Origin of the sequence: Nitrospirillum guaranorum, from assembly GCF_034653275.1 — a bacterium.
Taxonomy (GTDB): domain Bacteria; phylum Pseudomonadota; class Alphaproteobacteria; order Azospirillales; family Azospirillaceae; genus Nitrospirillum.
In genome coordinates this window covers 1482836-1539495 of record NZ_JAYEES010000004.1, presented here as the reverse complement: position 1 = coordinate 1539495, position 56660 = coordinate 1482836, and the positions used below count along the sequence as shown (strand labels likewise).

Annotated in this window: 48 protein-coding genes, 2 tRNA genes and 2 pseudogenes (2 of these 52 running past the window's edge); 24 read left to right on the top strand and 28 right to left on the bottom strand. The window is 69.1% G+C overall.

Annotation, left to right across the window (positions count from 1 at the left end):
• The 5 genes from UAJ10_RS28515 to UAJ10_RS28495 all read right to left on the bottom strand — a co-directional run.
• On the bottom strand, window positions 1-1012 hold the 5' portion of the coding sequence (locus tag UAJ10_RS28515) for a sensor histidine kinase (protein ID WP_322918764.1). It extends 92 nt beyond the left edge of the window; only the first 1012 of its 1104 coding nucleotides appear in the window; its start codon is at window positions 1010-1012; its stop codon lies beyond the left edge, outside the window.
• Between the two features lie 72 nt (window positions 1013-1084).
• Window positions 1085-1297 (bottom strand): hypothetical protein, encoded by a 213-nt coding sequence (locus tag UAJ10_RS28510; protein ID WP_322918763.1) that lies wholly within the window; start codon window positions 1295-1297, stop codon window positions 1085-1087.
• A gap of 166 nt (window positions 1298-1463) precedes the next feature.
• Window positions 1464-2903 carry an FAD-binding oxidoreductase gene (locus UAJ10_RS28505; protein ID WP_322918762.1) on the bottom strand — a complete coding sequence of 480 codons (1440 nt, stop codon included), beginning with the start codon at window positions 2901-2903 and terminating at the stop codon, window positions 1464-1466.
• Window positions 2900-3439, bottom strand: a complete 540-nt coding sequence (locus UAJ10_RS28500; protein ID WP_322918761.1) for a DinB family protein — start codon at window positions 3437-3439, stop codon at window positions 2900-2902. The genes UAJ10_RS28505 and UAJ10_RS28500 overlap by 4 nt, the downstream gene beginning before the upstream one ends.
• Before the next feature lie 95 nt (window positions 3440-3534).
• Window positions 3535-4512 (bottom strand): L-threonylcarbamoyladenylate synthase, encoded by a 978-nt coding sequence (locus UAJ10_RS28495; RefSeq protein ID WP_322919068.1) that lies wholly within the window; start codon window positions 4510-4512, stop codon window positions 3535-3537.
• Window positions 4513-4731: 219 nt separating this feature from the next.
• On the opposite strand from UAJ10_RS28495, the gene parA reads away from it, so the two are divergent.
• The 4 genes from parA to UAJ10_RS28475 all read left to right on the top strand — a co-directional run bounded on the left by parA (window position 4732) and on the right by UAJ10_RS28475 (window position 8252).
• The gene (parA, locus tag UAJ10_RS28490; RefSeq protein WP_322918760.1) at window positions 4732-5400 is read left to right on the top strand and encodes a ParA family partition ATPase; all 669 of its coding nucleotides are present in this window, start codon (window positions 4732-4734) and stop codon (window positions 5398-5400) included.
• Window positions 5401-5447: 47 nt separating this feature from the next.
• Entirely contained in the window at window positions 5448-6737 is a 1290-nt protein-coding gene (locus UAJ10_RS28485) for a phytanoyl-CoA dioxygenase family protein (protein WP_322918759.1), read from the top strand.
• Between the two features lie 86 nt (window positions 6738-6823).
• Entirely contained in the window at window positions 6824-7744 is a 921-nt protein-coding gene (locus UAJ10_RS28480) for a helix-turn-helix domain-containing protein (protein ID WP_322918758.1), read from the top strand.
• An 82-nt stretch (window positions 7745-7826) separates the two neighbouring features.
• Window positions 7827-8252 (top strand): VOC family protein, encoded by a 426-nt coding sequence (locus UAJ10_RS28475; protein WP_322918757.1) that lies wholly within the window; start codon window positions 7827-7829, stop codon window positions 8250-8252.
• 56 nt (window positions 8253-8308) lie between these two features.
• Here the strand turns inward: UAJ10_RS28475 and bcp are convergent, their stop codons facing one another.
• The gene (gene bcp, locus UAJ10_RS28470; protein ID WP_322918756.1) at window positions 8309-8773 is read right to left on the bottom strand and encodes a thioredoxin-dependent thiol peroxidase; all 465 of its coding nucleotides are present in this window, start codon (window positions 8771-8773) and stop codon (window positions 8309-8311) included.
• A gap of 70 nt (window positions 8774-8843) precedes the next feature.
• Complete coding sequence (locus UAJ10_RS28465) at window positions 8844-11831, bottom strand: bifunctional [glutamine synthetase] adenylyltransferase/[glutamine synthetase]-adenylyl-L-tyrosine phosphorylase (protein WP_322918755.1); 2988 nt, start codon at window positions 11829-11831, stop codon at window positions 8844-8846.
• Between the two features lie 546 nt (window positions 11832-12377).
• Between UAJ10_RS28465 and UAJ10_RS28460 the strand changes: the two genes are divergently transcribed.
• Together UAJ10_RS28460 and UAJ10_RS29980 are read left to right on the top strand one after the other, a co-directional pair.
• Window positions 12378-15437 (top strand): YhdP family protein, encoded by a 3060-nt coding sequence (locus UAJ10_RS28460; protein WP_322918754.1) that lies wholly within the window; start codon window positions 12378-12380, stop codon window positions 15435-15437.
• Window positions 15438-15498: 61 nt separating this feature from the next.
• Window positions 15499-16625 (top strand): annotated as a pseudogene (locus UAJ10_RS29980) (JmjC domain-containing protein).
• Window positions 16626-16628: 3 nt separating this feature from the next.
• Here UAJ10_RS29980 and UAJ10_RS28445 read toward each other — a convergent pair.
• The 14 genes from UAJ10_RS28445 to UAJ10_RS28380 all read right to left on the bottom strand — a co-directional run bounded on the left by UAJ10_RS28445 (window position 16629) and on the right by UAJ10_RS28380 (window position 32752).
• Window positions 16629-17789 (bottom strand): acyl-CoA dehydrogenase family protein, encoded by a 1161-nt coding sequence (locus UAJ10_RS28445; protein WP_322918752.1) that lies wholly within the window; start codon window positions 17787-17789, stop codon window positions 16629-16631.
• Between the two features lie 110 nt (window positions 17790-17899).
• Window positions 17900-20023, bottom strand: coding sequence for a 3-hydroxyacyl-CoA dehydrogenase NAD-binding domain-containing protein (locus UAJ10_RS28440; protein ID WP_322918751.1), 2124 nt, complete (start codon window positions 20021-20023; stop codon window positions 17900-17902).
• 136 nt (window positions 20024-20159) lie between these two features.
• Window positions 20160-20639: a hypothetical protein gene (locus UAJ10_RS28435; protein ID WP_322918750.1), complete on the bottom strand. Its 480-nt coding sequence runs from the start codon at window positions 20637-20639 to the stop codon at window positions 20160-20162.
• Window positions 20640-20971: 332 nt separating this feature from the next.
• Complete coding sequence (locus UAJ10_RS28430) at window positions 20972-21769, bottom strand: hypothetical protein (RefSeq protein WP_322918749.1); 798 nt, start codon at window positions 21767-21769, stop codon at window positions 20972-20974.
• 3 nt (window positions 21770-21772) lie between these two features.
• Entirely contained in the window at window positions 21773-22102 is a 330-nt protein-coding gene (locus tag UAJ10_RS28425; protein ID WP_322918748.1) for a PadR family transcriptional regulator, read from the bottom strand.
• A gap of 80 nt (window positions 22103-22182) precedes the next feature.
• Window positions 22183-23013, bottom strand: coding sequence for an IclR family transcriptional regulator (locus tag UAJ10_RS28420; protein WP_322918747.1), 831 nt, complete (start codon window positions 23011-23013; stop codon window positions 22183-22185).
• Window positions 23014-23049: 36 nt separating this feature from the next.
• Window positions 23050-23346: a hypothetical protein gene (locus UAJ10_RS28415; RefSeq protein WP_322918746.1), complete on the bottom strand. Its 297-nt coding sequence runs from the start codon at window positions 23344-23346 to the stop codon at window positions 23050-23052.
• Between the two features lie 149 nt (window positions 23347-23495).
• Window positions 23496-24764 carry a 3-phosphoshikimate 1-carboxyvinyltransferase gene (locus UAJ10_RS28410; protein WP_322918745.1) on the bottom strand — a complete coding sequence of 423 codons (1269 nt, stop codon included), beginning with the start codon at window positions 24762-24764 and terminating at the stop codon, window positions 23496-23498.
• Window positions 24765-24912: 148 nt separating this feature from the next.
• On the bottom strand, window positions 24913-26205 hold the full coding sequence (locus UAJ10_RS28405) for an adenylosuccinate synthase (protein ID WP_040847901.1): 1293 nt from the start codon (window positions 26203-26205) through the stop codon (window positions 24913-24915).
• Window positions 26206-26290: 85 nt separating this feature from the next.
• Entirely contained in the window at window positions 26291-27442 is a 1152-nt protein-coding gene (locus UAJ10_RS28400; RefSeq protein ID WP_322918744.1) for an ATP phosphoribosyltransferase regulatory subunit, read from the bottom strand.
• 260 nt (window positions 27443-27702) lie between these two features.
• Window positions 27703-29124, bottom strand: a complete 1422-nt coding sequence (locus tag UAJ10_RS28395; protein WP_322919067.1) for a homospermidine synthase — start codon at window positions 29122-29124, stop codon at window positions 27703-27705.
• Between the two features lie 116 nt (window positions 29125-29240).
• Window positions 29241-30611, bottom strand: coding sequence for a type III PLP-dependent enzyme (locus tag UAJ10_RS28390; protein WP_322918743.1), 1371 nt, complete (start codon window positions 30609-30611; stop codon window positions 29241-29243).
• A 534-nt stretch (window positions 30612-31145) separates the two neighbouring features.
• Window positions 31146-32165: an MraY family glycosyltransferase gene (locus UAJ10_RS28385; protein WP_322918742.1), complete on the bottom strand. Its 1020-nt coding sequence runs from the start codon at window positions 32163-32165 to the stop codon at window positions 31146-31148.
• An 89-nt stretch (window positions 32166-32254) separates the two neighbouring features.
• Window positions 32255-32752 carry a lipocalin-like domain-containing protein gene (locus tag UAJ10_RS28380; protein ID WP_322918741.1) on the bottom strand — a complete coding sequence of 166 codons (498 nt, stop codon included), beginning with the start codon at window positions 32750-32752 and terminating at the stop codon, window positions 32255-32257.
• A gap of 88 nt (window positions 32753-32840) precedes the next feature.
• Here UAJ10_RS28380 and UAJ10_RS28375 point away from each other — a divergent pair, with 88 nt between their 5' ends.
• Window positions 32841-33449: a CGNR zinc finger domain-containing protein gene (locus UAJ10_RS28375; protein ID WP_322918739.1), complete on the top strand. Its 609-nt coding sequence runs from the start codon at window positions 32841-32843 to the stop codon at window positions 33447-33449.
• A gap of 82 nt (window positions 33450-33531) precedes the next feature.
• Here the strand turns inward: UAJ10_RS28375 and UAJ10_RS28370 are convergent, their stop codons facing one another.
• A complete protein-coding gene (locus UAJ10_RS28370; protein ID WP_322918738.1) occupies window positions 33532-34164 on the bottom strand; it encodes a TetR/AcrR family transcriptional regulator in 633 nt (210 codons plus the stop codon).
• A gap of 125 nt (window positions 34165-34289) precedes the next feature.
• Here UAJ10_RS28370 and UAJ10_RS28365 point away from each other — a divergent pair, with 125 nt between their 5' ends.
• A complete protein-coding gene (locus tag UAJ10_RS28365; RefSeq protein WP_322918737.1) occupies window positions 34290-35279 on the top strand; it encodes an MBL fold metallo-hydrolase in 990 nt (329 codons plus the stop codon).
• A gap of 122 nt (window positions 35280-35401) precedes the next feature.
• Here UAJ10_RS28365 and UAJ10_RS28360 read toward each other — a convergent pair whose 3' ends face one another.
• Window positions 35402-37216, bottom strand: a complete 1815-nt coding sequence (locus UAJ10_RS28360; RefSeq protein ID WP_322919066.1) for a PHA/PHB synthase family protein — start codon at window positions 37214-37216, stop codon at window positions 35402-35404.
• A 920-nt stretch (window positions 37217-38136) separates the two neighbouring features.
• On the opposite strand from UAJ10_RS28360, the gene UAJ10_RS28355 reads away from it, so the two are divergent.
• The 10 genes and pseudogenes from UAJ10_RS28355 to UAJ10_RS28310 all read left to right on the top strand — a co-directional run.
• Complete coding sequence (locus UAJ10_RS28355) at window positions 38137-38868, top strand: hypothetical protein (RefSeq protein WP_322918735.1); 732 nt, start codon at window positions 38137-38139, stop codon at window positions 38866-38868.
• Between the two features lie 204 nt (window positions 38869-39072).
• Complete coding sequence (locus UAJ10_RS28350) at window positions 39073-40290, top strand: LL-diaminopimelate aminotransferase (RefSeq protein WP_322918734.1); 1218 nt, start codon at window positions 39073-39075, stop codon at window positions 40288-40290.
• 33 nt (window positions 40291-40323) lie between these two features.
• Window positions 40324-41619: a homoserine dehydrogenase gene (locus UAJ10_RS28345; protein WP_322918733.1), complete on the top strand. Its 1296-nt coding sequence runs from the start codon at window positions 40324-40326 to the stop codon at window positions 41617-41619.
• Between the two features lie 125 nt (window positions 41620-41744).
• Window positions 41745-42716 carry a class II fructose-bisphosphatase gene (glpX, locus tag UAJ10_RS28340; RefSeq protein ID WP_145753362.1) on the top strand — a complete coding sequence of 324 codons (972 nt, stop codon included), beginning with the start codon at window positions 41745-41747 and terminating at the stop codon, window positions 42714-42716.
• Window positions 42706-44568 (top strand): single-stranded-DNA-specific exonuclease RecJ, encoded by a 1863-nt coding sequence (gene recJ / locus UAJ10_RS28335; protein WP_416235410.1) that lies wholly within the window; start codon window positions 42706-42708, stop codon window positions 44566-44568. The genes glpX and recJ overlap by 11 nt, the downstream gene beginning before the upstream one ends.
• A gap of 614 nt (window positions 44569-45182) precedes the next feature.
• On the top strand, window positions 45183-46694 hold the full coding sequence (locus UAJ10_RS28330; protein WP_322918731.1) for a hypothetical protein: 1512 nt from the start codon (window positions 45183-45185) through the stop codon (window positions 46692-46694).
• Window positions 46695-46827: 133 nt separating this feature from the next.
• Window positions 46828-46903: transfer RNA gene (locus UAJ10_RS28325), tRNA-Glu, on the top strand.
• Window positions 46904-46951: 48 nt separating this feature from the next.
• Window positions 46952-47027: transfer RNA gene (locus UAJ10_RS28320), tRNA-Glu, on the top strand.
• An 83-nt stretch (window positions 47028-47110) separates the two neighbouring features.
• Entirely contained in the window at window positions 47111-47422 is a 312-nt protein-coding gene (locus UAJ10_RS28315) for a hypothetical protein (protein ID WP_322918730.1), read from the top strand.
• Between the two features lie 105 nt (window positions 47423-47527).
• Window positions 47528-47620: pseudogene (locus UAJ10_RS28310) on the top strand (transposase); the annotation flags it as partial.
• Here the strand turns inward: UAJ10_RS28310 and bktB are convergent.
• From bktB to UAJ10_RS28285, 5 genes are read right to left on the bottom strand one after another with little or no spacing between them, the layout of a single operon-like run.
• Window positions 47620-48813: a beta-ketothiolase BktB gene (bktB, locus tag UAJ10_RS28305; protein ID WP_322918729.1), complete on the bottom strand. Its 1194-nt coding sequence runs from the start codon at window positions 48811-48813 to the stop codon at window positions 47620-47622. The pseudogene UAJ10_RS28310 and the gene bktB overlap by 1 nt on opposite strands.
• An 11-nt stretch (window positions 48814-48824) precedes the next feature.
• Window positions 48825-49784 carry an NADP-dependent oxidoreductase gene (locus UAJ10_RS28300; RefSeq protein WP_322918728.1) on the bottom strand — a complete coding sequence of 320 codons (960 nt, stop codon included), beginning with the start codon at window positions 49782-49784 and terminating at the stop codon, window positions 48825-48827.
• Between the two features lie 28 nt (window positions 49785-49812).
• Window positions 49813-50127 (bottom strand): acyl-CoA thioesterase, encoded by a 315-nt coding sequence (locus UAJ10_RS28295; RefSeq protein WP_322918727.1) that lies wholly within the window; start codon window positions 50125-50127, stop codon window positions 49813-49815.
• Window positions 50037-50696: an acyl-CoA thioesterase gene (locus UAJ10_RS28290; RefSeq protein WP_322918726.1), complete on the bottom strand. Its 660-nt coding sequence runs from the start codon at window positions 50694-50696 to the stop codon at window positions 50037-50039. Before UAJ10_RS28290 ends, UAJ10_RS28295 begins: the two co-directional genes overlap by 91 nt.
• A 6-nt stretch (window positions 50697-50702) precedes the next feature.
• On the bottom strand, window positions 50703-51266 hold the full coding sequence (locus tag UAJ10_RS28285; RefSeq protein WP_322918725.1) for a nuclear transport factor 2 family protein: 564 nt from the start codon (window positions 51264-51266) through the stop codon (window positions 50703-50705).
• 249 nt (window positions 51267-51515) lie between these two features.
• Here UAJ10_RS28285 and UAJ10_RS28280 point away from each other — a divergent pair, with 249 nt between their 5' ends.
• The 6 genes from UAJ10_RS28280 to UAJ10_RS28255 all read left to right on the top strand — a co-directional run.
• Window positions 51516-52367: a metal-dependent hydrolase gene (locus UAJ10_RS28280; RefSeq protein ID WP_322918724.1), complete on the top strand. Its 852-nt coding sequence runs from the start codon at window positions 51516-51518 to the stop codon at window positions 52365-52367.
• 33 nt (window positions 52368-52400) lie between these two features.
• Window positions 52401-53540 carry an epoxide hydrolase family protein gene (locus tag UAJ10_RS28275; protein ID WP_322918723.1) on the top strand — a complete coding sequence of 380 codons (1140 nt, stop codon included), beginning with the start codon at window positions 52401-52403 and terminating at the stop codon, window positions 53538-53540.
• A gap of 143 nt (window positions 53541-53683) precedes the next feature.
• The gene (locus UAJ10_RS28270; RefSeq protein ID WP_322918722.1) at window positions 53684-54283 is read left to right on the top strand and encodes a TetR/AcrR family transcriptional regulator; all 600 of its coding nucleotides are present in this window, start codon (window positions 53684-53686) and stop codon (window positions 54281-54283) included.
• A gap of 55 nt (window positions 54284-54338) precedes the next feature.
• Window positions 54339-55553: a cytochrome P450 gene (locus UAJ10_RS28265; RefSeq protein WP_322918720.1), complete on the top strand. Its 1215-nt coding sequence runs from the start codon at window positions 54339-54341 to the stop codon at window positions 55551-55553.
• Window positions 55554-55594: 41 nt separating this feature from the next.
• Window positions 55595-56392 carry an SDR family NAD(P)-dependent oxidoreductase gene (locus tag UAJ10_RS28260; RefSeq protein WP_322918719.1) on the top strand — a complete coding sequence of 266 codons (798 nt, stop codon included), beginning with the start codon at window positions 55595-55597 and terminating at the stop codon, window positions 56390-56392.
• A gap of 7 nt (window positions 56393-56399) precedes the next feature.
• Window positions 56400-56660, top strand: the beginning of a protein-coding gene (locus tag UAJ10_RS28255; RefSeq protein WP_322918718.1) for a cytochrome P450. The gene runs 987 nt beyond the window's last position; only the first 261 of its 1248 coding nucleotides appear in the window; it begins with the start codon at window positions 56400-56402; its stop codon lies beyond the right edge, outside the window.

Sequence of the window (56660 nt, the reverse complement as noted above, 5' to 3'; positions counted from 1 at the left end):
GCGCCAGCTGTTCCAGCAGCAGGTGACCCAGGCCGGTGTGGGGCGGGTGGGGATGGTGGGCGCCAAGGGTGCCGGAATCTTCTGCCGGCCCGGCCGTTGTTGCCGGGCTTTCGCCGTTGGGGGCGGGCGGTGGCAGGCCGACGCCGTCATCCTCCACCCGCAACACCCATCGCTGCCCCTCCGTGCCCAGGCGCACGGCCACGGTGCCGGGCCGCCCGGCGGGGAAGGCGTATTTCAGCGCGTTGGTCAGCAGTTCATTGGCGGCCAGGCCCAGGGTCACGGCGGCCCGCTGCGGCAGCTTCAGGTCCTCGACCTCGACGGTGAAGGTGATGGGCCGGCCGGCGACATGGGCGGCGGCCAGGTTCTCCACCAGTTGGCCCAGGAAGGCGCGGGCGGGCACGAAAGGCTCGCGCTGCAGCCGCTGCAGGCTGGAATAGACCAGGCCCAGCACCCGCACCCGTTCCCCGGCCTTGGCCAGCTCCCCCGCCTCCTTGGCGCCGACACGGCTTTCCGCCACCATCAACAGGCTGGACACGGACTGCAAGTCATTGCGGATGCGGTGGTAGATTTCACGCAACAGCATGGCCTGCTGCTCCTCCCCCGCCGCCAGGGTGTCCAGGGCGTCATGCAGGGCCGCGATGATGGACACCACCACCAGGCTGATGACGACGAACAGGGCGGGGCCCGCCCAGCCCCTCGGCGGCAGGGCCGCCAGCCGGTCGGGCAGGGCGGCCAGCTGTTGCGTCCAGGGCAGGCCGTCGGTGGCCGGCGCGAAGAAGGGCAGGGCCAGCGTCGTGCTCAGGACCACGGCCAGCAGGCCGGGCCCGACCCCGAACCACAGCGTGCCCAGCACCAGGGCGGGGAAGAAATGCACCACGGGATAGCCGTCCAGCACATCGTCCAGCGCGATGCGCACGCCGAACGACAGGCACACCAGCAAGGCGGCCCCGGCGTAGCGTACCGGCGCTGATCGCCGCCGCAGGGACAGGAAGGTCGTGATGAACGGCTTCATGGCGGCTGATCATACAGTCGCCTCGGCCGAACGCACTAATGCGGATGGCTAGGATCGTTGGGGGTACGGCCGTCAGAAATGGACCAGGGCCGGATCTTCCGACCGGCCGGCCATCATCTGCCCGCCGCACACGCCACCGGTCATCTGGGGTGGAACGGATACGACGGTATCGCCATCATCGGCCAACGGGGCATGGCCCACCTGGGTGCCACCCCGCAGCAGCCTAAGGTAAAGGGGCACCGGGGAGGAATGGGGGCCAATGGGGGTCGAGGTCTTGCCAGGCATAGGCTCTCTCCCTCTCTTGGGGTGGTCCGGCGGCTTACACGCGGCGGCACCACGGGGCTCCTTTATCTCTACAACCAAGGGTCTCATGACCCCCGAGTCGCCGTCAATTGACGCCAAAGGTCAGTACCGGCCTATGCCTGCGCCCGGCTTTCCCGAAAAATCCTGCCTATTGGGGTAAGATTTTACCAGGGTTCATGAGGTCGCGGGGATCCAGCAGGCGTTTCAAGCTTGCCATAAGATCGATTTCCAGGGGTGACCGCGCGCGTGCCAGTTCGTTGCGTTTCTTGTTGCCGATGCCGTGCTCCGCGCTGATCGAGCCGTCCAGCTCCAGCACCACGTCGTGCACCGCCCGCATGATCCGCTCACCCAGGGCCAGGAAGGCGTCGCGGTCGGCCGGGTCGTCGGTGTCCGGCCGGGCGATGTTGTAGTGGATGTTGCCGTCGCCCAGATGGCCGAAGGGGTAGGGCCGGGCCCCGGGGCACAAGGCCGCCACCGCCTGGTTGGCGCGCTCGATGAACTGGGGGACGCGGCTGACCGGCACGGCCACGTCATGGTGCAGGGCGCCGCCCACCTTGCGCCCGATCTCCGGCAGGCCCTCGCGCAGTCGCCACAGTTTCTGCCGCTGGTCGCCGCTGGCGGCCAGGGTGGCGTCCGTCGCCTCCCCCGCCTCGATGGCCTCGGCCAGCGCGGCCTCCACCGTTTCGCGCAGGGCGTCGCCGGGGGTGCCCGCCGTCAGCTCCGCCAGAATGTACCAGGGGGATGGTTCGGACAGCGGGTCGTTCTGTTCACCCAGGTAACGGGCCGCGCCGTCGATGGCGAAGCGCGGCATGATCTCGAAGGCCGACACGGCATCGCCGCTGGACTGGCGCAGGCGTTTCAGCAGGCGCAGGGCGGCGGTCACGTCGGGCACGGCCACCAGCGCCGTTTCCATCTGGCGCGGCCGGGGCACCAGCGACAGGGTGGCGGCGGTGATGATGCCCAGCGTGCCCTCCGCACCCAGGAACAGGTGCTTCAGGTCATAGCCGGTGTTGTCCTTGCGCAGGCGGCGCAGGCCGTTCCACACCTGACCGTCGGGCAGCACCACCTCCAGCCCCAGCACCTGGGCGCGGGCGTTGCCGTAGCGCAGGGTCAGGATGCCGCCGGCGTTGGTCGACAGGTTGCCGCCGATGGTGCAACTGCCCTCGGCGCCCAGGCTCAGGGGGAACATCAGGTCCACGTCGTTGGCCGCCTGCTGCACCGTGGCCAGGATGACACCCGCCTCGACCGTCATGGTGTGGTCCAGGGGATCGATCTCGCGGATGCGGTTCAGGCGGCCCAGGTTCAGCAGCAGGGTGCCCTCCGCCGCCAGGGCGCCGCCCACCAGGCCGGTGTTGCCACCCTGGGGCACCAGGGCGATGCCAGCCTCGGCCGCCAGGCGCACCACGGCCGCCACCTCCGCCGTCGTCGACGGGCGCAGCAGAGCCAACGGCACGCTGACGGCGTTGCCGCGCGCCTCCGTCAGGTAGGGCGCCTGCGCCTGCGCGTCGGTGATGAAACCGCTGGGGCCCAGCAGGTCGGAAAGGGCCGCCAGGCAGGCCTGGGTGGCGGCGGAAGGGCGGGTGCTCATGGGACTTCATCCGGTATCAGGGCCACCAGGTCGGTCACGCCCACGTCCTGGCCGGCCTGGGTCAGCAGGGTGGTGGCCTGGCCGCGATGATGGGTCTGGTGGTTGAAGAAATGCACGATCAGGTCGCCGAAGCGGCGGGCGCAGGTCTTGCCGGCGCTGCTGGTGTAGGTCAGCACCTGGTTCAGGTCGCAGGCGCGCACACTGGCGGCCCAGCGGCCGATGGCGGCGTCCATCACCTGGCGGTCGGCCGCCAGGCTGGCCAGGTCGGTATAAAGCGCCTCATCCAGGCGCGTGGGCACGGGCAGGTCCATGACCGGGTCCAGGGTGGCGTAGCCGGCGGGATGGGTGCGGAAGCGCCGCAGCCACATCAGGTCCGCCACCATGAGATGGTTCATCGTGCCCAGGATGGAGCGGAAGAAGGCCCCCCGGTCGGCGGTCAGGGCCTCGGCCGGCAGCCGCGCCGCCGCCTCCAGCACCTTGGTGTTCATCCAGGCGTTGTACTGGGCCAGAAGGACGATGTGCCGGGGCTCTGTCATGGGGCGGCCTCAACTCCGGGGCGGGGACGCCAGAGTGTCCGCTCCCGCCCGCTGGGATCAAGTGCTAACGGTGTGGTCCGTTAACCGGTTCCGTCTCAGGGCCGGGGGGCCGCCGCCCGACGCAAGCGGTCATTGATGGCCAGGCCCAGGCCCACGTCGGGGATGGTCATGACGGCGATGCCGCAGAGGCCGGGCTTGTCCAGCCGGCGCAGCATGGCGAACAGGTTGGCGGCTGCCTCGTTCAGGTCGCCGGTGGGCGAGAGGTTCAGCCGCTCCGCCCCGCCCAGGACGAAGCGGTCGGGGCCGAAGCCCAGCAAGGCCTCATCCTTCGCCGCGTTCAAGGCGTTCAGGCGGACGGGCAGGCCGGGGGCGTAGTGGCTTTCCAGCATGCCCGGCGCCTTGAGCCCGGCATGGGGCGCGCCAGCGCCCGGGGTGGTCGCGCGCTGGATGGGGCCCAGCACGGCCTCGATCTCCTCTGGCGTGATGGAACCTGGGCGCAGCAGCACGGGATGCTCGCCCGACAGGTCCAGCACGGTGGATTCCACCCCCACCGGGCAGCGGCCATCCGCCAGGATCAGGGCCAGCCGGCCGCCGCCGCCATCGGGAAATTCCTCCCGCACATGGATGGGGGCGGTGGGGCTGACATGGCCGGACCGGTTGGCGCTGGGGGCGGCGATGGGCCGGCCGCTGGCCTGCAGCAGGGCGCGGGCGGTGGGATGGCGCGGCACCCGCACCGCCACCGTGTCCAGCCCGGCGCTGACCAGCAGCGACAGGGCGGCATCCGGCCGCCGGGGCAGGACCAGGGTCAGGGGGCCGGGCCAGTACAGGTCGGCCATCTGGCGCGCCCGCTCATCCATCACGGCGTAACGCTCCACCGCCTCGACATCGGGCAGATGGACGATCAGGGGGTTGAAGCTGGGGCGGCCCTTGGCGGCGAAGATGTCGGCGACCGCCTGGTCGTTGCCGGCGTCACCGCCCAGGCCGTAGACCGTCTCCGTCGGGAAGGCCACCAGCTTGCCGCCAGCCAGCGCCTGCGACGCGCGGGCCAGCGCCTCTGCGCTGGGCGGGGACATGTCGGGGGCGGCCTGAGGGTAAGGGCGATCGGTCACGGGGGCGGCACCTGGTAAAGGAGGTCACCCTATCTAGCCCACCCGCCGGCCGGGTCCAAGGGGGGCGGCCGCAGGGCCGGCCCCCCCTTTTGGGGCATCACCCATTGTGCACTGCACACTTGCCCGCCACCGCCGCCGGGTCCACACTGCCGGCCACGGTCATTCCTGAAGGGGGGAGCCATCATGGCGGGTCACGTCGTCACCATCGCGCAGCAAAAGGGCGGGGCGGGCAAGACCACGCTGGCCATCCAGCTGGCCGTGGCCTGGTCGCTGGCCGGCCTGCGGGTGGCGGTGGTGGACATCGACCCCCAGGGCAGCCTGACCGCCTGGTTCGGCCTGCGCGCGCAGGCCCTGGATGATCCCGGCCTGACCCACATGCAGATCAACGGCTGGCGCACGCAGAAAGAGGTGGAGCGTCTGGCGCGGGAACATGACGTGGTGGTGGTCGACAGCCCCCCGCATGCCGAGACGGAGGCGCGCATCGCCGTGCGCGTGGCCGACCTGGTGGTGGTGCCGGTGCAGCCCAGCCCCATGGACCTGTGGGCCACCCGCCCGACGCTGGAGATGGCCAAGGCGGAAAAGCGGGCGGTGCTGGTGACGCTGAACCGCGTGCCGCCCCGCGCCAAGCTGGCCGACCGCCTGACGGAGGCGGTGGCGGGATTGGGCGTGCCCATGGCCGAGGCGGCCATCGGCAACCGCGTCGGCTTCGCCGGCGCCATGATGGACGGCCTGTCCCTGCAGGAAACCGACCGCCGTGCCAAGGGGTCGGAGGAAATCGCCGCCCTGGCCGGCGAAATCCTGGCCCGGCTGGGCGGCACCCTGACGGCCGGAACCCGCAGCGCCAGCGCCTGAGACTTGGCGCCACCCGCGCGGGATGCCTTGGTGAACCGACCTTCCCGATGACCTTCCTGTCCCGCCTTCTCGGCCGCCGGCCGGTTCCCGCCACCGTCGCCACGCTCGCCCCGGCGCTGCCGCCGCTGCTGATCGTGGAGCGGGTGGTGACGCGCGTGGCCAACCTGGAGGTCGTCGAGGTGCCGGGCGACATCCGGGGCGGCCGGCCGGAGCGGACGCTCCACGCCCTGCTGGTCGACGAGGCGACCGGCCTGGCGCGGCAGGGGCCGCTGGTGTCGCGCACCCCGGATGGCCTGTTCGAGGGCGATATGCGCTGTGACCGCGTCACCGTTCCGCCCTTCCCCACGGGCCGCGGCCCCGTCTACTGGTTGTTCGTGGCCGAGACGGATGAGGCGCCGGATGCCCAGGCGCTGGCGCCGGCACTGCTGGCCTTGGCCCGCACCCTGGGGGACCGGCCGCCCCTGGGCGCCCTGTGCTACGGCACGCCGCCGGACGCCAGCGGCGGCATCCGCTTTTCCATGTTGAGTGACCATCCCGATCCCCAGGGCCTGCCGCCCCTGGACCAGCCGGTGGTGGATGAGGCGGCACTGACCCCCGAACAGCGGCAGTGGCGGCGCGAGGGCGTGGTCCTGCTCAAGGGCTTCCTCGGCGATGACCTGCTGGACCCCTACATCAGGCGGCGGGAGCAGGTGGACCGGGCGCTGGGCTGGATCACCCCCACCCCCTACATGCAGGTGGAGGAGTTGCGGCGCATCTGCCTGCATCCGCCGCTGATGGCCATCATGAACGGCCTGATCGGGGAGGAGATGATGCTGCATCTCAACCTCACCGGCTGGGCCTCGACCGAGCGCAACTGGCACCAGGACGAATATCTCAGCCCGCCCTTCGTCAACGGCTGGTACGCGGCGGTGTGGATCGCGCTGGAGCGTATCGACCCCGATTCCGGGCCGTTCGAATACGTGCCGGGCTCCCACCGCTGGCCCTTGCTGCAGGGGGAGAGGGTGCGGCAGTTCATGACCGCGGCGGAGCGCGACCGCGTCACCGGCACCACCGGCAGCGCCTCCTGGCCCCATCTGACGGAACGCTTCGTCACCCCGGCCATCGAGGCGGAGATCGCGGCCCAGGGGGTGGAAACGCGCCGTTTCCTGGGGGAAAAAGGCGACGTGCTGATCTGGCATGGCCGATTGATGCACCGGGGCTCGGCGCCGAAGCGTCCGGGGTTGGAGCGGCGGTCGCTGATCGGCCACTACACCGGCGTGAACCACCGCCTGGACATGCCCAACCGGCGGTTCGACCACGGCGGTCACTACGCCGTGTTCGATTATCCGTTGAAGTAGGCCATTGAAATAGGCGCGGGCGGACCTCCCCAGCCGGTCTGATCTGTGCCAAGCTGACGGGCAGCCGCGCCGTCAGAGGCCGCCCCATGACCGTTCCCATGACCGTTCCGTCCTCCCGTCTCGTGTCCGTCCGCCGCCATGACGGCGCGCGGGACGCGTGGCACGTGGCCAGCTTGGCGCCGCCGCCGGCCCTGTCCGGCTTGGTGGATGGCTATGCCGACTATCGCGAGCGGACCAGCTTCACCACCCGTCGGGAATTGCCCCACGCCCAGGCCGTCCTGATCGTCAACCTGGCGGAACCCATTGGTATCGTCGGCGGCGATGGGCGGCAAATCACCGTGCGCGCGGGGGAGGGATTCGTGGCCGGCGCCCACCTGGCGCCGGCCCTGTCCCGGTCGGGCGGCACCCAGGCGGGCATGCATGTCTTCCTGCCGCTTTCCAGCCTGCGGCGTCTGCTGGGATGCCCGTTGACGGATCTGGTCGACCGCGTGGCGCCCCTGGACGCCGTCCTAGGGTCGGCGGCACTGCAACTGGGGCAGGCGCTGGCGGAGGCGCCGGACGGGGCCGGGCGCATGGCCGTGCTGGACGACGCGCTCACCCGCCGCTTCGCCGCCCTGCCGGGCCTGCCGCTGGCGCAGATGCACGCGCTGGCCCTGCTGCGCCACCGGCCCGACCTGGACATCGCCGACATCGCGCGGGAGATCGGGTGGAGCGCCAAGCACCTCGCCGCCCGCGTGAAGGATGCGCTGGGCGTGGGCCCGCGCACCTATCGGCGCCTGATGCGGTTCGAGGCGCTGACCAGACGGCTGGGGGGCGCGCCGATGGAGGGCGCCAGCGGCGGCTGGGCCGGTGTCGCCATCGACGCCGGCTATTGCGACCAGTCGCACATGATCCGCGAGTTCCGGGAGTTCGCCGGCCTTACCCCCGGACAATACCTGGCCCGGTCCCTGCCGGACGGCGGTGGCCTGGTCGAGAGCGGCCCAGGGGACGGCACGGTGGCGGGGTAAGTTCAGATCCAATCCAGGCCGCGTCGTCGGGCCCTATGGTCGGGCGGCGGCATCGTCGCCGCCTGAGAGGAGACTGATCGCCATGCCCACCAGCCCGCTGATCCCCTGCCTGCGCTATCGGGATGCGCCGGCCGCCATCGACTTCCTGTGCGCCGCCTTCGGATTCCAGCGCCACGCCGTCTATGCCGACGACCAGGACCCCGGCCTCATCCACCATGCCCAGCTGACGCTGGGCGATGGCATGGTCATGCTGGGATCGGCCCGGCCCGGGCCGTCCACCGACGCCTATCGCTGGAAAACGGCGGCGGAGGCCGGGGGCGTGACGGGCTGCGTCTACATCATCGTCGACGACCTGGATGCCCACCACGCCCGCGCCCGCGCCGCCGGGGCGGAGATCGTGACCCCGCCGCACGACAACGAGGGCTACCCCGGCCGCGGCTACCACGCCCGTGATCCCGAAGGGAACAGCTGGAGCTTCGGCACCTACGACCCCTGGGTGCCGCTCTGAGGGAGGCGATCCGGCGACCAGCGGCGGGCGAGTCCGGCCCGCCGCTTCACCCCCGCTTACAGCGCCTTCACCGCTTCCAGCACGGCGTCGACATGGCCGGGCACCTTGACCTTGCGCCACACCTTGGCCACCTGGCCGTCCTTGTCGATCAGGAAGGTGGCGCGCTCGATGCCGAAATAGGTGCGGCCGTACATATTCTTTTCCACCCACACGCCATAGCGCTCGCACACGTCGGTGTCGGCGTCCGAGGCCAGGGTGAAGGGCAGGTTGTACTTCTTCTTGAACTTGTCGTGGCTGGCCACGCTGTCCTTGGACACGCCGATGATGGTGGCGTCCACCTTCTCGAAGTGCGGCAGGGATTCGCCGAAGCCGCAGGCCTCGGCCGTGCAGCCGCTGGTGTCATCCTTGGGGTAGAAGTACAGCACCACCGGATGGCCCTTCAGGGACGACAGGGTGACGCTGCCGCCACCATCGGTGGGCATGGTGAAATCCGGGGCGGGGGTTCCGACCTCAACGGCCATGGTGATTTTCCTTCCTGGGTTCGTGCCTAGGTTTCTGACGCCGCTGGTACGGCCCAGCCCGCCAATTGGATCAGGGGGCTCGCGGCGGCAGGCGGGCGGCGGGTTCCTCCACCACCTTCTGGAACAGGGCGTGGGCCTGGGCCGCCGCGGCGCGGATCTTTGCCTCCGCCGCGTCGAAGTCAAGGCCCCCAGGGTTATTGTTTCCCACGGCTTCCGCCAGGGCCAGGCGCAGGGCCGGCGGTGCCTCCGCCACCTTGACCTCGCCCGCCACCGTCAGGCGCAGGAAGGCCTGCACCCGGCGCCACAGGCGGTGGATGTCGATCAGGGCGTCGGCGTCCGCCGCGTCCAGCAGCCCGGCGTCCCGCAGGCGGGCCAGGGCGCCGGTGGTGTTGGGGTCCAGGATGCCGGGATGGTCGGCGGCATGGCGCAGGGTCAGGTATTGCACCAGGAACTGGATGTCGACCATGCCGCCGCGCACATGCTTCACCGACCAGGGGTCCTTGGTGTGGTGCTCCTTGTCCATGCGGACGCGCATGTCGGCGACGTCGGCCAGCAGCTTGTCCGGATCGCGCGGCTGCACCAACACGGCGCGGATGGCGTCGGTCAGCCGTGCCCGTAGGGCCGGCGGGCCGGTCAGCACCCGGGCGCGCGTCAGGGCCATATGCTCCCACGTCCAGGCGCTTTCGCGCTGATAGCGGATGAAGGCGTCCAGGCTGACGGCCAGCGGCCCCTTGTTGCCTGACGGGCGCAGGCGCATGTCCACCTCATACAGCGCCCCCTCGGCCGTGGGCACGGTGATGGCGTTGATCAGGCGCTGGGTCAGGCGGATGAAGTACTCGCTGGGCGACAGCGGCTTGGGTCCGTCCGATTGGTCGGCCCCTTCCGGCACCTGGTAGACGGTGATGAGGTCGAGGTCCGACCCCAGGGACAGCGACCCCGCCCCCAGCCGCCCCATGGCCAGGATGGCCATGCCGGTCCCCTCATCCGTTCCGGCAGCGAAACGGCCGTGGCGGGGGGCGAACTCCGCCTCCACCCGCTCATGCAGGACGGCCAGCGCCGTGTCCGCCACCTCGGTCAGGAAGGGGCCGCACTGGTCGCCATCGGCCAAATGGCGCAGGATCTGGATGCCGGCGCGCAGGCGTTGGTCGCTGGTCCAGCGCCGTGTCAGGTCCAGCACCTCCTCGAAATGGTGGGCGTCGGCCAGCTGGCGGAACAGCCCCTCGCGCAGTTCCTGGGCGTCCGGCAGGTGGTCGAAGAAGCCGGGGGTCAGCACGGCGTCCAGCTGCGATGGGCGTCGCGACAGGCTGTCGGCCAGGCGCGGCGCCGTGCCCATGATCAGGGCCACCAGCTCCAGCAGCTTGGGGTTGGCGTAGAACAGGCTGAACAGCTGCACCCCGGCGGGCAGGCGGCTCAGGAACTCATCGAACTTCAGGAAGGCCTGGTCGGGCTGGGCCGTGCCGCCCAGGGCCGCCAGCAGGGTGGGCACCAGCTCCGTCAGCAGTTCGCGCGCGCGGGTGCTGCGGGTGGCGCGATAGCGGCCGTGGTGCCAGGCGCGGATTTGGGCGGCCACGGCCGAGGGGTTCTGGAATCCCAGGCCCCGCAGGGTGGTGATGGTGTCCGGGTCGTCCTCCGTCCCGGTGAAGACCAGGTTGCCGGGACCGGACAGGGGTGGCGCCTCCTCGAACAGGGCGGCGTAGCGATCCTCCACCCGGCCCAGGGTGGCCAGCAACTCCGTCCGGAAGGTGTCGGCGTCGGCATAGCCCAGGAAGGTGGCGATGGCGGCCACGCCGGCGTCGTCCACCGGCAGCTTGTGGGTCTGCTGGTCGTCCACCATCTGCACCCGATGCTCCACCCGGCGCAGGAAGCGGTAAGCCGCCTTCAAATCCTCCGCCGCGTCCTCGCCCACCCGGCCGGCGGCCACCAGGGCGTCCAGGGCCATCATGGTGGCGGGGATGCGCAGATGGGCGTCGCGCCCGCCGAAGATCAACTGCTGCGTTTGGGCGAAGAACTCGATTTCGCGGATGCCGCCCCGGCCCAGCTTGATGTCGTGGCCGTTCACCGCCTTGTCGCGATGGCCCTTGTGCGCGCCGATCTGGCGCTTGATGGAATGGATGTCCTGGATGGCGGCGAAGTCCAGGCTGCGGCGCCAGACGAAATGGCGGATCAGGCCCATGAAGTCCTGGCCGGCCTTGCGGTCGCCGGCCACCGGCCGCGCCTTGATCATGGCCGCCCGCTCCCAGTTCTGGCCCAGGCTGCCGTAATAGGCCTCGGCCGCGGAGACGGAGACGGCCAGGGGCGTGGCGCCGGGGTCGGGGCGCAGGCGCAGGTCGGTGCGGAAGACGTAACCGTCCACCGTCCGCTCCTCCATGATGCGCACCAGGTCGCGGGCCAGGCGCACGAAGGTGCGGGTCATCTCATCCGGGTCGCGGGCCTGCACCACGCCGTCGTCGTAAAGGACGATCAGGTCGATGTCGCTGGAGTAGTTCAGCTCCAGCGCCCCGAACTTGCCCATGGCCAGCACGATCAGGCCGCTGCCGGCCTCGGGGTCGTTCTCGGCGTCCGGCAGGCGGATCTCGCCCTTGGCGGCCAGCTGGCGCAGCAGGTGGCGGGCGGTCAGGCGCAGGGCGGCCTCCGCCAGCTGGCTCAGCGCGCCGGTCACCCGCTCCAGCGTCCACGCCTCCGCGATGTCGGCGGCGGCGATCAGCAGGGCGGCGCGGCGCTTGGCCACGCGCAACGCCTTCATCAGCCGGTCGGTGGTGGTGGCCCCTCCCACTTCGGCCCACAACCTCTCCAGCAGGTCCATGAAGGCGGCGTCGAAGCCCTGCGTTGCCATCTGCCGGAAGAACGCCTGTTCCTTCAGCAGGGCCTGGCCCAGGAAGGGGCTGTTGCCCAGGATGGCCCGCAGCAGGGCCCCGCCCGCCTCATCCGCCGCGTAGGTTCGGGCGAATTCCGCCAGTTCCGTGTCGCCGGAGTCCTCCGCCCGGCGCTGCCAGGACTCCAGCCCGCGGGCCAGAAGTTCGGCATCTGCCGCTTGGGGTAGGGATTTCGCATTGAACATGGATGTCTGACCGGGCTATGCCAGGAAACGGGTCTTGCCCCCGTGTAAACCTGTCCATCGTGACCCTATGTTGCTGGGACTGGACAGGGGTGGGGCGGGGCCCCGTTCGCTGTTCGCCGTTTCGCGGTTGTGGGTTCCCGGGGCAGAGTGCCCAAGGGTCCGCAACGCGGTCAAGCCATGCCGGAAGTCTGAGCCTTTGCCCCGTCCGTCCCCGCCCATCCCCCCCGCCGAGCCGCCTTCCGAGGTGCCGACCGGGACGCAGGCGTCCGGCGAACAAGGGGACATGGGCCTGCGCGTGCCGGGGCGGCGTCCACCCGATCCCATCGCCCCGCCCCCACCCAAGCCGCCGCGCAAGCGCCGGGGCATGATCGGCCACGCGGCCCTGGTCGTCCTGGAACTGGCGGCGGGCCTGCTGCTGGTGGTCCTGGTCACGGCCGGCCTTCTGTCCTGGCGGCTCAGCCGGGGGCCCATGCCCATTTCCTGGTTCGCGCCCTATCTTGAGCAGGCGGTGAATTCGGGGGGAGCGTCCATATCTCCGTCCACAAGGTGCTGCTGGCCAAGGCGGCCAAGGGCGCCACGGTGGAAGTCCTGGCCGATGACGTGGTGTTGACGGGCACGGGCGGCGCCACCGTGGCGACGCTGCCGGAATTCCGCGTGGCCCTGTCGGTGCCGGCCCTGCTGCACGGCCGTCTGGCCCCCACCCGCATCGTGCTGGTGCGCCCGCGGCTGAACGCCATCCGCGAGGTTGACGGCCGTTTCCGCCTGGCGCTGATGTCGGATGACGACACCGACGACGGCAATGACTTCATGGCGGACCTGATCGCGGCGCTGAAGCGGCCGCCGGACCCGCTGGAACCCCTGGGCGCGCTCACCAAGCTGGTGGTGTCCGAGGCGCGGCTGTCGGTGGACAACCGCCAGCTGGGCCTGGTGTGGTCCGCCCCTCGGGCCGACATCTCCCTGACCCGCGACCGCCGGGGCATCAGCGGCAACGCCCAGCTGGTGGTGGACCTGGGCGGGCATATGACGCAGGTGGCGGCCGAGTTGGGCTATCGCCTGGCCGACGGCACCATCAGCGCGGTCGGCCATTTCTCCGGCGTCAGCCCGGCGGACTTGGCGCGCATCACCCGCGCGTCCGATGGCGTGCTGGCGGCGGTGGGCGGTATCGACATGCCCCTGGCCGGCACGGTGACCCTGGACCTCGCCTCCGACTTCTCCCCCCGCATCTTCGACGTGGCGCTCAGCGGCACGGCCGGCACGGTCACTCTGCCGGGCCGGCTGAAGGCGCCGCTGGCGGTGGCCAACCTGGACCTGCAGGCGCGGCTGGAACCGGGGGGGCTGACCCTGAACCACCTGAACCTGACCCTGCCCGGGTCCGGCGGGCCGGCGCCCGCGTCCACCGTTATGCTGACGGGCAAGGGGGTGAAGCGGGACGACGGCAGCTATCGCGTGACCCTGGCCACCGAGGTCAAGTCCGTGCCGTTGAGCGCGCTGGACGCGCTGTGGCCCCTGGACGCCCTGCCCAAGCCGCGCGCCTGGATCATGCAGAACCTGTCGGACGGCGCCTTCGACAAGGTGACCTTCAATTTCGAGGGCAACGCCCCGCCCGACCTGTCGGACATGGTGCCCAACCGCATGACGGCCAACTTCGCCTTCTCCGGCGCCACCGTGAACTATATGGACGGCTTGCCCAAGGTGAAGGATGTCGGCGGCACGGCCACCTTCGACGGCGGGCATTTGGGCATTGAACTGACGCGGGGCCGCCTGCTCGATCTGGCGCTGGGCACTTCCCGCCTGGACATCACCGGCCTGGACAAGACGGCGCAGAAGATGGAAATGACGCTGCCCGTCAGCGGCCCCATCTCCTCCGCGCTCACCGTCATCGACACCCCGCCCCTGGGCTATGCCAAGAAGGTCGGCTTGGTGCCGGCGGCGGTGGCCGGCACGGCCGACATGACCCTGCGCTTCGACTTTCCGCTGGTCGCCACCCTGAAGATGGACCAGGTGAAGCTGGGCGTGCAGGCGCACCTGAGGAACGTGGCGGCTGATAACATCGTGGCCGACATCAAGGCGTCGGACGGCGACCTGAACCTGGTGCTGGACAACAAGGGCATGGACACCAACGGCACCGCCCGATTGAACGGCATGCCGGCCCGCATCCTGTGGCGCGAGAATTTCCCGGCGGAGGCGCCCATCGGCACCCGTGTCGCGCTGCAGGCGACGGCCGGCGACCGCGACCGCCAGCTGTTCCACTTGGATTTCCCCGATTGGGTGCGCGGCCCCGTGGGCGTCAACATGGTCTATACCCGTGACGCCCAGCACCAGGAGACCATCCTGGCCGACCTGGACCTGACCAAGTCGGCCCTGGCCGTGTCCCTGATGGACTGGCGCAAGGTGACGGGCGTGCCGGCCTCCGGCCATGTCGAGGTGGGCTTCGACCAGGGCCGGCCGCTGCACGTCACCCGCTTCCAGCTGAAGTCGGAGGGGATGGAGGCGTCGGGCAGCATGGACCTGAAGCACGACTTCTCCATCGGCCACATCGCGGTCGACCGCTACCGCCAGGGGCGCACCGACGCCGCCATGACGGTGGACGTGGATGACGCGGGCGGCATGCGGATCAAGGCGGCCGGTCCCTCCATGGACGCGCGGCCCTTCCGCCGCTCCGCCAGCGGCGGCGGCAACGGCCGGCCCCCGACCGAGGCGGAGCTGAAGGCGCTGGACGCGCGGCCGCCGCTGGACATCGACTTCAACTTCGACAAGGTGGTGACGGCCAATGGCGGGCGCGAGATCGGCGCCAGCAAGGGCCAGTTCGCCCGCCGGGGCCGCAGCTGGCGCTCCGTCGTGCTGGACAGCCGCATCGGCAAGGACAATGCCGGCCACCTGGCCTTGCGCTACGTGCCGGACGGCAACGCCATGGCCCTCACCATCACCTCGGACGACGCGGGCGCCGCCCTGCAGCAGCTGGATGTGCTGGACCACCTGCGCGGCGGCAAGCTGGTAGTGAAGGGCCACAGCACCCCCGGCGACCCGCATGAGGTGGTGGACGGCACCCTGGACGTCACCGATTACCAGGTGGTGGAGGCGCCGGTCATGGCGCGCCTGCTGTCGGCGGCCAGCTTCCAGGGCTTCTCCGACTTCATGAGCGGCGCCCCCATCACCTTCGCCAAGCTGGAGGGGGGCTTCCACTGGACCGACACCGGCGTCAGCTTCCACGACGTCCGCACCTCGGGTGCCGCCATCGGCCTGACCATGGAGGGGGAGATCAACCTCAGCCGCGGCATGGCCGACCTTCAGGGCACCATCGTGCCCTTCAGCACCTTCAACAAGCTGCTGGGCGCCATCCCCATCGTCGGCGACCTGCTGACGGGCGGCGAGGGGCAGGGGCTGCTGTCGGCCACCTACCGGGTGAAGGGCCCGCTGGACGACCTGGACGTGTCGGTCAACCCGCTGGCCGTGCTGGCCCCCGGCTTCCTGCGCAACCTGTTCTTCCTGTCGCCCACGGATGAGGACGGCAAGCCGGAGACGAAGCCCGTCCCCCGGAAGAAGCCGGCCAAGCCGGCGGCCGGCCCTGTAACATCCGACCAGGCCGTACCCGACACGCCGAAGTAGCAGGACTTTCCGGCCGGGTGCTATCCTGGAGCGGGATCGATCCTGGCGTTGGGGTGGGCGTATGCTTGGTGGCGTGTCGGCGTTGGTCCGTCCTCATGATCCGGCAGACCTGGACCGGGCCTTCCTGGAAAAGCGGCGCCTGCACCTGCGCACCGGCCAGGCGGACGCCTTCGCCCGGCTGCTGCCCTGGTCGCTGATCAACGCCCAGGTGACGCTGGCCGGCCTGCACAACGGCCGCCTGCGCCTGGTCCGCTCCGGCCAGGATGTGCCCTATGAGGCGGTGGTGGGCCGCAACAAGGCGGGCCAGATGTTCCTGAAGACAGCCGCCCTGCACGAGCAGATCGGCCAGGGACTCAGCCTGGCGCTGAACCACCTGCACCATGTCTCCCCCCGCGTCGCCGCCCTGGTCGCGGCGGTGGAGCGGCGCTACCGCGTGCGCGGCGGGGCCAACGCCTATGTCAGCTTCCAGCGGGATGGCGCGCTGGCCCCCCACTGGGACAACCACGACGTCATCATCCTGCAGATATGGGGGAGAAGCGCTGGCGCTGCCACGGCGCCCGCGCCGTCCATCCCCTGGTCAGCCGCAGCTATGCCACTGTGGCGGAGGCGGGGCCGGTGGAGTGGGAGGACACCTTGCGGCCCGGCGACCTGCTGTACATCCCACGCGGCGACATCCACTGGGCGGCGGTGGCGGAGGGCGGCCATTCCGCCCACCTGACCATCAACCTGGGTGGCCTGCGGGCCAAGGACATGCTGCGCGCCCTGGCCGGCCGGCTGGAGGGGGGCGAGGCCGCCTTCCGGGAAGAGGTCATGGCCGTGGCCGATGAGGCGGCGACACGCCGGCAGCTGTCCGCGCAGGCCGATCTGCTGCGGGACGCCTTGGACGCGCCCGACCTGCCGGCCCTGTTCACCCAGCTGGATGCGGAGCGGGAGGCGTTCCAGCCCATGAACCTGGGCCTGGACCGTACCCTGTCCGACACCACTGAAATCCATCCCGCCGCGCGCGGCCCTGGGCCGGCTTCGGCCAAGCAGCCACCCGACCAGCGGCGGGTGCTGACGCAGCTGCTGGCCACGGACGGCGCCCGGCTGGGCGAACTGAAGCGGGCCCTGGCGGACATGGAGGGCGTCGCCGTGGCGGATGCGGTGGCCGGCCTTGCCCGCGCCGGCCAAGTCTGGCTGTTCGACTGAACCTCAGCGACCGCTCTTGGCATCCCGGATCATGTTGCGGGCGATGACCAGTTGCTGGATCTGGCTGGTGCCCTCATAGATGCGGAACAGGCGGACGTCGCGATAGAAGCGCTCCACCCCGTATTCGGCCATATAGCCGGCGCCACCGTGGATCTGCACGGCGCGGTCGGCCACACGCCCCACCATCTCCGAGCAGAACAGCTTGGTGCAGGCGGCCTCCGTGCCCACGTCGTGGCCGGCGTCGCGCTGGCGCGCCGTCTCTAGCACCATGCAGCGGGCGGCGTAGGCCTCCGTCCGGCTGTCGGCCAGCATGGCCTGCACCAATTGGAATTCGGCGATGGGCTGGCCGAACTGCTGCCGGTCCAGGGCGTAGGCCAGGCTGTCGCGGATCAGGCGCTCGGCCACGCCCACGCAGACGGCACCGATGTGCAGGCGCCCCCGGTCCAGCACCTTCATGGCGGTGCGGAAGCCCTGGCCCTCGCGTCCGCCGAGGATGTTGGCCGCCGGCACCCGCGCGTCCTGGAACACCACATCGGCGGTGTGGCTGCCCTTCTGTCCCATCTTGCGGTCCACCGGGCCGACACTGACCCCCGGCGTGCCGGCCTCCACCAGGAAGGCGGTGACGCCCTTGGCGTCGCGGCTGGCGGGATCGGTGCGGGCGAAGACGGTGAACAGGCCGGCGTGCGGCGCGTTGGTGATGAAGCGCTTGGTGCCGTTCAGCACGTAATGGTCGCCCTCGCGCCGGGCGCTGGTGCGCAAGCTGCCGGCGTCGGATCCCGCCTCCGGCTCCGTCAGGGCGAAGGCGCTGATCATTTCGCCGGCCGCCAGCTTGGGCAGGTAGTGGCGCTTCTGCGCCTCCGTCCCATCGATGACCAAGCCTTGCGAGCCGATGCCGTTGTTGGTGCCGATGAGCGAGCGGAAGGCGGGGGAGGTCTGGCCCAGCGCGAACGCCACCTGCACCTCCTCCGCCATGGACAGGCCCAGGCCGCCGTATTCCTCGGGGATGGACAGGCCGAACAGGCCGAGGTCCCGCATCTCGGCTACGATGTGGGGCGGGATGGCGTCATCCTCCGCCACTTGGTGTTCCAGCGGCACCAGGCGGTCGCGCACGAAGCGGCCCACGGTGTCCAGCAGCTGGTTCAGCGTCTCTTGGTCCAAGGCCATGGGTCATCCTTTTATGTTGGGCATCTGATCGTGATCGATCAAATGCCCCCCTCAAACGGCGGGCGCAGTCGGGTCCTAAGCGGCATGAGATTCCTCTCATGCCGCTGCCCTCAGTTCAGGCTGGCGAAGCCGCGGCCGTCGCTCGCCAGGCGCTCCAGCAACGGGGCGGGTCGCCACTGCTTGGCGTCCGTCGCCAGGTGGAACCGGGTGATGGCGTCCAGGACGGTGCCCAGGCCCACCTGGTCGGCCCAGAACAGGGGGCCGCCGCGCCAGGCGGGGAAGCCGTAGCCGTGGACCCAGATCATGTCGACGTCCAGGGCGCGGGCGGCCACGCCCTCCTCCAGGATCTTCGCGGCCTCGTTCACCATGACGTACAGGCAGCGCTCCAGGATTTCCTGGTCGCCGACGGGGCGCGGGGTGATGCCCTTGGCGGCACGGTCCTGGGCGATCAGGTCGGCCGTGACCGGGTCGGGCAGGGGCGCGCGGCTGCCGGCCTCATAGCGATAGATGCCGGCGCCCGTCTTCTGGCCATGGCGGCCTTGCTCCGCCAGGCGGTCCAGCCAGCCGGGGGGCGGGGTGTCGGGGTCGCCGGCCTTGCGCCGCTCTTCCCGGATGCGCCACCCCACGTCCAGCCCGGCCAGGTCCCCCATGGCGAAGGGGCCCATGGGGAAGCCGAAGTCCACCAGCACGCGGTCCACCTGGTCCGGCGCCGCCCCCTCGTCCACCAGGGCCGTGGCCTCGCGCGCCCGCTGGTGCAGCATGCGGTTGCCGACGAAGCCGTAGCAGACGCCCACGGCCACGCCCACCTTGCCGATGCGCCGCGCCACGTCCATGGCGGTCGCCAGCACGTCGGGCGCCGTCTCCCGGCCCCGCACCACCTCCAGCAGGCGCATGACGTTGGCCGGGCTGAAGAAATGTAGGCCGGCCACGTCCTGCGGCCGGCCGGTCACGGCGGCGATGGCGTCGACGTCCAGGGTGCTGGTATTGGTGGCCAGGATGGCGCCCGGCCGGCATACCTGGTCCAGCCGGGTGAAGACCTGTTTCTTCAGGTCCATAGACTCGAACACCGCCTCGATCACCAGGTCGGCGTCGGTCAGGTCGTCGTACGCCAAACTGGGACGGATCAGGCTGAGGCGCGCGTCCGCCTCCTCCTGGCTCAGCTTGCCCTTGGACACGCTGGCCTGGTAGTTGCGGCGGATGGTGGCCAGGCCCTTCTCCAGCGCCTGCTCGGTCGTGTCCAGCAGCACGGTGGGGATGTGCGCGTTGGCGAAGCACATGGCGATGCCGCCGCCCATGGTGCCGGCGCCGATGACGGCCGCGCGCCGCACCGGGCGGGGGGCCACGTCGGGCGCCAGGCCCGGCACCTTGGCCACGGCCCGCTCGGCGAAGAAGGAATGGATCAGGCCGGCCCGCTGCGGGCTGTCCATGCAGGCCTGGAACAGCTCCCGCTCCCGCTTCAGCCCCTCGGCCAGGGGCAGGGTGGTGGCCGCCTCCACCGCGTCGACGCAGCGGTGAGGGGCGAACAGGTGGGGGGATTTCCGGGCCAGGTCCGCGCGGGTGGCCGAAAACAGCAGGGGGCTGACGGCGGCGATGCGGTCGCCGCGCGCGCCGGTGCGCCGGGGCATCAGGCCCTTGGCCCGCACCCGCTTGGCATAAGCCAGGCCGGCGGCCAGGGGATCGGTCTCCGCCGCCACCCAATCGACCAGCCCGATGTCCAGGGCGGTGGCCGCCGCGACGGGCTCGCCGCCCACGATCATCTCCAGCGCCTTGGCCGGGCCCACCAGGCGGGGTAGGCGCTGCGTCCCCCCGGCGCCCGGCAGCAGGCCCAGTTTCACCTCCGGCAGGCCCAGCCTGGTTCCTGGCAGCGCCACCCGGAAATGACAGCCCAGCGCCACCTCCAGCCCGCCGCCCAGGGCGGTGCCGTGCAGCACGGCGATGACCGGCTTGGGGCTGGCCTCCAGCGCCGCCACCACGTCGGGCAGGAAGGGGACCAGCGGCGCCTGGCCGAATTCCCGGATATCGGCGCCGGCCATGAAGGTGCGGCCGGCCCCCAGCAGGACCAGCAGGTCGGCCTCCCCATCCGCCTGGCCCAGGGCCAGGGCGCGCAGCACCCCCGCCCGCACGGCCTGGCCCAGCGCGTTCACGGGCGGCTGGTTAACGGTGATGATCCCCGTGCGCCCCTGGCGCTCATAGCGCACGGGGGTGCGGTCGGTGGCGATGCCGCTGGCGTCCATGGAATGTCCCTCTCCCGAGAATGGCGCCTGGTTGGGCCGGCGCCCTTAGGGAAGCGACAGTATCAAAGCGCCCAAATGGCGCAACATTTGCGGAATATGATTCCGCAATGCGGAATTTATGGTGCGCGGCGCGGGATCAGGTGGGGCTGGGAACGAATTTGGCGGGGCCTGCCGGGGGTCCGTTCGTCCCGGCCTTGAGGGTCACGGGCTGCTGTGGCGCGGGCTGCTGTGGCGCGGGTTGAGGGGACGTTGGTTGAGAGGGTGGGGTGTCGTCCTGCCATGCCACCCAGAAACGGACGGTGGTCCGCCGCCGCGTCTCGGCCCGCTTGTTCATCAGGGTCAGGGTCAGGACTCGGCGGCCCGCTTGCAGGGTGCCGCTGTACTCGCTGCCCGTGTACATGCTGTCGGCGATGAAGGTGGCGACCCCGTCCCCGCAGACATAGCGGGCGCATTCGCCCATGGGCGCCCCGTCTTGCGAGATGCCGCAATAGACGGCGACAACCTGCGCGGTGCCAGGCAGGTCCACCAGCAGGTTTTCCTCCCCACCCCGGCGGATGGCCGTCCGCGTCTGCGCTTCCGTCACCCGTACGCCGGGGGCGCCCAGGTCCCGAGCCATGCGGTTCCGCCCCTGATAGTCGTTCCAGGCTTGGCAGAAGGGATAGTCCACCGGATTGTCCCCCGGAAATAACCGGGATTGGTGCGCAGGCCCGCCTGCCGCCACCATGGGTCCGGTATGGACGCGGTCAGCAGTCCATAGACCAGGCTGACGGAAAGGACGGCCGAGATCAGGGACACCAGCAGCCGGCTCATGAGCGCGAGGGGCAGTGGCATCTGGGCCTCCAGCGATATGTTCACGGCCATGGCGTTTGCCCTTCCCTATTTTGTATGCAATGTAGAAGAAATAAGCGCGACCCATTCAGGCGGTGCGAGGCGGTGGTGGGGCAGGATTTAAGGCGCGTCAGCGGTTTCGTCGCGCCAGGCCACCCAGAAGTGGCCGGTGACCCCCTCGGGATCGCGGGAGCGTGTGGACATGGCCAAGGTCAGCACACGGCCCTTGGCATAGGCGCTGTCGTCCACGAAGGCCGCGACGCCGGTGCCGCAGCCGCCGCGGGAACACTCCTCAACGGCCGCTTTCGTGGCGCCCAGCCGGGTGATGCCGCAATAAATGGCGGTCACCTTGGCCGTGCGGGGCAGCAGGATGGAGAGATCCTGCTCCGCCCCCTGTCGTACCACTCCTCGCGTGATGACCTCGGCCACGTGGACGCCCGGCCCGCGCAGGTCACGGGCCAGGCGGCTCCGTCCCTGGTAATCGGTCCAGGCCTGGCAGACGGGATAATCCGGCAGGTTGATCCCCCGGAACTGGCCGGGATAGCTGTGCAGCCCCGCCCGTATCCACCACGGGTTGGGCACCAGCACCGACATTATGCCATAGCAGACGGTGAAGGCCAGGGTGATCACGGCCAGCGACACCAGCAGCCGGCCCCGGTCCAGGAACCGCAGCAGCACCAGGTTCTCCAGCCGGCGGCTGGCGATGGCCAGGATGCAAGAGGCGATGTCGCGGCGATAGCGGTGGAGGGCGGCCTCCGGCCCCAGGGCCGCCAGGGCGTTGGCGTAGGATTCCTCCAAATCGCCCATGCGGTCCTCCACCTCATCGGGGGTGGCCACCAGCATCAGGCAGAGGCGGGGAAACAGGGGCAGGGCGGTTGGGATGACGACGGCGTTACAGGTTTCGGACGGCGTCATCATGGCTCAGGCCCCCTTGCCCGCCAGATCCAGGCCGTATTCCAACTCGTGTCGGGTGTTGACGGCATGGTCCAGGGCCTGGCGGCCGTCGCCGGTCAGCTTGAAATAGCGCTTGGCCCGGCCGCCGCGCTTCTGCGTCGGCTCACCCAGGTAGGACTCCAGCAATTCCTTGGCCGCCAACCGATCCAGCGTGGTGTAGACGGCGCCCAGGGTATGCTCCCGCCGCGTGCGGCGGCTCAGCTCATCCCGGATGGCCACGCCATAGGCGCCGTCGCCCAGCGCCAGGATGACCATCATCACCGCCTGTTCCAGGGTGCCCAGCGTGTTCCTGCCCATCCCGTGCCCGCTCTATGCGTTATTTCTTCTACAATGTATATTTGGTGGCGCGGGCCGTCAATGGGGTACCGGCACCGGGGTCAAACCGCGCGGCCGACCAGGGCGACACGGTTGGCCAGCTCCACCAGGCGGGGGCCCAGCTCCCTTTCCAGCCGCTCGGGCGTCAGAATGTAGGACGGGCCGCCGCAGTTGAACGCCAGGGGCGGCTGGCCCTGCTGGGCGGGGCGCAAGGGCACGGCGACGGAATTCACGCCCTGCACCCATTCGCCCACGTTCAGGCAAAAGCCGCGCGCCCGGATTTCATCGGCGGAGCGTCGGATGCCCCGCTCCACCATGGGCCAGAACTCTTCGCCCGCCCGTTGGCGCAGGCGTTCCATCAGCGGGGCGCGGGCGGTTTCATCCAGAGCCGCCAGATAGGCGCGGCCGATGCTGGACCGGCCCAGCGACAGGCGCGAGCCCACGTCCTGTTGCAGGCTGACCATGCCGGGCGCCCGGGCGCAGGCGATGTAGACCATGCTGAGGTCGTCGCGGCCGGCCAGGGCGGTCAGCACGCCGTCGCCGGCGTGGTCGGCCAGGGCCTGCAGATAGGGCTGCGCCGTTTCCCGTATCTTCAGGCCGCCCAGGCAGGCGTAGCCCAGGCCCAGCACGGCGACACCCATGCGGTACTTGCCGCTGTCGGGCAGGTAATCCAGGTAGCCCAGCTTGGCCAGGGTATAGGTCAGGCGCGACACCGTGGCCTTGGGCAGGCCGCAGCGCTGGGCCAGGTCGGCATTGCCCAGGGGGCCGTCGGTGGGCTCGAAACAGCGCAGGATGTCCAGGCCGCGCGACAGCGCCGTGACGAACTGCCGGTCACCACCGGCCTCATCGCCCATCTCCTCCATGACCGAACCGCCGCGCTTCTTCAAAGGCATTCCTCCTGTGGGCGCGGGGGGCGCCTCCAGGACTGATTATACGTCTCCAGGGCCCGAGGAAACGGCGAACGACTTTTCGATGAAGCGGAAATAGCGGTGCAGCGCGCCCGTAAAAAAAGCGATCAGCAGCAGCGCACGGATGCTTTCCCAGGATGCCGGCGGCATGCCCAGCCAAGCCAGGACGCCACGGCCACCGATTGTGGGGCCCAGTCCCCAGGCGTCCGCCAGGTTCAGGACCAGCAGGATGCCGATAACGGGCATGAGCAGGACGATGAAGGCCCGTCCCTTCCTCACGCGCGCCATGGCGCCGGGTGACAACGCGGCATCGTGCATGCTGGGCGGCCCGCAATTGGCGCGCCGCCATTGATCGCCGGTCACGCAGGCCGCAGTGTCCGATGACGACGCTGTCATTGCAACCGTAAGAAGAGATACTATGCGACGGGTCAGGGCCCGAGGGCGGGGCTTGTGACGGGCCTCGGGGGTCAGGCTTCTTCCTTGAGTTCCACGCCCAGGCTGGCCAGCGCCTTCCAGTAGCCGGGGTAGGTTTTGGCGACGCAACCGGGATCCAGGATGGTGATGTCGCGGATCTTCAGGCCGGCCAGGGCGAAGCTCATGGCGATGCGGTGGTCGGCGTAGGTTTCGACGCGGGTGGGCAGGCTCTGGCCCGCTAGGCCGGGGTCGCTGGCCACCAGCAGGTCGTCGCCCTGCTCGACCGCCAGTCCGGGGCGGACGCGCGACAGTTCCGTCGCCAATGCTGCCACGCGGTCGCATTCCTTCACCCGCAGGTTGGCGATGCCGGTGAAGCGCACGGGCGTGGTGTTGAACGCCGCCAGCACCGCCAGGGTGGGGATGGCGTCCTGCATCTGCGAGCCGTCGATGACCGCCGGCAGGTCGGGGAACAGGCGGATGAAATCGTAGGCGCGGGCGTCCGGCTGGGTGAAGGCGGTGGCCGGGGTGCCCAGGTCGATGGCCCCGCCGGTCAGGGCCTCGGCGGCCCACAGGTAGGTGGCGGCGGAGGCATCGGGCTCGACCGCGAAATCGGCCGCGCGATAGCCGGTGGCGGCCACGGTCCAGACGGTGTCGCTGGGGTGGCTGACCTCCGCGCCGAAGGCGGCCATGGCGGCGGTGGTCAGGTCGACATAGCCCTTGGCGCCGATGTCGGCGCCGGTCAGCACCACGTCCGTGGGCCGGGAGCCCAAGGCCCCCATCATCAGCAGGGCGGAGACGTACTGGCTGGACAGCCCGCCGTCGATCTCCACCCTGCCGCCGGCGAATCCGCCGGCATGGCCGCGCACGGTGACGGGCGGGCAGCCGGTGGGGGCGTCGATGGCGATGCCCAGGGTCTTCAGGGCGGCGACCAGGGGGGCGATGGGGCGCTTGCGCATGTGCGCGTCGCCGTCCACCACCACCGTGCCGTCCACGGCGGCCGCGACCGCCGCCGTCAGGAAGCGGGTGGCGGTACCGGCGTTGCCCAGGAACAGGGGCTGGGCCGGCGCCTTCAGGTGGCCGGTGCCGTGGACGACGAAGGTGGTCTCGTCCGGCTCATCCACCGCGACACCCATGTCGCGCAGGGCCTGGGCCATGTAGCGGGTGTCGTCGCTTTTCAGGGCCCCGGTCAACCGGCTGGTGCCGGCCGCCAGGCCGGCCAGCAGCAGGGCGCGGTTGGTGATGGACTTGGAGCCCGGCGGCGCCACCGGGCCCTTCAGCGGCCCCTGCGGCGGAATGATCCTGACTGCCGTATCCGAACCCATCACCGTAGTCCCTGTTGTCATTGCGCGTAAGCCGCTGGCGTGATTTTCACGCCAGCGGTAGCCCGCGACTGCGGGCGCCGGAGCGAGCACCGCAGGGCGCAGCGAGGAAGCCAAGGCCGCGGATGCGGCCGCCCGGCGCTTGAGGGAATTACCCTTGAAAAGGATCCCGCATGAGAATCGTGTCGTCGCGCTCGGGGCTGGTGGACAGCAGGGTCACCGGCGCCTCGATCAGTTCCTCGATGCGGCGGATGTACTTGATGGCCGTGGCCGGCAGATCGGCCCAGGAGCGGGCGCCGTAGGTGCTCTCGGTCCAGCCCTGGAAGGTCTCGTAGATGGGCTCCACCTCGGCCTGGGCGGTCTGGCCGGCGGGCAGGTGGTGGATGACCTCCCCCTTGTAGCGATAGCCGGTGCAGACCTTCAGCTCCTCGATGCCGTCCAGCACGTCCAGCTTGGTCAAGGCGATGCCGTCGATGCCGCCCACCTTCACCGCCTGGCGCACCAGCACGGCGTCGAACCAGCCGCAGCGGCGCTTGCGGCCGGTGACCACGCCGAATTCCTTGCCCTTGGCGCCGATCAGCTCGCCGATGTCGTCGAACAGCTCGGTGGGGAAGGGGCCGGAACCGACGCGGGTGGTGTAGGCCTTGGTGATGCCCAGCACGTGACCGACGGCGCCGGGGCCCATGCCGCTGCCGGCGGCGGCATTGCCCGACACGGTGTTGGAGGAGGTCACGAAGGGATAGGTGCCGTGGTCCACGTCCAGCATGGCGCCCTGGGCGCCCTCGAACAAGATGCGCTTGCCCTGGGCGCGGGCCTCTTCCAGGCGCTGCCAGACGACGGCGCTGTAGGGCAGGATGCGCGGGGCGATCTCCCGCAGCTGGGCCAGCAGCTCGGCGCGGTCGATCTCCGGCGCGTTCAGGCCGCGCAGCAGGGCGTTGTGGTGGAACAGCAACTGGTCGACCTTGTGCTCCAGCACGGCCTCGTCGGCCAGATCGCACAGGCGGATGGCGCGGCGGGCCACCTTGTCCTCATAGGCCGGGCCGATGCCGCGGCCGGTGGTGCCGATCTTGCCGGCGCCGCGCGCCTCCTCGCGGGCCTTGTCCACCGCGCTGTGCAGCGGCAGGATCAGGGTGGCGTTCTCGGCCACGATCAGGCTTTCCGGGGTGATCTGCACGCCCTGGGCGGCGATGTTCTCGATCTCGCGCAGCAGGGCCCAGGGGTCGACCACCACGCCGTTGCCGATGACCGACAGCTTGCCCGGGCGCACCACGCCCGAGGGCAGCAGCGACAGCTTGTAGGTGACGCCGTTGATGACCAGCGTGTGGCCGGCGTTGTGGCCGCCCTGGAAACGGACGATGACGTCGGCGCGGCTGGACAGCCAGTCGACGATCTTGCCCTTGCCCTCGTCACCCCACTGCGAGCCGACGACCGCGACATTGGCCATGATGCTTCTCCCTCTAAACGGCGCTCAATAGCAGGCGCGGGGCGGTGCTACGGCACCCCGCAGGATTTTTCAAACAGGTGGACGCTCAGACCTCGACGGTCCAGCCGTCCCGCAGCAGGTGGCTGCAGCCCAGGCGCTTGGCTTCCGCCGCGTCGTCCGCCAGCGGCTCCAGCGCCGCCACGGTGTCCCAGCCCTTCTCGCGCAGGCGCTGGGCCTGGGTCGCCGGGGTGCCATGGGGCAGCAGCAGGCGACGGGCGGGCGCCGGGCCGGGCACGGCCTCGATGACCGTGTCGGTGAACAGGGTGAAGCCGGTGGCGGGCTCACCCGACAGGGTGCGATAGCGGCCGCCGCGCCCGATCTCGCCGCGCACGCCGCGGGCGAAGACGGTGAAGCTGACACCGGTCTGGTATTCGAACCCGCGCTGTTCCACAGGGTCGATGGTGATCTGCACATGGGGGGCGGCGCTGACGATCAGGTCCACCACGGTGGCCAGGCGCTGGCGCTCCGGCTCCGCTTCCGCCGGCAGGGCCACGGCGGCCAGCGCCTCCACGGCCGCGGGCGCGTTGCCGCAGCAGGCCATGACCCGGCCCAGCAGCTCGGCGGCGGCCCCGCCGATGGCGGCCAGGCCGGCGGCGTCGCGATGGTCCAAGGCTTCCCGCGCGGCGCGCTGCGTCGCCTCATCCAGGTTCAGGGAACGGAACAGCGCCGGCACCAGGGTGGGCACCGTCAGGTCCACGGTCAGGCCCTCGGCGCCCAGGTTGGTCAGGGCCTCCATGGCCAGCAGCACGACCTCGGCATCGGCCTCGGCGCGCAGGCTGCCGATCAGCTCCACGCCCACCTGGCCGAACTGGCGCTCATGGCGCAGCTGCGAGCCCTTCACGCGCAGGACCTGGCCGGCATAGGACAGGCGCAGGGGGCGGGGGGCGTTGGCCAGGCGGGTCTGGGCGATGCGGGCGACCTGCAGCGTCATGTCAGCGCGCAGGCCCATCATGCGCTGGGACACCGGGTCCATCAGGCGGAAGGTCTGGTGCGCCAGCTTGGCGCCCGGGCCGGCCAGCAGGCCCTCTTCGAACTCGATCAGCGGCGGTTTGACCCGGTCATACCCATGGCGGCCGAAATCCGCCATCAGCTGTTCCACGATGCGGGCCTCATGCTGGGCGGCGGGCGGCAAAAGATCGCGCAAGCCGGCCGGCAGCAGGGCCTTGGCCGCAATGGCCTCGTCGGCGCTGTCAGTCATAATGCAGAAGGGTCCCGGGCGTCGAAAGGGCGACAGTGCCCGTTACGGGTCTTTAATCGCTGGCCGGCGCGCACGCAATTGTTTAAGCCCCGCGCCCGCCGGGGAGGGGGCATGTGTGATGTTTGCTTCAGGCGCCAGCGGGACCATCCGGTCCCTCGGCTTCCTCGCATTCCAGTACGCTGACGCTCCTCGGAATGCTGCGGCGGCCGCAGTCGCGGCCTTGTCGCTGCGCTCCAGGGAACTTCAGTTGATGAGCTGGATCAGGAGACCCGCACGTTCTTGAACTGCCAGGCGTCCTCGCGGTCCAGGTCCTCGGGGAACAGGGTCTCGCGGCCGTCCAAGGGGGTCCAGTCGGTGTAGACGCCGACCACGGGCCCCAGGTAGGGCGTGGCGATTTCCATGACCCGCTCGAACGAGACCTCATCGGCTTCGACGGGGCCCTGTGTGGGGTTCTCCAGGGCCCAGACCATGCCGCCCAGGACGGTGGCGCAGACCTGCAGGCTGGTGGCGTTGTTGTAGGGCACCAGCTCGCGCGCCTCGGCCACGGTCAGCTGCGAGCCGTACCAGTAGGCGCCTTTCTCGTGGCCGCACAGCAGGACGCCCAGCTCGTCGATGCCGTCGACGATCTCGGTCATCAGCAGACGCTGCCTCTCCTGCTGCACATAGCCCTTGCCCACGAACTCGTGGATCGAGGTGATGGCGTCGTCGCAGGGGTGGTAGGCGTAGTGGCAGGTCGGGCGGTAGGCCACGCTGCCATCCTCGTTCCGCGCCGTGAAATAGTCGGCGATGGAAATGGCCTCGTTGTGCGTGACCAGGAAGCCGTGGAAGGGGCCTTCCATGGGGGTCCAGGTGCGCACCTTGGTGCTGATGCCCGGGCGGTTCAGGAAGATGGCCGCCTGGCTGCCGAAGTCATGGCGCTGACCGTCGACGGGGAAGTGGCGCTCATGCGTCCCCCAGCCCAACTCCGCCGGCTGGCAGCCTTCGCTGACGAAGCCGTCGATGGACCAGGTGTTGACGAACTCGCCCCGCTCGCGCGGGCGGTCGGCCACCTGGGTATCGCGCTCGGCCACGTGCACGGTCTTGATGTTCAGGCGCTGCGCCAGCCGGGCCCAGCCATCGCGCGTGGTGGGCACGGCCACGTCCAGGCCGTTGTCCTGGGCGATGTTCAGCAGCGCCTGCTTCATGAAGTGCGACACCAGCCCAGGGTTGGCGCCGTGGGTCAGCACGGCGGTGGGGCCGCCGGGATAACGGGTCTTCAGCTCCAGCGCCGCCTCGCGCAAGGCGTAGTTGCTGCGCAGCGACGGCGTCAGGCTGGGATCGGTGTAGCCGCCCACCCAGGGTTCGATGCAGGTGTCGAGGTAGAAGGCGCCGGCCTCCTGGCACAGCTCCACCAGCGCCAGGGAGGAGACGTCGACCGACAGGTTCAGCACGAAGTCGCCCTTGCGCAGCAGGGGCACCAGGATGTCGCGGTGGTTGTCGCGGGTCAGCGGGCGGATCTGGAAATCCACCTGGTAGTGCGCCGCCTCGTCCCGGCCGCGCGCGTCGGCCGTGATGATGGTGATGCGCTCGGCGGTGATGTCCAGGTGCCTCAGCACCAGGGGAAGCACGCCTTGGCCGATACTGCCGAAACCGATGATATAAAGTCGCCCGGGGATGGCGGCATGTTTCACGGAATGGGACATCATAAACTCTCCGGGCTTTACCAACGGTTGACCGACCGTCTGTTGCTGTCGCGAATTCGCCGGCGTTCCTTCACGGGCGCCGGCCCCTCTGTTGAATTAAGAGCGCCGTGTTTGCCTCAAGCGATGCGGCGACGCAATATGCCGTATCGCGAATTCCGCCGAACCGGGGCGGGGACCAGGCCTGCGGTCGCCACCAGCGGGGCGTCGCGGACCTCCACCAGGCGGGCCTGGTCGAAGCCGTTGAAGGCCGTACGCAAGGCGGCGCCGTAGGCGCCCAACTGCCCGATCTCGATCCAGTCGCCCTCGCGGATGTCGGCGGGCAGCAGGAAGGGACCGCGCATGTAATCGGCGCTGTCGCAGGTGGGGCCCCAGAAGCTGAACTCCTGCAGCGCCTCGGCCTGCGTCGGGCGAATCAGGCGCACGGGGAACCGCATGCCCAGGGCGCCGGCGTCGGCCAGGCTGCCATACGCGCCGTCATTGATGAAAAGCTCCGAGCCCCGGCGGCGTTCCACCTGGACGACGACCGAGGCGCCGGTGGCGACCAGGGCGCGGCCCGGCTCGCACCACACCTGCACGTTGGGCGCCAGGTCCATGGCCACCAGGCCGTCGCGGATGGCGGCCATGTAGTCGGCCAGCGGGGGCGGGTCCATGTCCGGGTAGCGGGCGGGGAAGCCGCCGCCCACGTCCACCACGTCGATGGCGACGCCGGCGGCCTTCACCACGGCGTCGGCGATGGCCAGCGCGCGGGTGTAGGCCCGCGGGTCCATGCACTGGGAACCGACGTGGAAGCAGACGCCCACGCGCATGGCCAGCGGCCGGGCGGCGCGCAGCAGGGCCACCGCCTCGTCGAAGGCGGCGCCGAACTTGGCCGACAGGTCATAGGCGGCCTGGCCCTTGGGCATGCCCAGCCGAATCATCAGGCCCAGGTCCGCCGCCACGGGGTCCAGGCGGGCGTCCACGCCGTCACCGCCGGGCGCGCCCCCCGTGGAGCCTCCCTCGGCCACCACCTCGACGATCTTGGCCAGCTCATCGGCCGAATTGAGCGAGAAGTCGCGCACCGACTGCTCGAAATAGGCAGACCGGATGGCGGCGCGGTTCTTCACCGGATGCATGTAGTGCACGGCGGCCGACGGGTACATCTGGCGCGCCAGGCGGATCTCGGCGGGGGAGGCGCAGTCGAAATGGCGCAGACCACCCTCGGTCAGGGCGCGCAGCATGGTGGGGTCGGGGTTGCACTTCACCGCGTACATGACGGTGCCGCGCCCGCCGTCGCCCAGGGCCTGTTCCACCGCGTTGTGGAAGGCGGCGATGAATTCACGCGCGTTCGCGGCAACCTGACGGGGGCGCAGGCAGTGCATCGGCTCCGCCGGGGCCAGGCTGGCGACCAGGCTGTCCACGGTGGGGGCGGGCGTGGGAATGGCGGAAGCGCGGGCCTGCGCACGCACGCGGCGCAGGGGGGAAACGGCGGAACGGAAACGATAGGCCATAGCAATACCCCTGTCCGGCCCTGTCGTCGCCCTCAGGCGTACGGGGGAGCCGGCTTCATTCGGCTGAACCAGGGATCGCGCAGGGACACGGGCATGGCGGTGGCGCCAGGGGCCGTTCAACGTCAGCGATCGGTGGGAAGGGGAATGATCTGGTCTAGCGCCGTGATTGCCGGGCCATCGGGTCGATCCGTCGACCTTAAGACCTCAAAGCGTCAACAGACGCGTCAGGACCAGAAGGGGCTTACCGCTTCACCGGCCGTTTTATGGTGGAAAGCATGATGTTGGTTCCCTCTCAAGGCCCGGCCCAGTCACTTCGGCCGGATCTGCTTAAAAAGGACGCCTAACGTCGTTGCTTAACCATCCAAGGGTCCGGGCCATGTTCGATGACCGGAACCCAGGGGCCAGGGGCACGTGCGGGTGCGTCGCGAACTTCGTATTTATGCGATTTGGGCGCTCAAGCAAACTTAAATTTTTGAAGGTCGGCCACCCGCTCATCTCAAGGCTGGGTAAGGAACCTGTTAAGCTTGGCCGGAGTCAGGCGGCGCCCCCGGTCGCTTGGCCCTTGGCGGCCGTCTTGGCGTGGGCCATCCAGGCCAGCAGGGCCGCGACGGTGATGGGGGCCACCACCACCCAGCTGGGGTCGGTGAAGGACAGGATGGCGCTGGCGGCCAGGGCGGCGTTGGCGGCCAGGATGGCCAGGGCCACCAGGTCGTGCCGGCCCAGGCGGCGCACGGCCTGCTGGTAGAAATGCTGGCGGTGGGCCTGCCACACCGGTTCCCGCCGCCACAGGCGCTTGGCCAGGGTCAGGGTGGCGTCGCTGAGATAGTAGAGCGGCAGGATCAGGGCCGGCAGCCACAGGCCGTCGCCCGCCGCGCGCAGCAGCAGCCAGCCGGACAGGAAGCCCAGGGGCACGCTGCCCACGTCCCCCAGGAAGACGCGGGCCGGGTGCCAGTTCCAGGCGATGAAGCCCAGCGCCACGCCGGCCAGCGCCAGGGCGTAGGAACTCATGAACCCCATCAGGCCGGCGGCGAAGTAGGCGGCGGCCAGGCCCAGGCCCAGGCACAGCGTTTCCACCGCGCTGATGCCGTCGATGCCGTCCATGAAATTGAACAGGTTGACGAACCACACCCAGACCAGGCCCGCCACCAGCCGGTCCAACCAGTGCGGCAGCCAGCCCTGGAACACCAGCGCCTCCGCCGGCAAGGCCGACAGGCCCACGGCCACGGCCAGCACCTGGGCCAGCAGGCGCCAGCCGGGCGGCACGCCGCCCAGGTCATCAGCCCAGGAAATGACGGCCAGGGCCAGCGCGGCGGCGATGGTGGGCCACAGCGTGTCCATGTCCCCCGCCACCATGCCGGTCACGGCCCAGGCGCCCAGCAGGGCCGGCACGACACCCAGCCCGCCGCCGCGCGGCGTGGGCAGGCTGTGGCTGGAACGCTCGTTGGGCCGATCCATGACTTGGCGGCGCTTAAGCCACCAGGTGGCCGCCCCCACCAGGCCAAGCGCCAGCAGGAAGGGCAGGAACAGGCAGAGGAAGGGGGTCAGGATGGACATGGGGCCTGTTGTAAGCGACTCGGAATGGCTTCACAAGGCCGGGCGCGGGTGGCGCGCTGTCATGCGGCCACCTATCGTGCGGCCAGCGGTCACGACGCCTTGCGCCACACGGAATAGGCCACCGTGCCGTCGCCCGAGGCGCTGGCCGGCACGCCATAGCTCAGCAGCCCGCCGTCATAGGTGTAGTCGCGCACCTGGCGCTTGCCTTCCCAATTTGGGAACGACGCCGCCTGCACGTCGAACACCAGCTGGTGGTGTTCCCGGTCGATATGGACGGTGCCGAAGTGGGTGCTGGAGCCCAGGACGGCCTGCCGATACTCCTCCGCCGTGCCCTGGGCCTTCACGCCGCTGGCGAAGGCGGGCCGGCCCACCTTGAAAATCTGCATGTTGTAGCGCCCGGCCGAATCGACGGTCAGCAGGCCCAGCGGGTGCTCGCCATAGTTGGTCGTGCGGCTGCCGTCGGCATGAATCTCATAGGCGGCGTCCATCACCCAGGTGCCCTCCAGCGAAGCCAGGTCGGCGGCCCGGGCGGAACCCACGGAGGCGGCCAGCAGGGCCAGGACGGGCAGCATCTTGTCGCAACGCATGGGATGGTTCCTCGCTTGTGTAACCTGTCTATCAGGTTTCAGTGGCGCGATGGTTGTCACGAGGCGTGAAACCTGTCAATTCGGTTACATGCGACATGACGACCATCACCATGCTGCCTTGGCGGAGGAACGCGACGGCTTCCGCTTCCGGGGCGGCTGCCCGGCCATCGACCTCCCAGCCACCTTGCAGGCACGGCTGAAGCCAGCACCGCGGGAACTGCTGGCGACGCCGGAGGATGTGCGGCGCTGGATGGTGGCGGCGGGCCTGACCGACGCGGCCCCGCCGGCTGACGAAGAGGATCTGGCGCTGGCGCGGCGCTTGCGTGAGGCCATCTACGATCTGGCCGTCCACCGCCATGGCGGCAGCGGCCCGCCCGGCGGCAGCCTCGATTCGGCGTTGGATGTGCTGAACCAGGTGGCCGCCCTGCCGGCGGCGACACCCGCCCTCTCCCAGGTGGGGGGCGTGCGCCTCTCGGGCCCCATGACGGCCTTCATCGCCACGGTGGCGCGCCACGCGGTGCATCTGTTCGGCGGCGGGGCGCCCATCCGGCAATGCCAGTCGCCCACCTGCACCCTGTTCTTCGTCGACACGTCCCGCGCCGGTGACCGCCGCTGGTGCTCCATGAAAGGCTGCGGCACCAAGGCCAAGGTGGCCGAATTCCGCCGGCGCAAGCGCGAGGGTTCCTCCGCGGTTTAGGATCCGGTCCCAGGGATCGATGGTCGGGGGCAACCTGATCGTCCGGCGGGCGGCCCGTGATCGGGTCAGCGCCCGCCGCTTGTCAGGCGGGCAACGCGGAGATCAATTCGGCGGTGGCTGACGTGGCGCGGTCCAGCCGCTCGGCGTCGGTCGCCCCCTCAAGCCCCAGAAGCACACGGAAGCTATCGAGGCCCACCAGGCGATCGAGGAAGGCGGCACAGAGCTTTCGGCGCTGCCCTGGATCAAGGGTCGCAGCCTCGACCCTCTGGCCAAGAAAGGCGTCGAGAGAGTCCTCATGCGCTTCGATCAGGCCGCGATAGGCGATATCCGCCAGGTGGGGGAAGCGCATGGTTTCAACCATGACCGTCCGGAACAAGGTTGTCGTTGCCGGGCTGGCGATCCGCTCTTGAAACATCACACCGATGAAAATCAGGATTTCCGGCAGCGGTCTTTGCAGGGACTCCTGGATTCGCGCCTGTTCGGCTTGATCCGCCGGATGGCAAGCCTGCGCAATCACCGCTGAGAATAGGTCATCCTTCCCCTCGGCGTGGCGGTAGAGGGTCATGATCGAGACCCCGGCGTCTTTGGCGATCCTCTCCATGCTCGCCCCGCCATAGCCGTCCCGAAGGAACGCCTCGCGGGCCGCGTCAACGATCGCGGCTCGTTTGCGAGCCATCAGTTTCGCCTTGGGATGATCCGCTGCCCAGTCTTTCAACGCTCATTGACTCCATACGATAGTGGATATTATCGTATCGTTTGATGATAAGAGAACGGCCATTATCATGGCATCAAAGCCGTGACGGGGCCTAATGCCCATCTGTGAGAAAGGTGAAATGAACAATGGCTAGCCTCTCCGGCCGGTTGAAGGCCGTCGCGAAGATGAGGGCCATCAAGGCCGCCATGTGGGTCCTCGCCGGGCTCGGGACGGCGACCCTTGTTGCGGTCGCCGGCTTGGCTCTGACGTTCATTCCCGCAAAGCTTGATCTTCCGGCCGTTGACGTCGGCGACCTGCCGCCCGCGTCACCCCCGGCCGGCATGTCCATCAGCGCGCTTCCCACCGGAACCTACGGCAGCCCGGCCGCCCTGACCTATCGCGGCGGCTCATGGTCCGACGTGCGCCACCTCGCGGCGACGGCGATCCTCGTCCGGCATCCCAAGGGGGATCTGTTGATAGACACGGGCTTTGGTAGGAACATCGATGACCACATGCGCCTGATCCCCCCGATGCAGCGGACGCCACAAATCAAGGGCCTTCCGGCCATCGATCAGTTGGCCGCCGGCGGCGTCCATCCTGGCGATATCGCCGCGATCATACCCACCCACAGTCATTGGGATCATATCAGCGGCGTCGATGACTTTCACGGCGTCCCGGTAATGGAAACCGCGGCGGGAAGGCACTGGATCAATTCCAAACCCAAGGGTTCCGAAGTGATCAACAGTTTTCGCGACATAAACTATAAGTCATATGAATTCGATGGCGGGCCATATCTTGGATTTCCGCGGAGCCATGACCTCTTTGGAGACGGGTCCGTGGTTATCGTCCCGGCTTCCGCTCACACGCCGGATTCCGTTATTGTATTCGTGAGTTTGCCTTCGGGGGATCGATACGCCCTGGTTGGGGATCTGGTGTTTCAAATGGAGGGGATCGAGATCCCCGCGGAAAAGCCCTGGCTGCTTCGCTGGCTGATCGGTGAGAACGCCATCGAGATGCATAGGGATATTGCTCTCGTTAGGGCCATCCGCGAGAAATTCCCGCAGGTGCATCTTGTTCCGGCGCATGACTCACTGAGCTTCGGCACAATTCCTGTGTTCCCGGCATCGGCCCCCTAAATACTCGGTCTTATGGACTGACGGGCAAGGGCCTCGCGAGAACGGCGGATGGGATACGTCACGCCAGATACGGCACGGGGATTTTCAGTCCCCGTGCCGGCGGTCCGGATTACTAGCGCGGATCACTCCACCACCCGCACCTTCACATAGGTGCCGGGGGCATCCTCGATAACCTTCAGCTTGCCCTCGCCGGGCGTGCGGGCCGGCACTTGCGGGCCGGCGTACGGCTTCAGCCAGTCGGCGTAGACGGGCCACCAGCTGCCGGGCACCTGGGTGGTGCCGGCCAGCCACTCGTCCGGCGTGGCCGGCAGGGCGTCGTTCAGGAAGTGGCTGTACTTGTTGGCCGCCGGCGGGTTGACCACGCCGGCGATGTGGCCGGAGGCCGCCAGCACGAACTTCACCGGCCCGCCGTACAGCTGGGTGGCGGCATAGGTGCTTTTCCACGGCGCGATGTGATCCTCGCGGGTGGACAGCATGAAGGTGGGCGTCTTGATGGTGCGCAGGTCGATGGGCACGCCCTTCAGGGTGATGCCGCCCGGCCGCACCAGCAGGTTCTTCTGGTACATGTTGCGCAGGTAGAAGCTGTGCATGGCCGGCGGCATGCGGGTGCTGTCGGAATTCCAGTACAGCAGGTCGAAGGGGAAGGGGTCCTTGCCCAGCAGATAGTTGTTGACCACGAAGGACCAGATCAGGTCGTTCGAGCGCAACATGTTGAAGGTGGTGGCCATGGACTGGCCGTCCAGGTAGCCCCGGCTTTTCATGCGGGACTCCAGCGCGCCCAGCTGTTCCTCGTCGATGAACACCGACAGCTCGCCCACGTCGGTGAAATCGGTCAGGGTCACCAGGTACATGGCACTCTTGATGCGCGCGTCCTTCTTGGCCGCCATATAGGCCAGGGTGCCCGACAGCAGGGTGCCGCCGATGCAATAGCCGATGGCATTCACGCCTTCCTCGCCCGTGGCATCCTTGATGGCGTCCAGGGCGGCCAGCGGCCCCTCGACCATGTAGTCCTCGAAATCCTTGGCGGCCAGCTTCTCGTTGGGATTGACCCAGGAGATGACGAAGACGGTGTGCCCCTGCTCCGTCAGCCAGCGGATCAATGAATTGGCCGGCTTCAGGTCCAGGATGTAGAACTTGTTGATCCAGGGCGGGATGATCAGCAGCGGCGTCTTGTGCACCGTCTCCGTCAGCGGCGCGTATTGGATCAGCTGCATCAGGTCGTTCTGAAAGACGACCTTGCCCGGGGTGACGGCGATGTTGCGCCCCACCTCGAACGCCGAATAGTCGGTCATGGAGATGGCCAGCTGGCCCCGGCCGCGCTCCAGGTCGCTCAGCAGGTTCTCCAGGCCCTTCAGCAGGTTGTCGCCGCCCGTCTCCAGCGTGACGCGCAGCACCTCGGGATTGGTCAGGGGGAAGTTGCTGGGCGACAGCGCGTCCACGAACTGGCGGGTGAAGAAGTCCACCTTCTTGGCGGTCTTACCCTCCAGCCCCTCCACCCCGCGCACGGCGGTCTGCACGTACTTGGCGGTCAGCAGGTAGGACTGCTTGATGAAGTCGAAGACGGCGCTTTCCTCCCAGGACTTGTCCTTGAAGCGCTTGTCCTCCTTGGCCGGGCTGATGACCGGCTCGGCCTCCTCGCCCATCAGACGCTGGGCCGTGCGCTGCCACAGGGACATGTAATCCTGCCACAGGCCCAGCTGCGCCTCGAACAGGCGGTTGGGGTCGGCCATCAGCCGGGCCGTCATCTCCATGAAGGCGCCGCCCAGGTTGAACGGGTCCAGGTTGGACAGGTTGGCCGGCAGGCTGCTGAAAGGGGCGGCAATGGACATGGGGTCGGCCGCGGCGGTGCCGTCGGCCGGCGTCTGCGCCTGGCGGGCCACGAAATCGGCCACCAACCGCTGCGCCTGCTCCGCCAGGCGGTTCATGGCCAGGGTCATCTCCACGGGATCGGGCAGGCGGACCTCGCCATTCGACCCATCCCTGGCCGTGTCCTTGGCGGCCGTGTCCTTGGCCCCGGGTTTGGCCGCCGCCTTGGGCGCCTCCGCCGTGGGCGCCTGGACCGGCGGGAAGGGGGGCGGCTTCGGCGCTTCGGGCGCCGCGGCGGCGGCCGGCATCACCACGCTGGGCGGCAGGGGGCTGGCCTTGCGGCGCGGCGCCTTGGCGGCCATGGCGGGGGCGGCGGCGGCCTTGGCCGGCTGTTTCGCGGCCACCGGGGCCGCCTTCGCCTTCTCCGCCGTCACGCCGGCCACGGGTACGGGTGCCAGCGGCTCCCGCGTCAGGTTCTTATGCGCCTTCAGGTGCGGCGCGCCCGGCACGGGCGGGGCGATGGGCGCGGCGCGCGCCACCTTGGTCTTCGTCGCGGCCGCGCCGGCGGGGGTCTTCGTCGCGGCCGCGCGGGCGGGCGCCTGGGGCGGGGCGGCGGTCTTCGCCGGCGCTGCCTTTGCCGGGGCCTTCTTGGCTACGGCCGGTTCGGCGACGGCGGATTTGGCGGCAGCGGGCTTGGGCGCGGCCGTGCGCGCCGGGGTCTTGGGCGCTGCCGCCTTGGTCACGGCGGCTTTCGCGGCGGCCTTCGGCTGAGTCGGGGCGGGGGGGACGGTTTCGGGGGCAGTCTTAGAAACACGCGGGGACCGGGTACGCTTGGGCGGGGTATCGGCCATGCTTTCTTGTTCCTTCGCCTCGATTACCAGGGGGGATTACCAGGGGCAGCCTTGATGAAAGCGGCGCCCGCGCGAGGTGTTCTGCGCGGGTCCGGCGGGGGCGCCCGCCCGCTGCCTGGCCGTTCCGCCGCCGTAAGAAGGCTGGGTTACGGCTGGTCACGGCGCTTGCGGCCCGTGGGGATTTCATACACGATCCGGCCATGATTTTCACCGACGCTGACGCACGGCCCACGGGTGCAGGCACCCAGGAAGGTCACCCCAACCGTTTCCGCCCCCACCGGGGCGCGCCCCTGGGCGCCGCCGGTGCCGTCGCGGGCGCGCGCGTCCTGGCCGGCCGGGGCCTGCTGGCGCTGGTGCTGGCGGGTGCCGGGTTGAATTTGGGCGGATGCGCCGGTCAGCTGGTGCCCCAGGCTTTGTTCCATGATGGCCCGGAGGATCCGGAGCCCATGGCCAATGACGCCAGCAGCAAGGCCTTGCTGCTGGGTGAGCGGCCGGTGCGCCGCGTGGGGCCGCCGCCCGACGTATGGCCCAACCTGGCCTCCGTGCCGGAACGGCCTAAGGACGTGCCCGATCCCGCGACGCGGCAGAAGGACATGGACGCCCTGCTGGCCGACCGGACGGCGGCCGGCTCCATCGCCACGGACCTGAACAAATACCAGGCCTCCCCCGACCAACAGTCGGTGCAGCGCGCCACCTCGTCCAACGCGCTGTTCGGCGGCCCGTCCGCCGGCGCCCAGGCCGCGCCCAGCCAGAGCAAGATGCCGGTGGTGCCCAGCGCGCCGCCCGCCGTGCCGGGCCGCGTGCCCGATGCCGTCCCGGCCGCCCCCGTGGCCGCCCCCGCCGCCGCCCCCGCCCGTGCCGCCACCGGCGCCGCGGCTAGCCAGGCTGGTGCCCCCGCCGCCAACGGCACCAGCCAGACCCCCCAGAACTGATCCGGCACATCCCGGGGCCCCTCACGGGCCGTGGGCCAGGATTGGGGCGGAAAATTAGCTGGGTGCGGGCGTTCTTGTAAGCAAATGTCTTGAAACGGGATGCCCGCCCTGTGGAAATTGCTGTCGCCCGGTTTCGGCCGGGACGATACAACCCCATCGGCCACCATGCCTCCCATCCACCCCGAAATCGGTACAGACCGTCCCATGAACGAAGAGTTCCACCGCATTAAGCGCCTGCCGCCCTATGTGTTCGCCGAAGTGAACGCGATGAAGGCGCGAGCTCGCGCGGCCGGTGAGGACATCATCGACCTCGGCATGGGCAACCCCGACCAGCCCACCCCGCCCCACATCGTGGAAAAGCTGGTGGAGGCCGTGCGCAATCCCAAGACGCACCGCTATTCCATGTCCCGCGGCATTCCCGGCCTGCGCAAGGCGATCTCCGCCTATTACAAGCGCCGATTCGACGTCGACATCGACCCGGAGACGGAGGCCTGCGTCACCATCGGTTCCAAGGAAGGTCTGGCCAACCTGGCCCAGGCCATCACCAGCCCGGGCGACGTCATCCTGGTGCCCAACCCCTCCTACCCCATCCACCCCTTTGGCTTCATGCTGGCGGGCGCCGCCCTGCGGCACATCCCGGTGGTGGACGGCCTGGACAATTTCGTGGAGACGCTGGAACGCGCCATCCGCCACTCGGTGCCCAAGCCCATCGCCGTCATCGTCAGCTTCCCGGCCAACCCGACGACCCAGACGGTCACGTTGGACTTCTACCGCCCGATCGTGGAGCTGTGCCTGAAGCACGGCATCTACATCCTGTCGGACATCGCGTACGCGGAGATCTATTTCGACGGCAACCCGCCGCCGTCCATCCTGCAGATCCCCGAGGCGCGCGACATCACGGTGGAATTCAACAGCCTGAGCAAGACCTACAACATGCCGGGTTGGCGCGTGGGCTTCGGCGTGGGCTCCAAGAAGCTCATCGGCGCGCTGGCCAAGTTCAAATCCTACGTCGACTACGGCGCCTTCACCCCCATCCAGGTGGCGGCCACCGCCGCGCTGAACGGGCCGCAGGACTGCGTGGAGGAAATCCGCCAGATGTACAAGGCGCGCCGCGACGCCCTGATCGACGGCTTGGCCGCCGCCGGCTGGGACGTGCCGCCGCCGGCCGCCACCATGTTCGTCTGGGCCCGCATTCCCGAGCCCTTCCGCGCCATGGGCTCGCTGGAATTCTCCAAGCTGCTGCTGCAGGAGGCGCAGGTCGCCGTGTCCCCGGGCATCGGCTTCGGCGAGTATGGCGATGAGCATGTGCGCTTCGGCCTGGTGGAGAACGTCCAGCGCATCCGCCAGGCGTGCCGCAACATCCGGGGCTTTCTGCACCGCACCGGCAACGGCGCGGAAGCCGCCGGCAAAAAAGTGATCTGAGGTCCAATGGTTACGGTCGAGAGGGAAGAGAGCATGGGTACGGCACCGCTGCGCGTGGGCATCGCGGGTCTGGGCACTGTCGGCGCCGGGGTCCTGAAGGTGCTCACCACCCAGGGCGGGCTGCTGGCCCGGCGCAGCGGCCGGCCGCTGGTGGTCACGGCCGTCAGCGCCCGCGACCGGGCCCGTGACCGGGGCGTCGACCTCTCGTCCGTCCGCTGGCACGACAACGCCGCCGACCTGGCGGCGGACGATCAGGTCGATGTGGTGGTGGAACTGATCGGCGGGTCGGACGGCATCGCCGCCCGCACCGTCGAGACGGCGCTGGCCCATGGCAAGCATGTGGTCACCGCCAACAAGGCGCTGCTGGCCCACCACGGCACGGCGCTGGCCACCCAGGCCGAGGCCCAGGGCCTGACCCTGGCGTTCGAGGCGGCGGTGGCCGGCGGCATTCCCGTCATCAAGGGCCTGCGCGAAGGCCTGGCCGCCAACCAGGTGCGCGAGGTGCACGGCATCCTGAACGGCACCTGCAACTACATCCTGACCGAGATGCGGACCACGGGTCGCGACTTCGGCGACGTCCTGGCCGAGGCCCAGGCCAAGGGCTACGCCGAGGCCGACCCCAGCTTCGACATCGACGGCGTGGACGCGGCGCACAAGCTGGCCATCCTGACCTCGGTCGCCTTCGGCACGCGGGTGGACTTCGCCAACGTGCATGTCGAGGGCATCCGCCACATCTCGGCCCTGGACATCGACTACGCCGGGCAGCTGGGCTATCGCATCAAGCTGCTGGGCATCGCGCGCCGGACGGAAAACGGCATCGAGCAGCGGGTGAACCCCTGCATGGTGCCGGTGGGCTCGCTGATCGCCGCCACCGACGGGGTGTTCAACGCCGTGGTCGCCGACAGCGACTTCGCCGACAAGGTGGCGCTGGTGGGCCGGGGCGCCGGGGCCGGTCCTACCGCTTCCGCCGTGGTGGCGGACCTGGTGGATATCGCCATCGGTCGCCGCACCCCCACCTTCGCCGTACCCGCCAGCCAACTGGCACCCCTGACTCCTGCCCCCTTGTCGGCGCGGCGCGGACGGTATTATGTGCGCCTCATGGTGGTCGACCGTCCGGGCGTCATCGCCGACGTCGCCGCGGCCCTGCGCGACCAGAACGTCTCCATGGAGTCGTTCCTGCAGCGGGGGCGGGCGCCGGGTGAGGCCGTTCCGGTGGTGCTGACCACCCACGATACGGAAGAAGTGGCCATGTTGCGCGCCCTGGCCGTCATAGGCGGGCTGGACGCGGTTCAGGAAACCCCGCGGATGATCCGTATCGAGGATTATTGACACACCACCGTCACGGACCCCCGCTTTATAATAAGGGGGCCGACGGCACACAGACTCGGGGGAAGATGACTATGAGCAAGGCTATTGAGGCGCCCGTCGATCCGAAGGGCGACATCAGCCTGGTTATGGACCGCAACCTGGCCCTGGAAGCGGTGCGCGTGACCGAGGCGGCCGCCTTGTCCGCGTCGCTGCTGATGGGCCGCGGTGATGAGAAGGCCGCCGACCAGGCCGCCGTGGACGCCATGCGCAAGGCGCTGAACAGCCTGGCCATCGACGGCACCGTGGTGATCGGCGAGGGTGAGCGCGACGAGGCGCCGATGCTGTACATCGGTGAGAAGGTGGGCAGCGGCCACGGCCCCAAGATCGACATCGCGCTCGATCCGCTGGAAGGCACCACCATCACCGCCACCGGCGGTCCCAATGCCCTGGCGGTCATCGCCATGGCGGAATCGGGCGGCTTCCTGAACGCCCCCGACGTCTACATGGACAAGATCGCCGTCGGCGCCGGCCTGCCCCAGGGCGTGGTCGACATCGATGAGAAGATCGAGACCAACCTGAAGAACCTGGCCCTGGCCAAGCATGCCACGGTGGAGGAGTTGGTGGTCTGCATCCTGGACCGCCCCCGCCACCGCGAACTGATCGCCCGCGTGCGCGCCGCCGGCGCCCGCATCATGCTGATCGGCGACGGCGACGTGTCCGGCGTCATCTCGACCTCGCAGCCTGACAGCGGCATCGACCTCTATGTCGGTTCCGGCGGCGCGCCGGAAGGCGTGCTGGCCGCCGCCGCCCTGCGCTGCATCGGTGGCCAGATGCAGGGCCGCCTGCTGTTCCGCAACGACGATGAGCGCGCCCGCGCCAAGCGCTGGGGCGTCACCGACCTGGACCGCAAGTACGAGCTGACGGATCTGGCCAGCGGCAACGTCATGTTCGCCGCCACCGGCGTGACCACGGGCACCATGCTGCGCGGCGTGCGCCGTTTCCCCGGCGGTGCGTATACCCATTCGGTGATTATGCGGTCGAAGAGCGGCACGGTGCGCTATGTTGAGGCGCACCACAATCTCCGCACCAAGACCAAATTCATTCCGGATGCAGAATAACACAACGTTCGTGGGCTTGCCGGCGGGGGACGTCCCGGCCGGCGAGCCTCGCCCCTTATTGGGGGTTTCGCGGTCCGCCACCGGCCGGCGCTGGCTGGCCCGCCCGCATGACGAGCGGCTGGCCCTGGCCCACGCCCAGCGCGGCGGCCTGCCGGAACTGGTGGGGCGGGTCCTGGCGGCGCGGGGTGTAGACCTGGACCAGGCCGAGGATTTCCTCGGCCCGACGCTGAAGCGCTTCCTGCCCGACCCGCACGCCCTCTTGGACATGCAGGCCGCGGCGGAGCATCTGGCCGATGCGGTGAGGCGTGGCCGGCGCCTGGCCGTCTTCGGCGACTACGACGTCGACGGCGCCACGTCCTCCGCCCTGCTGGTGCGCTTCTTCCGCGCCGTTGGCGCCGACATCCGGGCCTACATCCCCGACCGTATCAATGAAGGCTACGGCCCTAACGCCCCGGCGCTGCTGCGCCTGCGCGAGGCGGGGGTGGACCTGGTGATCACGGTCGATTGCGGCGTGACCTCGTTCGAGCCCCTGGCCGCCGCCGCGCGGGCGGGGCTGGAGGTGATCGTCGTCGACCACCACAAGGCCGAGCCGGCCCTGCCCACCGCCCGGGCCGTGGTCAACCCCAACCGCCTGGATGAAACCGTGACCGACCGCCTGGGCACCCTGGCGGCGGTGGGTGTCAGCTTCCTGCTGGTGGTGGCGGTCAACCGGGTCCTGCGCGCGACCGGCTGGTACGCCAACCGGGCGGAGCCGGACCTGATGGGCTGGCTGGACCTGGTGGCGTTGGGCACCGTCTGCGACGTGGTGCCCCTGGTGGGCCTGAACCGCGCCCTGGTGGCCCAGGGCCTGAAGGTCATGGGCCGGCGCAACAATCCCGGCCTTTCGGCCTTGGCCGACGTAGCCGGCATCAATGAGCGCATGGACGCCTACCACGCTGGCTACATCCTGGGGCCGCGCGTCAACGCCGGCGGCCGGGTGGGCCGCGCCGACCTCGGCACCCGCCTGCTGTCCACCGAGGATCCGGTGGAGGCGCGCGAGCTGGCGGCCCAGCTGCACACCCTGAACGCCGAGCGCCGGGCCATCGAGGCCCTGGTGCTGGAAGAAGCCATCGCCATGGTGGAGGCGCAGGCCGCCACCGACGCCTTGCTCCCTTCCGGGGTCGGCGCCGGGGCCCTGGTGATCGCCGGGGCCGGCTGGCATCCGGGCGTCATCGGCATCGTCGCCTCCCGCCTCAAGGAGCGCTATGGCGTGCCGGCCTGCGTGGTGGCGCTGGAGGGTGGCATCGGCAAGGCCTCGGGCCGCTCGGTCCGGGGCATCGACTTGGGCTCGGCCGTCATCGCCGCCCGTCAGGCCGGCCTGTTGATGGCCGGCGGCGGCCACGCCATGGCGGCGGGCTTCACCGTGGCGGAGGACAGGCTGCCCGACCTACGCGCGTTTCTGGCCGACCGCATCGCGCAGCAGACGGCGGGACAGGGCCCGCTGGTGCCCACCCTGCACCTGGACGGGGTGGTGTCGGTGCGCGGCGCCTCCACCGACCTGCTGGGCCACATAACCCGCCTGGGGCCCTTCGGCACCGGCAATTCCGAACCGCGCCTGGCCGTGGCCGACGCCCGCATCGTGCGGGCCGACGTGGTAGGCGGCAACCATGTGCGCTGCATCCTGTCCTCGGCCGATGGTGCCCGGCTCAAGGCCATCGCCTTCCGCGCCATGGATGAGGATCTGGGACCCGCCCTGCTGAACCATGGCGGCCGGCCCATGCACTTGGCCGGCACCCTGCGCACCGACCGCTGGAACGGGGCGGAAGGCGTGCAGTTGACCATCGATGACGCCGCTTTGCCGGGCGCATCGTGAAGCCGGCGACATTTATCCCAGTCGGATAAGGCGGCGCGGGCACGTTTGCACCGTTGGCCATTGTGCGAAAGTAAGAAAGCCGTCGCGCCACGCCACCGTGGCGGCGGCGGCGGTGATTTTCCGTATTTTCCGCTTCCAACCGGATGTATGTCGCCTGAGGTAACGGCGTTAACCTAGGTGTCAGCCGCGCTTATGCCGCGCGACGTCGGCCAAATGCCGTTGCGTGGGATAGTTTAACCAAAACTATCTTTCCGGCCGCCCTGAATCGCGGGCCTATTGTTCCCTCTCCATTGCCAAGGCCTGTCAAATTATTGACCGGTTTGTTTTGCTATGTTGGAAGTAGCGATGTCCGCCGGTGTCAATTTATGCTTGGTGGCAACGATGCCGTCACAGGTTCATCATTTTCCGTTCATGGGCGGGACTGGATTGACAGCGGCGCTGCATTAGACGATCCTTACCCCCGTAAGGCCGTTCCATCCCGCCGTTACTCTCGGTGGGCTGTCGAATGTCCGGCGACCATAAAAATCAAAGGGCCGATCATTACAACGCGGGAAGGTTCCAAGGCTCCGCCCGGGCAGCCGACGAGGACGTCCGGGGGGGATGAGGGGGTATTGATGTCGGGACAGCCTGGAACGAAACGGGTGGTTGCGGCCGCGCCGGAAACGCCGGCTGACGCGGCGGCGCCGGAATCGACGCTCAGCCGTCTGGAAACCCACTTCCGAACCCTGGATGAGGGGTCGCTGGTCCGCGTGGCCGCGGCGGTGGAGAAGGCGCGCGCGACCGAGACGGGGGCCGCCTCCGACGAACAGATCCTGACCTGCCTGCGGCCCATGCTGCGCAGTCTGCGGCCCGTGCGCGTGCCCACTTTCCAGCGGGCGCTGTGCGTCTGCCTGGAACCCTACCTGATCGATGCCGACTCCGTGGGCGGGGTGCGCCGCGCGGTGGTGGCCCGGTCCAGCTTGGCGCCCTGGTGGCGCCTGCTCATGGGGTCCCCCTACCGCCCGCGCCTGGCGGCGGCCACGGCGGAATATCGCAACGCCGTGGCGTCGGAACGGCAGGACGAGATCGACGCCGTCGTCCAGTTCGGCCGCAGCATCGCGGCGGAGGCCACCACCACCCTGTTGGCGGAGGCGGCGCAGTCCGCCGTGCGCAAGCGCGAGCTGGAGGTGTTGCTGGGCAGCGCGCGCGCGTTCGAGGACGCGGCGGAGATCGCGCGCATCCTGGGGCTGGATCCGCTGCTGACGCCGTGGTTCGACCAGATCCGGGCGGTGTGCCCGCGCACGGCGGACGGCAGGGTGCACGACTTCAACCCCCAGGGCACCGTCATCGCCAAGAACGGCTACATGCATCTGCACGCCGCCGACCGCGAGGTGGTGGACTATTACTTCCACGGCCTGCTGCGCCTGCTGGCCCAGCCGTGGCAGTCGCTGCGCCTGGTGCGGCTCCTGTCGGCCGATCTGCTGCGCGCCGGCGGCGACAGCGCCGGCCTGCAGATGATTCCGGCCAAGCTGTTTGGCGACCTCACCCGCACCTTGGCGGAGATTGGGCGCACAGCGGCGGGCGATCGCGGCATGACCCGCCGCGTCTGGCTGATGACCTGCGCCCGCCTCATCTCCGACGCCGGCGCCATGGTGCAGGGCATGGCGGAAGAGGTGAAGGAGTTCGGCAACGCCGGATGGGAGACCATGATGGTCGAGGCCCGGCAGAAGGTGACCCAGGCGGCCGACCAGTTCGCCAGCGTGGCGGTGCGCGACGCGGCCCTGGTGCTGCCCCAGAGGGAAGTGCGCGAAAAGCTGGAGGCGCGGCTGGTGCCGGACATGGCCCACAGCCCCACGGACGACGAGGTGTCGGTGGCCCAGGCCGCCGCGACCCTGTTCACCGCCTGCCGCAAGGTGGCGGAAAAGGAAGGCTTCGACCGATCCATCCGCGCGAAGGAGGCGGATTTGGAAGCCACCTTCCAGACGGCCATCAACTTCCGTTTCGAATATCTGCGGGCGCGCGGCAAGAACAAGGCCGTCTCAGCCCAGTTGCAGGCGCTGGAAAAGGTCTTGCGCTCCATGCCCAAGACCGAACCCATGCTGGACCTGATCCTGAAGGCGGAACGCGCGATCGAACGCTTCCGCTGACCGGGAATCATCACCGTTTTCCCGCCCGATCCGGCCGCGCCAACAGGCAGACCCCCTATGCGCGAAAACCGGTGGGCGGGGCTTTTTATCCGCTTGCCTTATCGGGGCCGGATCATTATGTATCCACCCCGCCGTCCCCTTCGTCTAGAGGCCTAGGACACCGCCCTTTCACGGCGGCGACACGGGTTCGAATCCCGTAGGGGACGCCATCCACCGGATGGCCGCACATAGGATGGATCACCCTCCATCCGCCTCATGTCCCCTTCGTCTAGAGGCCTAGGACACCGCCCTTTCACGGCGGCGACACGGGTTCGAATCCCGTAGGGGACGCCACGCTTCCAGCGGCTTGGGTGGATTTTGCGGGACAATTTGGGACAAGTGGATCCGAGGTCACCTTCTCGGAGGCCCCCTGTCCCATGGCGACGATCACCCCCCGGAAGAACCGTGAAGGCCAGGTCATCGGCTATCAGGTCAAGATCCGGCGCCTGGGTTTCCCTGCGCAGTCCAAGACTTTTGAGACCAGGACCGACGCGAAGCGCTGGGCGGCCGACATGGAATCGGAGCTGTCTCGCGGCGTGTTCGTCGATCGCGCCGAGGCGGAGCGTAATACTCTGGGCGATCTGATTCGCCGGTATCAGGCGGATATCACGCCCACCAAGCTGGGAGGCGACAAGGAGAAGGGCCACTTGGCCGTGATCCTGGACGACCAGATCAGCCTGATGCGGTGACCGTGCGGGCGTCGCGGGACCTGGGCGCTCTCCGCGACCGGATGGCTGCGGCTGGCTATGCGCCGGCGACCATCGTCCGGCGCCTTAACCTCATCGCCACCGTCATCAACCACGCCCGAGAAGTTGCTCCGGGCTTTGCTGCTACAAGCTTTTTATTCGATCCGCTCGGGGCGGCAGTTGATGGAGCAGATGGACTACTAAACATCTAGTCGCTCAATTATCAGAGCGATGCCTTGCCCGCCGCCAATGCACATGGTGGCGAGGCCGCGGCGCCCACCGCTACGGGCCAGCTCATACAGCGCCTTGACGGTGATGATCGCGCCGCTGGCACCCAAGGGGTGTCCCAAGGCGATGGCCCCACCGTTCGGGTTGGTCTTCTCCGGCGGCAGGCCTAACTGCCGGGATACGGCGCAGGCCTGGGCGGCGAAGGCCTCGTTGCTTTCGATGACGTCCATGTCCGTCACCGCCAGCCCGGCCCGCGTCAGGGCGGTCTCGGTAGCGCCCACCGGCCCCAGGCCCATGACCTTGGGCGCCACACCGGCATGGCCCCAGGACACGATCCGCGCCAGCACGGGTAGTCCGCGCCGTGCGGCCTCAGTGGCGGACATGAGGACCACGGCCGCCGCCCCGTCGTTGATGCCCGAGGCGTTGCCGGCGGTGACGGTGCCATCACGTTGGAAGGCGGGGCGCAAGGTCGCCAACTGATCCGCGGTGGCGTCGGCTCGCACATGTTCGTCAGTGTCGAAGAGCACCGTTCCCTTCTTATTCTTGAGCTCGACCGGAACGATCTGGGACTTGAAGCGCCCCTGCGCGATGGCGTGGGCTGCACGCCGATGGCTTTCGGCGGCGAAGGCGTCCTGCTGCGCCCGCGTGATGCCGCATCGCGTGGCCACGTTCTCCGCCGTGACGCCCATATGGCCATGGCCGAAGGGGTCCGTCAGAATGGTCAGCATGCTGTCGATCAGTGTGGCCTCGCCCATCTTGGTGCCGGTGCGCGATGACGTCAGCACGTGGGGGGCGTTGCTCATGCTCTCGGCGCCACCGGCGACGGCGATCGCGCATTCACCCAGCCGGATGGACTGCGCCGCGGAAATGATGGCCTGCAGGCCGGAGCCGCAGAGCCGGTTCAGGGTCATCGCCGGCACGGTTGCAGGAATGCCGGCGCGGATGGCGGCGACCCGGGCGAGGTAGGCGTCATGGGGGTGGCTGGGGATGACCTGGCCCATGACGACATGACCCACATCCTCCGGCGCTGTGCTGGCCCGGCGTAGCGCCTCCCCGATGACCACGGCGGCCAGATCCGTCGGCGTCACGTCCTTCAGGGAGCCCAGGAAGCCGCCCACCGCGGTGCGCACGGCCCCGACAATCACCACATCATTGCCCGTAGACATCGCCTATCTCCTTAACCCCAGTCGGGGCCGAACTGCTGTTGATCCTGAATCTGGAGGATGATCTTTCCCCGGGCGCCGCCGGCCTGGCTGTGGGCCATGGCCCGGGCGGCGTCTTCCAGGCAATAGACACGGTCGACGGGCAGGCGCAGGCGCCCCTCCTCGGCCAGGTCGGCGATCTGCCGAAGGCCATCCCCGTCGGGCGTTACGGCCACGGTCCGGACACGAATGTCACGGCCTGCCGCCGCGTCTGGCGGTACCGGCGTGGGGGCGAGGGTGACCAGGGTGCCGCCGGACCGCAGCACGGCGAAGGAACGGCGCTGGACATCACCGCCGATGCTGTCCACCACCAGGTCCAGTCCCCGCAGCCGGGCGGAGAAATCCTCGGTTCGGTAATCGATGACCTCATCCGCGCCCAGGCTGGTGACGAAGTCCCGGTTGGCGGCGGAGCAGGTGGCGATGACCTCCGCGCCGGCGTGCTTGGCCAACTGCACTGCCAGGCATCCCACGCCCCCAGCCGCGGTGTGGATCAGCACCCGCTGGCCGGCCGTCAAGCCACCATGGGTGAACAGGGCCATCCTGGCCGTGAGGCCCGCCAGCGGCAGGCCGGCCGCCCGGGCCAAGGGCATCCGCTTCGGTGCCAGCGCCAAGCTATCCACGGTCGCGACAACGTAGTCCGCCCAGGCGCCGCCGCAGTGGACGGGGTTCATGCCAATCACCGCCTGCCCTGGGCCGAAGCCGGCGTCTTCTCCGCCGGCGACGACGATGCCGGCGATGTCGGCACCAGGCACGAAGGGGAGGGGCAGGGGCACCCAGTCACGGAACCAGCCGGTCTGGAATTTCCAATCGGCCGGATTGACGGAACTGGCCTCTTGGCGCACTAGCACCTCCCCGGGCGCGACGGGCGGCACATCCACTTTTTCCAGCCGAAGCTGCTCGGGCCCACCATAGCCATGATATCGAACTGCCCGCATCGGCATCTCCCGTGAGGTTGTCGCCCTGTCACATCGCGGCGCGGAACAGGGCCTCCTGGCTGGTTGTGGCCACCAACAGTCCGGCGCGGTCGTAGAGCAGGCCGCGCGCCAGGCCGCGTCCCTGACTGCCAGAGGGCGTGTCACAGACGTAAAGCAGCCACTGATCCATGCGGACCGGCCGATGGAACCACATGGCATGGTCCAGGCTGTTGATGGTCAGCAGGTCGCGATTGGTGGACAGGCGGCCCGGCCCTATCGCCACGCCCGCCAACCAGTAGTCGGCGGCGAAGGCGAGTAGGGCGCGCTGTTGATTGGCATCTTCCTCACCCGTGGCGCTGGGCATGCGCACCCAGAAGGCGCGCTGCGGCTGGTCGGTGGGTTGGAAAAATACGCGTCCGGTTCCACCAGACGCAGTTCCAGGGGGAAGGGCGCTGTATAGGCCGAAACGCAGGATGGGGGCAGCCGATCGGCCCGGGCGGCGACATAACTGTCGAGCGCCTGCAAGGCTTCAGGGGGCAACACGTCCGGTGGAGGCGGCGCTTGATGGTCGATGCCGGGCTCCGGATCATGGAAGGAGCAGTGCATCTCGAAAATGACGCGCCCCTCTTGTTGGGCGATCACCCGTCGCGCCGCGAACCGACGCCCATCGCGCAGCGCCTCGACGGCATAATCCACCGGCAGGTCGGCGCGGCCCGGGCGCAGGAAATAGCCGTGCAGCGAATGGGCGACCCCTGCCGGTCCGGTGAGTGCGGCGGCGACCAGGCTCTGGCCCAGCACATGCCCGCCGAACAGCGCGCCGGCGGGATTGGCCTGGGTATGCCACGCCCTGAACCGGTTGCCGGCCAGCGCTTCAAGGCTGAGCAAGCGGTCAGCCGTGATGGGCGGCCTGGGGCTTTCCGTCACCGCGTCCATGGCCCGTCAGCCGGCCGCATGGCCATCGGTCAAGGGGCGGGTGTAGGAGATGTCGCCCCGGTCGCGCCGGCATGGGCCGGTGGAGCCGAGGGCGCGGGCCCATTCCGCCGGCAGGGCCATGTCATTGAAGGTGCCGACCTTTTCGTTGACGCAGACGCGATGGGCGATGCCCCAGCGGCCTTGGCGTCTCTCGAGCCGGTCGATATAGCGCCCGAAGCACAGGCTGGGCGGCCCCTCCACGTTCTCTCCCCAGAAGGTGTAATAGGTTTCGGCGTGGGCGACGTCGCCGGTCAGCTCCACAGTATGGTTGGTGATGATGTGTTGGTGGCGCAGCTGATGCTGGCGGTGATAGCCGATCGCCCAATCCACGAAGGTGGCGGCATCCCCTTCCGCCACGCCATGCTGGTCGATGGCCTCCGGGTGATAGGCGGACAGCATCAATTCCCGGTCGAAGCGATCCACGCCCCGTGTATAGCGGAGCAGACAGTCGAGGATTTCCTGGCGGTCCTTGGCGGCGCGGATGAAAGCCAGGAGATCGTCGTCGAGGGGGGCGGCCGGTTCGGAGGTCATCGCTATCTCGCGTCTGCGGGGATGGCGGCAAAAGTCCGGCCGCAAGCCCCGGCGGGCAAGACGCCATGGTTCCCGGCCGGTGAAAGTTCATGGATGCGATATGAGAGCGGCGCGTTGGTTGGCCCCGTGTATTCGCGACGCTATTGGCCACTTGTCCGTCATCGCATCCATGATGAACGGGGTGCCTTTCTTCGGTCCATCAGGGGGGCCGTGCTAGCGTCGATTTCCCCAAGCCACGGGAGATGACAGATGCGCGTCCGGTTGCCGAAGATCGACTACGCGAACGTTCGGCCTCATTGGGCTCCCAACAGGGAGTTCGCCCACAACGTCAACGCGTCCTCGACGATCCCGGCGTTCGTGGAGCCCTACCTGATCAAGGTCATGAAGCTCGCGAAGGAGGTGCTGCCCACCACCGAGGCGGAGCTGCACCGCGACATCGACATCTTCATCGCGCAGGAGGCCCAGCATTTCCGCCAGCACAACGGCTTCAATCGCCGCATTCGCGATGCCTATCCGGACATCGCCCCGCTGGAGGCCAAGCTGGGCGAGGATTATGAGCGGCTGCTGCGGGAGCGGTCCTTGAAGTTCAACCTCGCCTACTGCGAGGGCTTTGAGTCCTTGGGGCCACCCGCCGCCATGATGTGGTTCGAAAAGTACGACGACTTCCTGGTCGGCGCGGATCCGGAGGCCGTGGCGCTGTGGAAGTGGCATATGGGCGAGGAGTTCGAGCATCGTACGGTCTGCTTCCGGCTGTTCCACGCGCTCTACGCCAAATCCCTCTGGGGGCGGTTCTGGAACGGGTGGCTGTTCCGGGTCTACGGTTTCGTCCATGCCGTGCGGCACTTGGGGGCTTACAGCAAGGCGGTGCGCCGGGTGCTGGTCGACACGGATCGCAGGGGCATGGACGCGTCGGCGCTGGAGCAGTCGCGGGCCAACGCGCGCATCTTCGCCGAGCATCTGAAGCGGCACACCCTGCCGCAACTGCTGAAGGTGTTCTCCCCCTTCTACGATCCCGGCGCCAAGCCGGAACCCCGGGGCTTGAGCGAGTACCTGCGCCGCTTCGAGAAGGGTGGCGACATGGGAATTCCGTCCGCCGGCTGATGGGCCGGGACGGGTTGTGCAATCGCGACATCATTGGGGGCGGTTCTGAAAGCGCGACCCTTCACCATTGCGGTCCCCCAGGGAAAACTGGACTGGATCGCGGCCAAGCTGGCCCTGTCCGTTCCCGGCTACGCGCCGGCGGATGACCAGGACTGGATGTACGGGACGGATGCCCGCTGGTTGGCGGAGCTTCTGGAATATTGGCGGGGCACCTATGATTGGCGCCGCTGTGAAGCGGCCCTGAACCGGCTGCCGCAGTTCCGGGCCGTCATCGATGGGATCGACATCCACTTCATGCATGTCCGAGCCCCGGCGGCGGAAGGAGGTGGGAAGGGTGGGGGAAAGAGCCGCCTGCCCCTGATCCTCACCCATGGCTGGCCGGGATCCGCCCTGGAGTTCCTGGGCGTGATCCAGCCCCTGGCCGCCATGGGCTTCGATTTGGTGATCCCGTCGCTGCCGGGCTTCGGCTTCTCCGGCCGGCCCACGGGGGTCATCGGTCCCCGCCGTGTCGCGGCGCTGTGGCGGACACTCATGGTCGATGTCCTGGGCTATCCGCGTTTCGGCGCGCAGGGCGGCGACTGGGGATCGGGGGTCACCACCTGGCTTGGACATGACCATGCCGACGTGGTCGCCGCCATCCACCTGAACCTGTTCCTGGCGCCGGCCTCGATCGAGGGTGACGACGCGGCGACCACCGCGTATCGGGCCAAGTTGGCGGCCACGCAGATGGCCCAGTCCGCCTACATGATGGAACAGGCCACCAAGCCGCAGACCATCGGCCTTGCCCTGGCCGATACGCCCATCGGCTTCGCCGCGTGGGTGTGCGAGAAGTTCCAGGGCTGGGCCGACACCGGCGGGGACATCCACCGCCGTTTCACCAAGGACCAGTTGATTGACACCATCATGACCTACTTGGTGAACGACGCGGTGCAGTCGTCTATCTGGATGTATCGCAGCATCTTCAGCGAGGGTCGGCCCGAGCGGCGCGTGGAGGTTCCCACGGGCTGCGCCCTTTACCCGGCGGAGTTCATGCCTTATCCGCCGCGCCAGGCCGCTGAGCGCGCCTATAACGTCGTCGATTGGGTGGTGATGCAGGCCGGCGGCCACTTCGCCGCGATGGAGGAGCCGGCGGCCTTCGCCGAGAACGTGGCGAGCTTCTTCGCCGAACGGTGAGGCATCCGCTTTTCCGCTTCTTCCGAGGGCGGGCGGCTATATTCTGAAGGTTACTCGGATGCGTGATGTGAGGGGTTTTGTCTACGGTTGAGCCATTGTCGCCCCTGCGGCGCCCGCGCCGACGCCGGCGGGCCCAGTCCGAGGTGATCCAACGACTGGTGGATGCGGCGCACCAGCATTTCAATGAGCGCGGCTATGCCGCCACGACGACCAAGGACATCGCGGCGACGGCGGATGTCAGCGAAACCTTGCTGTATCGCCACTTCGGCAGCAAGGCGGGGCTGTTCGACCAGGTCGTTTTCAATCCCTTCGACCACATCGCCCAACAGTTCCTGAACCCCACCGGCTCGGGCCCTGGCCTGACGTTGGATCTGGCGGTGGCCAAGGCCATCCTGGACCAGTTCCTGACCTTCCTGGATGGCAACAATCGACTGCTGCGCGACCTGCTGGTGAAAGGCGGAGCCGAGACGGCGGACGAAGGCAACGAGGCCCGGCTGGCCGGCATGCGGCATCACTATGGCGAGGCCGCCCGCCAACTGCGGGCCCTATACCAGGCGGCCGACCAGCCTTGTCCGCTGGACCCGGACATCGCCGTGCGCCTGGCCCTGGGCATGGTGATTGCGGCCAGCGTGATGGGCGACTGGCTGTTTCCTGACGGCGCGCCCGATCGTGAGCTGCTGGCCGCCAATATCAAACTCATGATGATCCGCGCCCTGGCACCGGGGAAGGAAGCCCCGCGCTGATCCCTAGGCTAGCCTATGTAGCGTCACTGCATAGCTAGCGCTTGGGAGATCAACGATGACAGGAAGCCCGGGGACTCAACCACCGGCCCATGTGCCTGCGGACCGGGTCGTTCATTTCGACATCTATGACGTGCCCGGCGCGGATGAGGACGTGCAGTTGGCCTATCGCGCGTTCCAGCAATCCTGTCCGGACATCTTCTGGACGCCGGCCAACGGTGGCCATTGGGTCGCCACCCGGGCCGAGGACATCGAGGCCATACAGCGGGACCCCGAGCGCTTCTCCCATCGCCGCGTCACCCTGCCGCCCTTGCCGCCGGAGATGCCGCCGCAAATTCCGCTGGAGTTGGATCCGCCGATCCACGCCGCCTATCGCCGGCCGCTGACCCGGGCCCTGTTGCCCAAGGTCGTCAACGCGCTAGAGGCCAAGGTCAACGACATCACGATCAGCCTGGTCGAGGAACTGAGGCCGCGCGGGGAATGCGACTTCGTCAGTGATTTCGCCAAGATCCTGCCCATCGTCGTCTTCCTCGACCTGGTCGACCTGCCGCGCGCGGACAGCCCCGGCCTGCTGGAACTGACCGAGGACGCCGTGCGCGGGACGACGGTGGAGGCGCGGCAGCGCGCACACGCCGGTGTCGCCGCCTACCTGCACCCTTGGGTCACGGCCCGCCGGGAACAGCCGGGCGATGACCTGCTGTCGGTTATCGTCAACGCCGACATCGGAGGGGAGCGCATCGGCTATGGCGAGGCCATGGCCTTCGCCAGCCTGGTGCTGTTCGGCGGCCTGGATACGGTGGCGTCCGTCCTAGGCTTCATCGCCCATTTCCTGGCGCGCAATCCGGATCATCGCCGCCAACTGTGCGAGCGGCTGGACGACGATGCCTTCCTCAATGGCGCCATCGAGGAATTGCTGCGCCGCCACGGCGCCGCCAACACCGCGCGGGTCGTAACCCGCGACATCGAGTTCAAGGGCGTGTTCCTGAAGGGAGGGGACATGATCCTGCCACCCAACCTGCTTTACGGCCTGGACGAGCGCCGGGTGGAGGACCCGCTGCGGGTGGACTTCACGCGGCCATTCCCATCGCCGCATGCCGTCTTCGGCAACGGTCCGCACACCTGCCCGGGTGCCGTGCTGGCACGGCGCGAGATCAGGGCTTTCCTGCGCGAATGGCTGCGGCGCATCCCCGACTTCCAGGTGAAGCCGGGGGCCAAGCCGGTGCTGGCGACGGGCATGGTCAACGGCGTCCTGAGCCTGCCGCTGGTCTGGTAGCCGCACCTGAACACACCCGCATAATCATAAGGGAGGAAAACATGTCATCGGCATTGCCGCAGCTGAACCAGCTGTTCGGCCTGCAGGGTCGCACCGCCGTTGTCACTGGGGCCGCGACCGGCATTGGGCGGGCGACCGCCCAGCTGTTCGCGGCCGCTGGCGCCACTGTGGCGGCGCTGGACATCAATATCGACAAGGCGGAGGAGTTCGCCAGCGAGGTTCGTGCCCAGGGCGGACGGGCCATCGCCGTCCGTATGGACCAGGGAGACCCGGCAGCTGTCGCGGCGGCCTTCGCGCGGGTGGATCAGGAGCTTCCGAAGATCGACGTGCTGCTGAACTGCGCCGCGATCTATCCCCGCTGCAATTTCGAAACGGTGACGCCCGACTTCCTGGACCGGATGTACGCCATCAACTTCCGCGGCGTGTTCCAGTGCACGCAGGAAGCGGTGAAGCGGATGAAGGTCCACGGTGGCGGTTCCATCATCAACATCTCCTCCGTCACGTCGCTGAAGGCCGGCATCTACGACAACGTGCAGTACGCCATGACCAAGGCGGCGCTGAACGCGCTGACCCAGTCCATCGCCCTGGAATATGCCGAGCACAACATCCGCGTGAATGCCATCCTGCCCGGCGGTGTGGCGACGGAAGCGGCCGCCGCCTCCGTGCAGGTGGGCGACCCGGTGCGCGGTCCCTTCATGCAGCCGGGCCGCGTGCCCTTGGGCAGCCGCAGTGCCGATCCCAATGAGATCGCCAGCGCTTGCCTCTACCTCGCCAGCGGGGCCTCCAGCTTCGTCACCGGCCAGTTGATCGCCGTCGACGGCGGCTTCCTTGTCAGTTGAGGACGCCATGGCCGCTCAATCCGCCATCGCCATCCGCGATTTCGACGACCCCTCTTATGATCCGTTCTCCGCGGACGATGTGAACTTCGGGAATCATCTCGACCCCTATCCCCAGATCGCGCAGTGGCGGCGGCAGGGCGCCGTCCTGAAGGGGGCCTATCGTCCGGCCATGGGGCTTGCGGCGGCGCTGATGCCGGACCGGGAGAATTTTCTGATCGTCGGGACCAATGAGATCAACACCGTCCTGACCGACACCAGCCGTTTCTCC

Excerpts from the sequence above, each read along its gene's own strand:
- UAJ10_RS28510 (WP_322918763.1), bottom strand. The coding sequence starts at position 1,297 with ATGCCTGGCAAGACCTCGACCCCCATTGGCCCCCATTCCTCCCCGGTG.
- UAJ10_RS28505 (WP_322918762.1), bottom strand. The coding sequence starts at position 2,903 with ATGAGCACCCGCCCTTCCGCCGCCACCCAGGCCTGCCTGGCGGCCCTT.
- UAJ10_RS28500 (WP_322918761.1), bottom strand. The coding sequence starts at position 3,439 with ATGACAGAGCCCCGGCACATCGTCCTTCTGGCCCAGTACAACGCCTGG.
- UAJ10_RS28495 (WP_322919068.1), bottom strand. The coding sequence starts at position 4,512 with ATGTCCCCGCCCAGCGCAGAGGCGCTGGCCCGCGCGTCGCAGGCGCTG.
- parA (WP_322918760.1), top strand. The coding sequence starts at position 4,732 with ATGGCGGGTCACGTCGTCACCATCGCGCAGCAAAAGGGCGGGGCGGGC.
- UAJ10_RS28485 (WP_322918759.1), top strand. The coding sequence starts at position 5,448 with ATGACCTTCCTGTCCCGCCTTCTCGGCCGCCGGCCGGTTCCCGCCACC.
- UAJ10_RS28480 (WP_322918758.1), top strand. The coding sequence starts at position 6,824 with ATGACCGTTCCCATGACCGTTCCGTCCTCCCGTCTCGTGTCCGTCCGC.
- UAJ10_RS28475 (WP_322918757.1), top strand. The coding sequence starts at position 7,827 with ATGCCCACCAGCCCGCTGATCCCCTGCCTGCGCTATCGGGATGCGCCG.
- bcp (WP_322918756.1), bottom strand. The coding sequence starts at position 8,773 with ATGGCCGTTGAGGTCGGAACCCCCGCCCCGGATTTCACCATGCCCACC.
- UAJ10_RS28465 (WP_322918755.1), bottom strand. The coding sequence starts at position 11,831 with ATGTTCAATGCGAAATCCCTACCCCAAGCGGCAGATGCCGAACTTCTG.
- UAJ10_RS28445 (WP_322918752.1), bottom strand. The coding sequence starts at position 17,789 with ATGGCCTTGGACCAAGAGACGCTGAACCAGCTGCTGGACACCGTGGGC.
- UAJ10_RS28440 (WP_322918751.1), bottom strand. The coding sequence starts at position 20,023 with ATGGACGCCAGCGGCATCGCCACCGACCGCACCCCCGTGCGCTATGAG.
- UAJ10_RS28435 (WP_322918750.1), bottom strand. The coding sequence starts at position 20,639 with ATGGCTCGGGACCTGGGCGCCCCCGGCGTACGGGTGACGGAAGCGCAG.
- UAJ10_RS28430 (WP_322918749.1), bottom strand. The coding sequence starts at position 21,769 with ATGATGACGCCGTCCGAAACCTGTAACGCCGTCGTCATCCCAACCGCC.
- UAJ10_RS28425 (WP_322918748.1), bottom strand. The coding sequence starts at position 22,102 with ATGGGCAGGAACACGCTGGGCACCCTGGAACAGGCGGTGATGATGGTC.
- UAJ10_RS28420 (WP_322918747.1), bottom strand. The coding sequence starts at position 23,013 with ATGCCTTTGAAGAAGCGCGGCGGTTCGGTCATGGAGGAGATGGGCGAT.
- UAJ10_RS28415 (WP_322918746.1), bottom strand. The coding sequence starts at position 23,346 with ATGCACGATGCCGCGTTGTCACCCGGCGCCATGGCGCGCGTGAGGAAG.
- UAJ10_RS28410 (WP_322918745.1), bottom strand. The coding sequence starts at position 24,764 with ATGGGTTCGGATACGGCAGTCAGGATCATTCCGCCGCAGGGGCCGCTG.
- UAJ10_RS28405 (WP_040847901.1), bottom strand. The coding sequence starts at position 26,205 with ATGGCCAATGTCGCGGTCGTCGGCTCGCAGTGGGGTGACGAGGGCAAG.
- UAJ10_RS28400 (WP_322918744.1), bottom strand. The coding sequence starts at position 27,442 with ATGACTGACAGCGCCGACGAGGCCATTGCGGCCAAGGCCCTGCTGCCG.
- UAJ10_RS28395 (WP_322919067.1), bottom strand. The coding sequence starts at position 29,124 with ATGTCCCATTCCGTGAAACATGCCGCCATCCCCGGGCGACTTTATATC.
- UAJ10_RS28390 (WP_322918743.1), bottom strand. The coding sequence starts at position 30,611 with ATGGCCTATCGTTTCCGTTCCGCCGTTTCCCCCCTGCGCCGCGTGCGT.
- UAJ10_RS28385 (WP_322918742.1), bottom strand. The coding sequence starts at position 32,165 with ATGTCCATCCTGACCCCCTTCCTCTGCCTGTTCCTGCCCTTCCTGCTG.
- UAJ10_RS28380 (WP_322918741.1), bottom strand. The coding sequence starts at position 32,752 with ATGCGTTGCGACAAGATGCTGCCCGTCCTGGCCCTGCTGGCCGCCTCC.
- UAJ10_RS28375 (WP_322918739.1), top strand. The coding sequence starts at position 32,841 with ATGCGACATGACGACCATCACCATGCTGCCTTGGCGGAGGAACGCGAC.
- UAJ10_RS28365 (WP_322918737.1), top strand. The coding sequence starts at position 34,290 with ATGGCTAGCCTCTCCGGCCGGTTGAAGGCCGTCGCGAAGATGAGGGCC.
- UAJ10_RS28360 (WP_322919066.1), bottom strand. The coding sequence starts at position 37,216 with ATGACCCTGGCCATGAACCGCCTGGCGGAGCAGGCGCAGCGGTTGGTG.
- UAJ10_RS28355 (WP_322918735.1), top strand. The coding sequence starts at position 38,137 with ATGATTTTCACCGACGCTGACGCACGGCCCACGGGTGCAGGCACCCAG.
- UAJ10_RS28350 (WP_322918734.1), top strand. The coding sequence starts at position 39,073 with ATGAACGAAGAGTTCCACCGCATTAAGCGCCTGCCGCCCTATGTGTTC.
- UAJ10_RS28345 (WP_322918733.1), top strand. The coding sequence starts at position 40,324 with ATGGGTACGGCACCGCTGCGCGTGGGCATCGCGGGTCTGGGCACTGTC.
- glpX (WP_145753362.1), top strand. The coding sequence starts at position 41,745 with ATGGACCGCAACCTGGCCCTGGAAGCGGTGCGCGTGACCGAGGCGGCC.
- recJ (WP_416235410.1), top strand. The coding sequence starts at position 42,706 with ATGCAGAATAACACAACGTTCGTGGGCTTGCCGGCGGGGGACGTCCCG.
- UAJ10_RS28330 (WP_322918731.1), top strand. The coding sequence starts at position 45,183 with ATGTCGGGACAGCCTGGAACGAAACGGGTGGTTGCGGCCGCGCCGGAA.
- UAJ10_RS28315 (WP_322918730.1), top strand. The coding sequence starts at position 47,111 with ATGGCGACGATCACCCCCCGGAAGAACCGTGAAGGCCAGGTCATCGGC.
- bktB (WP_322918729.1), bottom strand. The coding sequence starts at position 48,813 with ATGTCTACGGGCAATGATGTGGTGATTGTCGGGGCCGTGCGCACCGCG.
- UAJ10_RS28300 (WP_322918728.1), bottom strand. The coding sequence starts at position 49,784 with ATGCGGGCAGTTCGATATCATGGCTATGGTGGGCCCGAGCAGCTTCGG.
- UAJ10_RS28295 (WP_322918727.1), bottom strand. The coding sequence starts at position 50,127 with ATGCCCAGCGCCACGGGTGAGGAAGATGCCAATCAACAGCGCGCCCTA.
- UAJ10_RS28290 (WP_322918726.1), bottom strand. The coding sequence starts at position 50,696 with ATGGACGCGGTGACGGAAAGCCCCAGGCCGCCCATCACGGCTGACCGC.
- UAJ10_RS28285 (WP_322918725.1), bottom strand. The coding sequence starts at position 51,266 with ATGACCTCCGAACCGGCCGCCCCCCTCGACGACGATCTCCTGGCTTTC.
- UAJ10_RS28280 (WP_322918724.1), top strand. The coding sequence starts at position 51,516 with ATGCGCGTCCGGTTGCCGAAGATCGACTACGCGAACGTTCGGCCTCAT.
- UAJ10_RS28265 (WP_322918720.1), top strand. The coding sequence starts at position 54,339 with ATGACAGGAAGCCCGGGGACTCAACCACCGGCCCATGTGCCTGCGGAC.
- UAJ10_RS28260 (WP_322918719.1), top strand. The coding sequence starts at position 55,595 with ATGTCATCGGCATTGCCGCAGCTGAACCAGCTGTTCGGCCTGCAGGGT.